Source organism: Hyunsoonleella pacifica (genome assembly GCF_004310335.1).
GTDB lineage: Bacteria > Bacteroidota > Bacteroidia > Flavobacteriales > Flavobacteriaceae > Jejuia > Jejuia pacifica.
Window position 1 is genome coordinate 1 of the sequence record NZ_SIRS01000009.1, and the last position, 41,406, is coordinate 41,406.

The 41,406-nt window shown below is 32.1% G+C and carries 23 protein-coding genes; all 23 read right to left on the bottom strand.

Going from position 1 to position 41,406, the window contains the following annotated elements:
• The coding region (locus EYD46_RS17425) for a DUF6443 domain-containing protein (protein WP_130938460.1) at positions 1-9,197 on the bottom strand (9,197 nt) is incomplete at its 3' end.
• 11 nt (positions 9,198-9,208) lie between these two features.
• Positions 9,209-9,928: a hypothetical protein gene (locus EYD46_RS17430; RefSeq protein ID WP_130938461.1), complete on the bottom strand. Its 720-nt coding sequence runs from the start codon at positions 9,926-9,928 to the stop codon at positions 9,209-9,211.
• Positions 9,929-9,930: 2 nt separating this feature from the next.
• The gene (locus EYD46_RS17435) at positions 9,931-14,307 is read right to left on the bottom strand and encodes an Ig-like domain-containing protein (protein ID WP_130938462.1); all 4,377 of its coding nucleotides are present in this window, start codon (positions 14,305-14,307) and stop codon (positions 9,931-9,933) included.
• Between the two features lie 63 nt (positions 14,308-14,370).
• Complete coding sequence (locus tag EYD46_RS17440) at positions 14,371-20,682, bottom strand: hypothetical protein (protein WP_130938463.1); 6,312 nt, start codon at positions 20,680-20,682, stop codon at positions 14,371-14,373.
• 25 nt (positions 20,683-20,707) lie between these two features.
• Positions 20,708-23,065 (bottom strand): galactose-binding domain-containing protein, encoded by a 2,358-nt coding sequence (locus EYD46_RS17445; RefSeq protein WP_130938464.1) that lies wholly within the window; start codon positions 23,063-23,065, stop codon positions 20,708-20,710.
• A 26-nt stretch (positions 23,066-23,091) separates the two neighbouring features.
• Positions 23,092-24,738 carry a fibronectin type III domain-containing protein gene (locus EYD46_RS17450; RefSeq protein WP_130938465.1) on the bottom strand — a complete coding sequence of 549 codons (1,647 nt, stop codon included), beginning with the start codon at positions 24,736-24,738 and terminating at the stop codon, positions 23,092-23,094.
• A gap of 1 nt (position 24,739) precedes the next feature.
• Positions 24,740-27,511, bottom strand: a complete 2,772-nt coding sequence (locus tag EYD46_RS17455; protein WP_130938466.1) for a fibronectin type III domain-containing protein — start codon at positions 27,509-27,511, stop codon at positions 24,740-24,742.
• A 24-nt stretch (positions 27,512-27,535) separates the two neighbouring features.
• Positions 27,536-28,132 carry a hypothetical protein gene (locus EYD46_RS17460; RefSeq protein ID WP_229731266.1) on the bottom strand — a complete coding sequence of 199 codons (597 nt, stop codon included), beginning with the start codon at positions 28,130-28,132 and terminating at the stop codon, positions 27,536-27,538.
• 90 nt (positions 28,133-28,222) lie between these two features.
• Entirely contained in the window at positions 28,223-28,735 is a 513-nt protein-coding gene (locus EYD46_RS17465) for an OmpH family outer membrane protein (protein ID WP_130938467.1), read from the bottom strand.
• Positions 28,728-29,222, bottom strand: a complete 495-nt coding sequence (locus EYD46_RS17470; protein WP_130938468.1) for a hypothetical protein — start codon at positions 29,220-29,222, stop codon at positions 28,728-28,730. Before EYD46_RS17470 ends, EYD46_RS17465 begins: the two co-directional genes overlap by 8 nt.
• A gap of 4 nt (positions 29,223-29,226) precedes the next feature.
• A complete protein-coding gene (locus tag EYD46_RS17475) occupies positions 29,227-30,180 on the bottom strand; it encodes a hypothetical protein (RefSeq protein ID WP_130938469.1) in 954 nt (317 codons plus the stop codon).
• Positions 30,164-30,625, bottom strand: coding sequence for a hypothetical protein (locus EYD46_RS17480; protein WP_130938470.1), 462 nt, complete (start codon positions 30,623-30,625; stop codon positions 30,164-30,166). Before EYD46_RS17480 ends, EYD46_RS17475 begins: the two co-directional genes overlap by 17 nt.
• Before the next feature lie 66 nt (positions 30,626-30,691).
• Entirely contained in the window at positions 30,692-31,876 is a 1,185-nt protein-coding gene (locus EYD46_RS17485) for a hypothetical protein (protein WP_130938471.1), read from the bottom strand.
• A 6-nt stretch (positions 31,877-31,882) separates the two neighbouring features.
• Positions 31,883-33,820, bottom strand: coding sequence for a type II secretion system protein GspD (locus EYD46_RS17490; RefSeq protein ID WP_130938472.1), 1,938 nt, complete (start codon positions 33,818-33,820; stop codon positions 31,883-31,885).
• 3 nt (positions 33,821-33,823) lie between these two features.
• The gene (locus tag EYD46_RS17495) at positions 33,824-35,233 is read right to left on the bottom strand and encodes a GspE/PulE family protein (RefSeq protein WP_130938473.1); all 1,410 of its coding nucleotides are present in this window, start codon (positions 35,231-35,233) and stop codon (positions 33,824-33,826) included.
• Positions 35,234-35,713, bottom strand: coding sequence for a prepilin peptidase (locus EYD46_RS17500; protein ID WP_130938474.1), 480 nt, complete (start codon positions 35,711-35,713; stop codon positions 35,234-35,236).
• A gap of 1 nt (position 35,714) precedes the next feature.
• A complete protein-coding gene (locus EYD46_RS17505) occupies positions 35,715-36,143 on the bottom strand; it encodes a type IV pilin protein (RefSeq protein ID WP_130938475.1) in 429 nt (142 codons plus the stop codon).
• A 24-nt stretch (positions 36,144-36,167) separates the two neighbouring features.
• Positions 36,168-37,289 (bottom strand): type II secretion system F family protein, encoded by a 1,122-nt coding sequence (locus tag EYD46_RS17510; RefSeq protein WP_130938476.1) that lies wholly within the window; start codon positions 37,287-37,289, stop codon positions 36,168-36,170.
• Entirely contained in the window at positions 37,279-37,764 is a 486-nt protein-coding gene (locus EYD46_RS17515; protein WP_130938477.1) for a prepilin-type N-terminal cleavage/methylation domain-containing protein, read from the bottom strand. The genes EYD46_RS17510 and EYD46_RS17515 overlap by 11 nt, the downstream gene beginning before the upstream one ends.
• Entirely contained in the window at positions 37,754-38,104 is a 351-nt protein-coding gene (locus tag EYD46_RS17520) for a hypothetical protein (RefSeq protein ID WP_130938478.1), read from the bottom strand. The genes EYD46_RS17515 and EYD46_RS17520 overlap by 11 nt, the downstream gene beginning before the upstream one ends.
• Positions 38,082-39,344: a bactofilin family protein gene (locus EYD46_RS17525; protein WP_130938479.1), complete on the bottom strand. Its 1,263-nt coding sequence runs from the start codon at positions 39,342-39,344 to the stop codon at positions 38,082-38,084. The genes EYD46_RS17520 and EYD46_RS17525 overlap by 23 nt, the downstream gene beginning before the upstream one ends.
• Positions 39,345-39,482: 138 nt before the next feature.
• Positions 39,483-40,160 carry a response regulator gene (locus EYD46_RS17530; RefSeq protein WP_130938480.1) on the bottom strand — a complete coding sequence of 226 codons (678 nt, stop codon included), beginning with the start codon at positions 40,158-40,160 and terminating at the stop codon, positions 39,483-39,485.
• A gap of 248 nt (positions 40,161-40,408) precedes the next feature.
• Complete coding sequence (locus EYD46_RS17535) at positions 40,409-41,125, bottom strand: LytR/AlgR family response regulator transcription factor (RefSeq protein WP_130938481.1); 717 nt, start codon at positions 41,123-41,125, stop codon at positions 40,409-40,411.
• Positions 41,126-41,406 lie beyond the last annotated feature (281 nt).

Below are 41,406 nucleotides of genomic sequence, written 5' to 3' on the forward strand. Positions count from 1 at the left end.
CCAAAGGGATAGTAATCATTATATGAAAGAACGTCTGCTGTAAAGTTAGTAAAATTAAGTGGATCGTCTACTAACTTTCTGTCACTTATTACGGTAAGAACATTACCTAAATGGTTACTTAGTTCGTAACGTTTATCGCCCACAATACGCGCTAACATATCTTCTGGTAATGTTGCTGTAATTGGTTCTATACGAGCTGTTAAATTTGATCCAGATAAAATTGTTGTACCTGGTTTAAACACAATACTGTTACCTGCTTTCATTATAACATTTACTCCAGAATTAATGGTATAATTATTTGTTTCTATGTCTAACTCTGCTCGGTATTGTTGTGCAGATGTAATGTTTTGATCTGATAGTGTTATGTTTTCTAACACGATACCACTACTACCATCGTCTTCTAATAGGATATTTTTTTCTTCTATACCTAATCGTGAACTACCATAAATATGATGCTCTTTTAAAGCTATATATTTACTGTTGGTAATGTTAGTAATATCATACTCGTTAGTTTCATACACTGCTAACACATTACCTTGTGCATCTCTAGAATATACTGTGGTTTTATTTTCGGGTAGCACCGTTTTTGCAATTCTATTGCCTAAGCCATCGTACTTAAAGTGTATTTCTGTACCGTCTGCCTTTTCTATAGAGGCTACTTTACCATCTACACGCCATTCTATATTATTAATTCCTTCTGCTCTGTCAAAAGTTAATTGTCCAATTTTATCATATTCATAATTACCTGGTGTTTGTTCTCCTAAATCGTTAAGCCCAATATCTTCCTCTAAATCATTAACATAATCTAACTGATTTGTCTTTCTTATTGTACCATCTGCTTCAGTAATATCCTTATAGAAATACTCAAGATCATCCATATTTTGTCCTTGATCTGCTTTTCGTTTTAGGGTTTTTAAGTTACCATTTTTGTCATATTCATAAACTCCAGAATAGTTTGCTGTACCCCCTAAGTAACCTTGCATGGATTTAATACGATTTAACTGATCGTATGTGTAATCGTTAATTTGGGCACCTAATGCAGTTTCGTTCATATCTGCTATATCGGTAGACATTTGCTTAATATTACCATTATAGAGATTCCTAACATTATTGGCTGCTGTATTGTCTATATCTAAAAAGGCGTTTATACTGCCTATGGATGCATAATCGTTCTCATCTGTAATATTATTGGTATTATTACCATAATAGGTTAAGGCAAAGCCCATTGCATCTTGTGCAACATTGGAGCCTACTGTGCCATCTGTACCCAAATCTTTTGTTGGATCTAATTGATTTGAATTTACGCCTTTTAACCATCCTTGTAATGTATAGGCATAGTCCATACCTTGTACTTCTTTATCTCCTAGAACGGTACGTGCTAATGGGCCATGAGCAAAATAGTTATAAGACGCATCGGTTTCCCAAATAAAACCATCTGTAGAGGTTTGTACGTTTACAATCCTATTATCGGCATCATACTCGTATTTATGTATAAACTGATCTGCTAACCCTTTTTGGTAATACACTTTGTTTACATTACCACTTATTAGATCATACTCATACTCTACATGCTTTAATCCAGAATATTGGTTTGATGATTTTGCCAATAATTTGTTATGGGTTACCATTTCTTTTACATTGCCATGGATATCATAATTATAGTATATGGCATGGTTAAAATCTACATTACTTGTTGAGGGAAGTTTTTCATCAAAATAATAGATTTCGGTAACTCTATTTCTTGAAGTTTGGTTTATATCTGCTATACCTGCTGTTTTAAACACCTGATTTTCGTCAATACTATACTCGGTATAAACAGTTTGCGTTACCTCATGCTTTTCACTGGTAATATTATCAGGATACCTAGTTTTAGTAATAGTGTTATCTGGTTCGGTAACCTCTATTAAAAACTCAACATAGCTATCATTTGAGGTATATACTAATTTACCTGTAGTGTTATTTATGGCGACATCTACATTTGGCACTAGTTCACCTGCTTCAATAATACGCCCTAAATCATCATAGGTTGTATAGCTAAAGGTATTGTTATCTTTTTGTTTTGCATTTTGTGAAGCTATAATTCTACCTAAATCATCATAAGCAAAACAGGTAATGCCTCCATCTGGTGTAGATTGCCATACCAACTGGTTTAAGCTGTTGTACTTGTATTGGGTTTTGTATTCATGGTTTGGTAATAACTCTATATCTTCATTTATAGGGTTATCTTTTCTGTATTTGTTTATACGATCATTTAAACTAAGACTTACACCATCTACATCAGCTATTGCTTCTAGTTGTTCTTTAGAGAATCTTTTTACGCCTTGCGGTGGTACGGTTTGTTTTAAATTACCTGCTTGGTCGTAGTAATATAAAGTATATTGGTATTCTTTATCTTGATAAATCATTTTGAATTCTTCCTCTACATTTTCAGTGGCATGTCTTAAATACGCATTAAGGAACTTTTCGCGCTCTTTTCTCAAGAATTCTTCATAATTGTTTTTCCCATACGTATTTTTAATGTTCTCAGTGAATCTTTCGCAAGACGATTCTTTGGGAGCTGGATAGTATACGTCATTAAAATCTACTGGTAATAATGGAGGCAGACTAATACATGAGTTACCTTGATCTGTAAGCTGATAATAATGATCGGAAGCAAATTGCATCCATGTTTTTTTGTCATCAAATGATATATTGTTATCATTTAAATGGGTGTTTAAGTATTCGTCTATAATACCTTGCATACCAACTCTTCCATCGTCTGGATCATCATAACCATACCCAAAGTCTGTGGCACCAAAATCGCCAATAGAAATATAGTTTAAGGATGTACTTGGAGATTCATCTTGTGCAGTAGTTGTTGGTATAACTACAGTGTCTATATAATATTTATAATCTTCTGTAATATAGGCATAGTTATAACTACTAAAATCTTCTTTGCTTATGTAGGTAACACCTTCGTTTGCAGGGCTGGTATCTATACCAACACTTTGTAATATATCAAGATATACTTGATACTTTTCCATGCTGCTTACGGGTTTTAAAGGTTGTGCTACACAGGGTTTATCGCAAATAGTTTGGGCTGCAAGTGCTAGTGATTGAGACGCAAAAGCTAAGTTGCTTTGATTCTCACAACTATTTAAATCTCTAAGATTACAATGGTAGTCGAGACCAAATCCCTGCAAAGCATCGCTATCATTTAATAACTTTCCTCTTATAAGTTTTGTAATTTCTTCGAACTGATATTCAGTTTCATTAATGACATATTTATATGTTAATCTTGCATATAATGTTGATTGTGTTGCGGTTTCTCCAGAAGACTTTACAGGTAAAATATCAATAAACTCTGTTATATATTCTTTTTTTGTAATATCTATATCCAAAAAGATATAAAGTTTATCTCTATAATCCGTAGCAGAAGAATTAAAATGAATACTTATATCATCATTATAAGTATTATTTTGCAATCCGCTTGAATAGTAGTATTCCGCATCAGTTATGCCTTGATAGTTGTATGTGGTATAGTTGGGGTTTGAGGATCCAACCAGTGAACAATATACACCGGCAGCGTTAATATCTACAAAATTTTGAAACGTTTGCGATTGATATTCTGGTAAATTAGTGATAGAAACACCTTCGTCTGTAAAATTATTATTTGCAATAATCTTATTTAATAAGTTTTTTAAATCCTCACCAAATTGTATGGCTGGATCTCCAGCATTGCAAATAGTACTATTATCTACAGGATCACAATCATCACCAATACCATCTCCGTCTTGGTCTGCGAATACTTTTATGTTGTCTAAACCAACGTAAATAATAGGTGCACCATGTGATGGTGTACAGCCATTATAATCAAAATCAGCTTCTATTTTTAGTTCTGCTGTTGTACTATTTGCCACAAATGTTGTAGAAAAGTGTTCCCATACATTATTGTTAGTATTATCATTATCATGAGCGTTTGCATCACTAACTACAATCACTTTTCCGCCAGGAGCAGATTGATCTCCAAAATAGACAGTAGAAGAAGTTGCAGAAATTCCCCCACAACACCTACTGTTTTCCCCTGGTCTTATTCCACTTTGATCGAAAGAAACAGTATATGTTTTCCCAACTACTAAATCTGTTAACAATGTTTTTATGGCTGCTTTACCACCAGACCCAATTATTCTAGTAACATAAAAATATTCTCCTCCGTTCTGCGCTCCTGTTGGAGGTACCATACATAAATCAGTACAAGTACTTGATTGAAATTGTACGGTATAATCTGAGCATTCATTCTCACTAAATAAATCATTTGATAGTAATAAAAAATGAGTTGTATTATATTCTTTTGTCCATTCTCCAGAGGTAGCAGCATAACCACCGCCAAAACTCATCCCACAACCTGAATTAGTTACACATCCTTGGTGGCATATTTCTCCCTGAGATTCAAATGTTCCATCTGCCAAAAGTACACTACTACATGGTAATGGATCAGGATCTATGGTTGTAGTATAATTATTAATATCATCGCAACATAAAAAATTAATCAGATTCGGGTTTTCATTATTGTCATCATCATATACTTGCCCATCAACAATAAGCTCTTCATCATTATTAAAATCAAACCATGTAGTTTTTATTTCTTGGGATGTAATCGTATTTTCATCATAAATATATTCAAAACGAACATCATTACAGTACGCATTTTCATTTGGTAAATCTGTATATAAAGCCATGTACATTACAGATACACCATCTGCTTCTAATTCAATTTGAGACCCTCCATCACTTTTCCAAATCATTGTTTGTGGATACCCAAAAAACTCTGGTAAGTAGCCTTCTGAATAAATTTGTAAATTAGTAATATCTATACTGCCTTCAATATTCAGTTGATTGGTTTCTATTAGACCATTCATTAAAGTTTTGAGTGCCTTTTCAAAATAAGTTTGTTTATTACAGCTACCTGTTTCGTCATAAGTACTACCAGGACCTAAATACTCTCCTCCTTCAGCAATAACACTTGGGTCTATATCACAATTAGAAATTCTTACCTTAGTAGTTCCTGAAATTATTATATCTTCAGTGCCTTCTTCATTTAATTTAGCTAGTGCTTTATAGCTATATGTGGTATCATCAATTTGTGTTGCATTTATTTGGGTAATGCTTAAAATTTCCCATGTACTGGCATAATCATTCCAAGAATAAGTACTACTAGTAGGGATTATAATAGTAACTTCAGAGTCTGTTACCCCATCTATACTCAATCTAAATTCTTTTTCAGATATTATTATACCTGAAGTAGATGGATTATTAACAACCCCACCAAGTGCTTCATAAAGTTTTGGGGATAAATATTGGCCTTGATAATTTCTGCCTTCAACTCCAATATTTGCACTTTCTTTAAAATATCCATCTAAGTATATTTGCAAATCTCTTGCTAAGGGACATACACCTGTATTTACATAATAGTTGTAATTTACTTGTTCTGCAATATCATTTACAACATCTTTGGGATCGGCACCTGCATTATAAAACATATCGCTTGGTAAAAAGCGTTTTTGCTTTGTAATATAGGCACCTGAATTCGTATCTGAACAAATACCGTTTGATGGGTTTAAAGTGTTTAAATAGTTTCTTGTAGAAGAAGTAGTATAACCCTCTGTTAAATTATTTATTAAGTCTGTTGGTACGGCAGACTGTCCAATACAACCATTGTATGCATTTTTTTCCTGAGCATAAGCATTAATAAATACAGATTGTATTTGTTGTTTTAATCCTAGATAGTTTGCTTTATATACGTTCCAAAACTTATCTTTCTTTTTACTATCATCTAAAGCCCTAACCTCGTTTAAAATCTGATCAAAGGTATGGGTTAGTTTGATGTCGCTAATTGTTTTATTATCAAGGCTACTAAATGTTATGTTTGCATAAGCAGAGTAAACCATTGCCGCATTTGTATTGTTATAATCTTGGGTTAGGGCAGTTTCCATCATACCATCTTTGCTTAAAAACGAACTCATGTAATCTGAGGATGCTTGCAAATCTGAACTAAGCTGGAATTGGCTGAAATATGGATCGTAAAGTATAAAGTCTGAAATGGTATTTAAAAAATAACCTGCTTGATCGGCTTCATCAAAAGTGACTATGGATTGTAAATAAGCATCAAAACCATCTGAATTAAATGTACCTAAAGCTGAATTGCGTTGTATGGTACAAAGCTCATTTACATACAGCAAATAATCATATTCCGGATGATATACTATCAACGATTCTGCCCAACTGTCTTGCCATAATCTTACAAAATCTATATGATTTGATAAATATTGTGGCTTTACCCAATATTTATTTGAAATATCTACATCGTCTGTTGGCCTAAGTGTGCTGATGGCCGTATCATCAATCTCTGGTTGATAGCTTACTGTTACAACATCATTCTCATCTATTGTTTCGATTATCTCTACCTTTATTTCACTAATACTACCATCTTCATTATAATAATTACCACTTGTATATAAGCCTTGTGATGGATTTGGTCGGGCACCATCATACTCAGGATGGTATGGGTTTTTCCAACTATTATAAGTACCAGAATCTGAAGTTCTAGCACTATATAATTGATTTGATTCATTAAATATGTTTAGTATAGTTTCTGGATTGTTGGTATTTACGCCATTACCGTATTGCCCTAATGGACTCATATCTTGTAATAATTGATCTTTTGCAGATTGACAAGAAATAGATTCTAATGGATCTTCACCAGGAGTAATTGTTGGATCTGCGTCGTTACATGGTGCATTACATGCAATTATGGCTTCGTTATATTGGGCTATAAAAGTATTAGTAAGCTCCTCTGTTTGCTCATTTATAGGGTACTGTTGTAGCATTTCATTGGCATAATCAATGGCCGAAGGATATTCTGTAGTTATTGCGGTTATACATTCTTCGCATGTGGTAAAACAGCCATCAATAATAATAGGGGGTGGAGAAATAATATCTGGTGATACATAGCAATCATCGTTTTCGTCTTGTAATTTGGCTATGTACAGGTTTGCAGCTTCTTCTGCAGCAGCTTTATTTACTTTAAGCGATTTTGTAATAGTAAAAGTTCCTCTATCAATAGTAATTTCAGGAAAATTACCATTCTCGTCTGTATAGCTATAGGTTTTATTAGCTTGATCTATTACTATGTGATTTTCTGGTATATTTGATTTTGTGTCTAAAGAGAATAAATTTGTGGCATTTTCATCAAAGATGTTTATGTTTAAATCATAAGTTATATCATAGGCTTGCGATAGAGTAGTATTAGGCTCAGTTTCAAAATCTGTAACACAATCATACGTAAATGGAGATGCTGTAACACCGTATGAAAATTTTCTTGGAGCATCAAAGGCTACAGTTTTCACACCAAAATAGTAGCGTTCATCTTGTAAAGTATTAAAGTTGCCAGAAGCATTTAAATTGTTATTTTCTTTGTTTAGTAAATCTATAGTAAATTCTTCGTGTAAGTCATCATTTTGTTCATCTTCAAGACTTATTAAACTGTTACTTTCAATTTTATCTCCTGCCAGTGCGGTAGCTATAGTGCGTCCCTGCGGGTCAATATAGCTTATACTTAATTGCCCATTAGGATCTAATACCATATTTTTTTTGTAATGTGATGTATTACCAATGGCATAACCAAATAGACGATTTAATTCTTCTTGTTCTGGGATTCCATAAAAGTATTCCATTTCATGACCAGAATTAAGCTGATGCGCTTTACCTACACCTGATTTTCTTCTTATTCTCCCTGTATTATCTGGTGTATATTCTATTTGAGAAAATGGAAATTGAGAGGCATCAGGGATACGATCACGCTCTAAACCAGAGAAATCTGTATTATCAGGCGAATAATATTTACTAGCTCCTAATGCTATAGACATCTTTTTTGAATCTGATATACTATTGCCTTCATTTTGAGAGTTTAAATCGAAATCTAAATAGCTATATGGTATGCCGCTAGAATTTAAGTTAAAAGCACCTTCTTGGTTTTGCCCATTATGATATTTTAGTTCGTTATCTGTAGTTGGTACTGGTAAAACTTCAACAGCAGGACGCCCTTGTGCATCATAAACAACTTCACCTACTACAGCTGTGTTATCTGTATTTATTTTAGTTACCGTTTGTCTATTTCTCAAGGAACCATCAAAATAACTTACAACTTCCTTCTTTTTACCGTCTTCTGCGAATGAGGATTGGAATTGCCAATTTTTACCACTAGCATGGTCTTCTGTTATTTCAACTTTGTGAGGCCAATGCGTAATTGCAAACCTACTAATGCTCGTATTATTTGCCTCAGCTTCTGTTTTATCGTTTTGTTCGTCTTGGGTGTCTCTTGTCCATCTACTATACTTATTTTTTGTAATATCATCTAAAAAGTTACCTACAGCTCTAACACGATATAAAATATAGCCTTGACTATAAACCACAGGTATGTTATAGCTTAAACTATTTGTTTGTATTCGTGTGCTATTTCGTTCAAAATCTTTAACATTAAAATAAATTATAGATTTATCTAAAGGTATTGTAATATTATCCCCATAATTATCTACCCATGTCCATTCTACATCATAATAACGCGCTTCAGGTATTTCATCCCATGATATAGTGAGTTCTCCCTCAGAAATGGGTGTGCTACTTGTAGTTATTGTTGGTGCATCTGGAGAAAGCTCATAATATCTTGTCTTATTGTAACCTATAGACAGTTGAATATTTTCAGGCACTGTTGTATTATCACTTACCCCACTCTGTATATCCTCAAACGAAATACTTGATATATACACGCTTGATATATATTTGTTTTCTAAAATGTGTTGCTTTAAGTCTGTAATATTTCCAACACCTGCAGTTAAATTGTTTTCTACCTCTAATGTAATGGTATAATCACTATCTGGTGTACCATCAGGTAACAGTGGACTTACGGTTAACGTTATACTAAATTTATACGCATCATAAGGAGCGGTATTCTCTTTAATACTTAAATTTACATATGAATAAACATCAACATCTAATACGCCTGTTGTTTCTAACTCATAAGCACTATTTGATAGTGTAGTTTCTGGGATAATACTAGTTGAAGAAAATTCTTGGGGGTTTTGTGCAAATGCAAAGGCATTAACTATTAAATAAAGTACAAAAACTTGGATAAGCTTAATTTTATTTTTTCTTGTAAACATATTTTTAGTGTTTATAAGTTAGTTTGATCTACTAAGGTGTAAACTGAATAGGCTTCTGTTAAACGTGGTTTTTTATCAGTTCCAAAAGCAATGTAATCTTCAAATTGGGGTAATGGTATTTTGGTTTCTTCTTTTTGTTGGAACTTAATTTCCATACGTCCAACATCATCTGTATAAGTACTATTCTTGTTTAAGAAAGGCATCTTTTTAGATAAATAGAATATTTGTTTTTCAAGAGTGAAACTGTTTTTATTTATATGTATTTCTACCTTATGATATGGTAGTGGCAGCTGCTTATTTATAAGCTCTAATTGATATACGATAGTAGTACCTATTTCTTTAGTGTTGGTTTCTTTATAATAATTTAGAAAATGAGATATTTCAATTGGGTTTTTTGTTTGTAGTTCTTTATTGGAAATTGCATTGTAACTAATAGTCTTATTGGTGTTATCTATAACAATATGAGCATCTTGAAATTGAATTACTTCTGAATTTAAAATCTTTACGACATTTACATTTTTGTCTTTATATATTTTTCCCTTATAAGATTCTGTAATAGTATTACCTGTATATCCTCTGTACATACTATAAGTTACCTCTAAATTTAAAGTAGCAGTATTATCATAGAAAGATTTTACTTTTTTCAAAGTTTCTTCAGCCTTAGGTATTTGCGAATTCCCTGTAAAACTTACATGTAAAAAAATAAGTAGTATTAGTTTTATTAATTTCATAATTAATTTGTAGCTTTAATATTACCAGAACGTGTTTCTTGTATGGTGTAGATTCCTTTTTCTGTTTCTTTTTTGACTCTAACTAGACCTCCCTCTAAATCATATTCATAAAACGTAGCATAATTATTTTCATCCAACTCAGACATTAATCGCTGATTAACAGGATGGTACACAAATGTTTTCATGTTGCTTTCAAAAGGTTGTACCCTAATATCATCAAAGTAAATATTTACGCTTTCAGATGTTCTGCTTTTTAGTTCAATATTTAAAACCTTAGCATTTACAGGTATCGTAAATTCTCCTACAATCCTTTGCCATCCATCAATAATGGCTCCACTTGGGAAAAACTGATGGGTTAAACTCATTGGTTCTGTACTCTCATCAATATAGGTTAGTTCTATAGCTGCATTCTCATAATTTGATATATCTAATTCTGCATTTTCTGCTTCTTCGTAATCATAATATGTTATTGATTCAGAAAATATAGGCTCCGGAGAAACACTTATATCAGGATTTGGATTTGGTACAGTTACTGTTTCTTCTGGAATAAATGTTTGGGAAACTGTTAGTGTACCGTTTATAAACTGTGCATTTGTAAAATTTAATATATTCTTACCCCTACCTAAAAGCGGAAGATTTATGTTTGTGGTAACTGGATTAAAACATGTGTTACAAGACGTAAATTGTACAGTAGGAGTATAGTATGTAAAAATCCTACCATCGTCTGCATTAGTTAATGAAAATTCAAACCCTACAGCCCTACCATAATCATCCTCTATTCGAGAAAAGTTATACACTACAAGTCTAGGAGCCCCTTGTGGTTGCCCTATAATGTAGGGGACAAGTGCATCAAAATTTACAACATCCGAACTGGAAACAGGTGTATAAACAGCAGGAATATTAAAATCTAGTGGGGCTTCACTTAAAAATTTGTCTTTCAAATGATTCAATAAATCTACAAAAACAGTGCTTACTTCACTAAAATTTCTGGTTTCGGTTGCAGATACTGAGGCCTCTTGCTCTCTTACCCAACCACTTATAATGTAATGTCCTCCTAATTGTGGCTTAAATTTTTCACACGCCACTATGGTGGGCTTTGCTTCCTCTAGTATTTTTACAGTTACACCTATACGAGGGCTTACACAGCCAAGATCTATATGCTGAGCATAATAGGTTTGTCCATCAACAAGCGATGTAGTGTTGTTGTACATTGTTCCATCAGTTTCTTGACTATACCATTCTACATTACTACCTATTACTTTTAAATCTGCTATTGTGGGGTATTCATCATTGTAGAACTTTTGAATTGGCAAGGGTATTATAGGCGGAGAAAGATTATAAAGAAATATTGTTACAGACTTACGTTCTACGCTTTCAATACTATTCGCATCTATTTGTGCTGCGAAATAGGCAGTGCCTTCTGTAACAGCAATATTGCTGGGGTCTGGTATGGGCGTACCTCCAGTTTCTTCTAAATACCAGACTATTTGGTGTCCTGTTGGTATTGGCTCTAAAACAATATCATCAATTGAGCTATTTGGGCAAAGGTATTGTACACCGTCTCCTTCGGGAGGTGTAGTGCCTACAAAAACTTCTACTGCTAGCCTACAGGAAGATAGCCCATCATCTTCGGCATAATATATCTCTCCATCGATAAGCTGGGTGCTACTATCAAGAGGGGTACCGCCATTGGCAGAACTATACCAGTTAATGTTAGCCCCATTTGCCTGTAGTAAGGCTACTGTAGCTCCAACACTAAATTCTTGATAGGTTTCTCCTAACGGCGTATTCTCATCTATATATATAGTTTCTGCTGTTCTTCCAGCTTCTGGATTATTTGTATCCTCGTACCAATATACTACACCTCCTAATACAGTATCTTCAACAAAATCATAATCTGAGGCAATAGGTTCAGTTTCAGTTTCTGAAGTGTACCATAATATATTTGAACCACTTGGTATTAAATTTGCCGTAGTAATGACTTCAATTTCGCTAGTGCAAAATGTATTTTCCTCGCCAGACGCATAAACTATTAGATTAACGGGGTTTCGTTCTAAAGTTAAACTTGTAAGGTTTGGATTTTCCGCAATAAAATAATATATACCTTGATCAGATATTGATGGGTTCGATATAACATATTCTAAACTTGTAGCCCCAGGAATCTCAATTCCATTTTTATACCATTTATAGGTGTTATTGGGGCTATATAATCTGTTTGAAGTTAAAGGTATCTCTTCAATACTGTTTTCAAGTAGCCTTATAGTTTCTTCTTCATCGACTTTAGCTTGAGGTACATGAAAAATATCTGGAATGAAATCTGCTCTTGGATAACTAGTAAATTCTAGATTTTCTAAATCACCAAATACAAATTCATTATTTACCAGTGATCCTCCTAAATATGCTGGTATAACTGGAACTGATATTTGTTGAGATTCTCCACGTAATTTATTATTTGACAAATCAATTGATGCTCTGGTATTGACATCAAGATTAGCAAATGTTTGAGGAATGTATCCTTCTAGATTATTATTGGATAAATTCAATCCACTTATTCTCGTTATACCTGTGTTTGGATTTATATCTGTAGATATTCCATACCAATCGCAAACGGGTACGTTAGGATCCTTCCAATTAGTATTGTTAATCCATTGGTCTCCATTTGTAGCATCATAAAATTCTGAGAGAATGGTTCTCACATTTTTTGGTAAACCACAAGTATCTAATTCATCCAGAACAACTGTAACTTTATGGCGCTCTAGTGTTAAACCTGTTACAATACTATTTGTAGCTGTAAAATAGTAAATTCCTGTATTTGCTGCAGATGCAGCTCCTCCATTAAATACTCTAGAATTCTCACCAATTGGATTAAAAGTTATTCCATTATCATTACTAAAAAACCATTGGTAGTTGTTGGATTCACTTGATAGTTCTGTAGAAATGCTAAAACTACCATTTTCTAAAACATATATGGTTTCTTCTTCATCTACTTTAGCTTGAGGACTATAGCTGTACAGAATTCCTGGCTTTTGCGAATAAGTAACATGTTCATTTTCAAAATCGCTAAAAATAAATGCATTGGTTCCAAAAACTAACTTTTCTAAATCTAAATTTCCCCATTCGCTAGGTATTGGTCCATATAAATTTCCTCTATTCATTCCAAAATCTATACGCTTAAGGTTTGTTAAGTTTCCTAATTCGGGAGGAATTGGTCCAGATAACTCATTATCTGGAATCTCTAAGTACTTAAGGTAGGGTAAATTTTCTAATTCTTTAGGCAAAGTACCAGAAAGACCTATATCCCAAGTTCCATCTATATAAGGGGCTTGTATTCCAACTACATGATTATTTTCAACTGTTATACCAAACCAGTTACACACATCTCCCTCTTCAAAATTCCATGGAGTAGGATTAGTCCAATTTAGACCATTTGTACTATTATAAAAAGCTTCTAAAGCATCTATTTCACTTTGGGGAACTGTACAACTATTGGTCGTATCAACACTTACGGTTATAGGATGTCTATCTGTACTCTCACAACTTGATACACTTATTAACGAAGCAACATAATATGTGGTAGTAGAATTTAATGTGGGTGTTGTATATGAGGTTCCTGTGTGGACAGCAGTACCACCAGAAGCTGTTGTGTACCAATTAATGCTATCTGCACCAGTATAAGGTGTAGCTGTTAAGTTGGCAGACCCTGGAGCAGATAGCGTTACATCATTACCTGTAGGTAAGCCTGGTATAGGATTAACCGTAACGTTAATTTCAAATGTATATTGGGTTACTCCGTTTGACGTTACCCCTCTTCTATACCAACGTGTTGTGGTTAAATTAGATGGAGGGGTGTAGGTTGTAGATGTTGCCCCAGTAATATCTGTCCAATTAGAGATTCCATCATCCGAAGATTGCCATTGGTAACTATAAGTACCATCTCCGCCATATGCTGAAGCTGTATTTGTTAATGTACTAGGTGTCTCGTTTTCACAAATAGTTTGAGGGTTCCCTATGGTTCCTGCATAAAGAGTATCTCCAATTTCAAAAGGTACAGACGTTGTGTGTTCATTAACTAAATTTGGTGGAATTACATAGGTTACATTTATTGTTCCTGTTCCTAACTGTGTCCAAGTAATATATAAATTAAAAGGATCTTGCGGATCTGGTAGAGACGTTGTACCAGAACCATCGTAGGTTACAGACCAACGGCGAAATTCTAAATCTGATCTTAATTCATATAGAGTTGTCCCCCCAATAACCAAAGAAGGATCTCCAAAAGCAGGCCCATCCACAGTATCTTGTGCATACAAGTTTGTACTATTTAGTGCAGATAGAAAAAATAGTATCAAAAAACTAAGAAATATTTTTTTTATGTTAGTCATAGTTATATTATTTGTTTTTTTATGGATATGTAAACTTTTAACATATATCAAATACTATAAAAGTTATAATTTTGGAAATAGTAGTGGTTGATCTCCCTGACATTTTCGACCACCAAATGCATCTAATCGTACACTTTCTCCATTTATAGGATTCATTACTCCATCTGTTGTTTTAAATAAAAGGAAATCAACTACAGCATTGTCTTTGTTAACATTTTTCCCTGGATTCCTTTTTTCAGATACAAGCCAAAATTCTACTTGAACACGCCCTGTAGCATCTAATTCAATTTGATATTTTCTAAGTTTATTATTTTTATCCCTGTTAATTCTGTCTCCATTTACATATACAAACCAACCATTTGGATTTGAGGAATGTTCAACTATAGCGTAATCAACTATAGCATTAGGTTTACCTTGGATTGTAAAGGTAGCTTGTGCATCTCTACATCTAATTTGTTGAGATATAACAATACCTGATATTTCTGGGTCTTTATTATCAATACATGAATAATAATCAGGGCTACCATCTTCTAATGTTGGAACACTATCTGGGTGAGTGTAAGGACAAGGATCTTCATCATCTTTAAGTCCATCCTCATCTGTATCGTCTGGTTTAGGTACTTCTCCTATAAGCTCTACTGGCATTTTAGCTCCATTTCCATTTTCTGGATCTATTAATAGACTTGTATGTCCTGTATGCGCATGTTTATTAGAAGTAACAATACCTCTGTCTCCATCTTGATCTACAATATCTTTATATGTAAAATGTCCTTTGGCCGTATTAAGGTAGTTGTTGTAATCCTCAAAATTATCTCCACCCATGTAACGATACCTACTGTTAGAGGTTACGGCTACTGGTAAAGTAAAATTGTAACCGTATTGTGCTGAAGAATACCTAGCTAAAGCATCTTTGTTTTCTAATTCGGCACCAAAGGGGCTATATTGTGTTACCTCGCTTGCAAATGTCCAAAACTTAAATTCATCTGGTTTTTCTTCATCTATAACGTCTGGGTTTACTGTCCAACCTGAATTTTCTACAGGGGTGTAGAGTGGCATAAATTCTTTAAAGTACCCTTCTTTTCTTGTATTTGTTTTAGAGGTTTCAGCACCCTGTTTTATATCTGTTCTTTCTGTTAAATATGCATACGATTTTTTAGCACGCCATTCCCCCTTAACATTATTTTGAAATGGGTTAAAACCATACTCACTTATCTCGCTATACGCTAATTCTCCAGATTCTGTATCCAAATCTTTATATGGTATACTTTCTAAATTGTTTTCGCATTGTGCATTCCATAGATCGTTGTATACCACTGCACTTGCATTAATTATACGTAAATTATTATTTGTTGATGATGCAAATGATGCTGTATTTAATTTGTTATCAACTGCGGTATCTAGAGGGTTTGTCATCATAGTAATAGATGCCATATTACCCATTTGCTGATTGCGATACCCTGAGCGAATTATTTTGAAATGGATATTGCTGTCAATAGTTTCATCTGATGTTGGGTTTACTATGCCTCCATTTCTTTTCATTAATTGTACTCCCGTACCTTCTGGGCCAAATCCAATAACCCAAAAACGTTGTGGTTGTGCACTACTGAAATCAATAATTTCATCTCCCAATGTAAAATACTCTTCAGCATTATTATTACCAGCTAAATTAAAGTGCCCATCTGCATAGCTTAGGTCTCCTTGTAGACCTAAATTTTTAGAAGCTTGTCCCATATTTTTATATTCATTGGCCCAGTAAGCTGGAAAATTGAAGTTGTAATAGGTATCATCAAACTCATTTATTGTTTTAGTTAAAATAACTTCGCCTGTTTCTGCATCCCATGCTTCGTTTACGGTAGATACTTTAGAGCCTAAATCCATCGCTATTTTCTCTTTTAGGATAGCAGTAGTGTGTACTACTTTTGTAGTGATAACACTATGCGCTGTGTTTTCGTGCGTACTTCTACTCGGAAAGGCTGTTGGTACTATAACAGGAATTGGTCCTAAAAAAAGTGTCGAAATATTTGTATTTATCCCTGTGGTTTTAGATTCGGAATAGCTTTCTCTAAAATCTGTAATCACATCATAATCCACTCCAATTTCTCTATCATAATCTATGTTACCATTTCTATTAATTACTGGTAGTACATTATCTAAAATACTTGAACTTGCGGTAGAATTTTCTGGATGGTTTACCTTTTGTGTAGCATATTTGTACAAAATAGAAGAAATAGGTTGATCCATATCTTCTTGAAATACATTTTGCGCTTTCATTTTACCATCCATATCGTTAGTATGCACTACATATCCTTGAGATAAAGTGTATTTGTTTTCAACTTTAACCTTTAACCCCAATAATCCTCTAACCATATTTTCTAAAACTCTATTTCGGTTACTATATGGGGGGGCTTTTGTAATATCAGTATGATCAACTTTTGTTGGGAAATCTTTGGTTGTATAAAACTCAGAGACTACTTTACCTGTAGCGTGTCTTTTAATATTTTCTCTGGATAAATTTTTGACAGTAACGCGACTATATGTTACCTTAGAGTGTGGGAAAAATGCTTTACCAAAGGGTTTTTCTACATAGCTTAATTCTCTTGGGGTTATAAGTCTGTCACCTAATACATCTGTTTCGTTTTCATCATAAAATGGTTCAACAAAAGGATTTTCTGCACTATTATTTGGCTCAAAAGATGCCACACCACTAGAGCTTTCATCATCTAGAGTATACTCATAAGTTTGTCCATAAGTTTGAAACGCACCATTAGATGCCATAAGATTCCAATTATCATTCATTTCTACTTTTGATACTCTACACCCTCCACCCAACTTATATTGTTTTGGTGTAGATAACCTAATCCATGATTTTTCTGGTATAAAATATTTTGCACATTGTTGCTCTCTTAGTTTTGCATCTGGTTTTTGGAAAAAAGAACCTAGGCCTATTCCTATTTTTGCTAATTTTTTTGCGATGCTTTTAATGCTTTCATCTTTATAATCGGCAGGTAGTCCATGAACCACATTATTCAAATATGTTCTGCCAAAATATAAACCAGCTTTCACAATAGGATTTTCATTGTGGTTACCTATTCCTTGCATAGGAATGGCAGCATAAAATTTTTCTCCCTCTTGGAACATGCCATAATCTATATTAGTATTAAGATTAAAATATCCAGTTACATAATCATAATCTCTACTATTACTATTGTAGCTAGCCCCTTTACGAGTCATATTCATTAAGAACCTAAAATATACAGGTTTATCATGAATGTCTTTAAAATATTTATCTATGAATTCTTGGTTTGAAAGCATAGTAGTTTCATCAGGCAATTCTATATAAAGATACTCTGCCTCTTGATTGCCATTTAATCCATATAGGGTATTATTTGTATTTGTAGGGTCATTAGGATTACTATCTAAGCCCGCCCCAACAACTTTAAACATTTGCATGGTATGCTTATCTTGCACATACTGATAGTCATCACTTTCGTAAGTAAGATTAATAGAACCACCAGATGGAAGCCCTATTTGTGTCATAGACCAAGCAGAAGCATATTCATTTTGAGTAGTTTTATTTGTTTGATCTACAAACGGAAATTCTGAAGTTGTAATGCCATCTTGTGTCCCACAACCAACATTAACATTAGGGTTATAGTTTCCCCAAATATCAAAAGCCTTTAGGCTATAATCTGGATTATGCACTTCATCATTTTCATTATAATCAAAAGTATAGGGTGTATGTTTCCCCATTAATGATGTTCTATAAGTAAAGTACACCTTCTTTAAAGTTAGTTTGCCTGTGTGTAGAATACCAGTGTCTTCATCAATTAATTCATGACCATCTTTTGTGCCACCTAAATTATTATTTAAGCCTTCACATAACGCGTAGTTATATATGAAATGTGCCGTTTTAATAGGTTCTAATTCCAAAACATCATCAATAGTTGGTTCCGCATCAGGGTTATTAGTTTTAAATACATCGTATTCAGGTTTAGAATAAAGGCGTATAGTATTTAGTTTATATAACTCTTGTTGGCCATTTGCTGGTTCTTTTCCATTTTCTCCATCAACACCACGTGCATCTTTTCTTGGTGATAAATCAAAAAATGCAACATGTGTTTTGGTTTCTATTTTTTCGATGTATTTTATTTCCTTTTTTCCATAGAGATAACTTCCTTTTTGGTCATTAGGATTGCTTCGCAGACCTTCATTGTAAGACGCTTGGTTCTTACCATAAGGAATGCGCCACTGGAAATCTTCGTATTCTCCTTGGCTATTCTGGTACTTTATCGTTTTGTATTTAAATAGTGTATAGGCACCTAAATCATCATCAGTAGGACCATCTCCTTTTAAATCTTCATAATCTGAGGATAAAACAGCCGATAGCAAATATGTATGTGCATAGGGAGGTGTTTTTACTTTGTCGTAGAAATGGTCAATACCACTAGTATTATCCACTGAGTTTTCTCCAAATCTCATTTGGATATTACCATTACCATCTTCAATGGGTTGAGCAGCACTGTATTCTACCATTCCTGTATCACAAAAACCAGTAGAATCAGTAGCAAAAGTCACTTCCTGTTTAGTAGTGTTGTATGCAGTTTCTCCAAATACATAGGTAGAACCATCTGGTTTTAAAACACGTATTTCTGCAGTATGATGATCTTTAGCATGTGTATTTATATGATTTTTAGGGTAATCTTCAGTATAAAAATCTCTAAGTTCTGCAGCAGTTATTTTTTGGATAGACTGATTGCGTACATCTCTTTTTGTTCTTTTAAATGGCGCTGAGAATGACTTAAATACTTCTCTAGGAATATTTCCTTGATATTCTTTTACTCTAAAGCGCGTATCAGCATATTTTCTATCTTCAATACCTCCTATTTTAACAGCCATAGCTTTATCACCATGTAATTGACTTGTATATAGTTCTCTTTCATCATCAACTTTATTCTCCCCTACGTATTTAAAATATACAGGCTCATAATCTAATCGTTCACTTGTATTTAAATTTTCATTTTCATTATTAAAAATATGTGTAGCATTTGTATTCCATATTCCTGTATGACTTTTGGAAGGCGCCAAAACTAAATTAAGTCCCAATTGAAAGCTTCCTGTTCCTCCGTGAGATTCTGCTCCTAAACTTGCACTGCTACTTTCATCTTCTACATATTCATCATATATTTGACCTATTTGACTACGGTGTGGTCTAAACATACCACTTATGCCTTGTCCGTTAACACTGTATACATCATAAGTATAATTGGTATATGGCAAAGCCAAAAGTCTATCGCTTATAACACGATCATTCTCTCTATTGTAATCTAAAATATCGCTTGGGCTTGCTTGACCTGTAAACTCATAGCCATATGCCTTTTCTTCTCTTAATTTATCCTTTAACTCTTGTTCGGTATATGTAGCTGATAATTCAAGTTGCCCATCAGCAGCCATTATATCTATTCCTGTAGAGAATGAAAATGTACCGTTAATATCCTTAAAAGCTGAGCGCTTTCTTGGGGTTATTGGCATTGGGTTTGAAAAAGAAATACTTCCAGTAGCAGTACCTGTGTTTGTTTTATCTAATATTTCACTTAAAAGCCAATTATCAAAACTAGGTTTCAAAGATGCATTTAAACTAAAATTTGTTAAACCCCTGTTAGAGTTGTATGAGACCCCTGCATTTAGATTTCCACCAATTACCATTGCATCAGTTCCAAATAGATTTGCTTTAGCATTTATTTTTGGAGATATTGTAGCCCCCTCAGTCGCAGAGTTTTGCACATCCATTCCTACACTTATATTATCTGACAAATCAAATGATAGTCCGTAAGATGGTGTTATAGTAATACCATGGTAATTACTGTATTTAATTCCTAAGCCTGCAGAAAAACTATTAGTTTCTTTTTTTGGAGCTTTAATATTATCTTCTTGCTCTAAACCAAAAACTTGTAAATCTCCTACAGATGCGTTAATCCCAACAGTTACGTGTTTTTTTATATTTTTTTTATATGTTAGTGTATCTCCCTTAAAATCATCAGGAATACCTCGTACTTGCCTGTTTATTTGTCCAACATTAAGGTTCCAGCCCAAGCCTACCCAAGAGGCTTCTTGATCCATAGTAATACCAGAATTATAGGATAAGTTTAAAGGATAGCCACCTACATCCATAATTGGGATATTGTAATTAAAATCTCCTGTAGATAGGTTTACCATATCCGACGTACCTATAGGCGTAAAGGAATTAAATTCTGGTTGTGAAGGGCCACTCGTTAATGCAAATAAATTTGATGGTTGCACTGTTGTGAGTACCAATTGTATTGCTAAATAACTAGCTATTATTTTTGAATACCTGCTTTTTCGAATATTATGGATCATAATAATTTAAAAGGTTTAAATAGTTTTATTCTTTTATACTTTTAACCAATGCCTCTAACTGTTGTAAACGTTTTTCCAAGCTTTGGTTGTGTGCTTCTTGTTGCTTTAGCTTCTTTTCTTGTTGAATGATATAAAGGGTTAATTCCTCTATTTTTTCAAGGAGTTTTGCATTCATTTGCCCAATGAGTACCCCGTTTTCCTCAACTTCCTTTGCGGATGGTATATTTGGTAGATGCCCTTGTTGATTTATATAGTCCTGTAATTCTTTTAGAGTAGGCAGTTTATATGTTTCATCAAAAACATAATCTGGCCAAACACTTTGTAATTTTACTTTAACTTCTTCGCTTATTATTTTACCAGCAACTGCTAATTGATAATCAGATGGTATTGCAGAGAATTCTACACCTATGGCTAATTTTCCATTATTAATAATATGTACATCATTTTCAAAACTTGTTTTGTGTTTGTTTATCAAACCATAGCCTAGGTTCTTTTTATAGTCTCCATAATCACCAATTACTATAGTGGATTTTTCTTTTGGCATATGGATAAAATTTGTTGCTGTTGTTTCTCCTTCAAAAATGGCTGAACTAAGCTTTATGGCATTACTTTCTGCATTATCATTTCTGAATTCTTGAATTACAACACTATTATTAAGATGTCCTTGATCCGATCTACTTGTCATCGTAACGGCATATTTTCCATTATCAGCTCTATACACACCTACATAGCCTCCTCCATGCCAATTTCCATCTATATCTACAGTTTTATTATTTGTTGGCGCATAAATCTTATGGTTTGTATTAATGTTGATTTCAGTTCTAGCACCGTCTGGGTTACCTATTACAAGATTATCAGAATATCGACCAGTTCCATTTACATCTAAACTATATTGTGGAGTATCAGTCCCTATACCTACATTGCCAGTAGTGTAGTATATATCTTGATTGTTGAGCTCCCATACATCTGAAATACCCGAAGAATTCGTAGAGTTATTAGGTTGAGCATTGATTAATTCTTGTATGGTGGGTTCGCTGCCATTGATTTCGTATAGTGTGGGACCATAGAAAAATTGACTATCACTGGTATTAGTGCTGTCATATAGGTATACTTTTTGGTTTATTTCTATTGCTCCTGTTTGAAATTTAAAATCGGGAAAGTTGTCAACTTTACTCCCAGTTATACCATCATAAACACCTCCTATGCTAAATGTATCAGTATAATTGCTATGGTGTACATACCCCACCAATAAATACCAGTTATCCAAAGTGGGTAGGTCACTAGCCTTGAAAAAAGGGTTGCCTCCTGCTGAATTCCCATCGAGATAATCGTTGGTAAATTCCCCTGCTATATTTTTTGATGTAAATGCAAAAAATGTTCTTCCCTCTTGTGAATTCGTTTTTTTGGCCCAAACCGTAAATCTGTAGCTTTTTGTATGATCTATACCAATAAACCCCGTAGTCCAACCACCACCGTTATGGGTGCCACTATCAGGAACAGCTTTCCATAAAAGCTCTGAGCTACCGTGGGGACCAACCCCAAACTCTCTGATATTTTCGAAGTCCGTACCATATTTGTTAAAACCTGGGGCGGAACCAGTCCCTTCAGTCCAACCTGATGTGTTTATAAGATTTACTGCTGATGATGTCCCGTTGTTGGTCGTAACAGAAATAGCGCTACTTTCTGTACTCTCATTTCCAGCAGCGTCTAAGGCTGTTATAGTAAAATTGTATGATGTTGCCGCTGTTAATCCTGTTACTTGATATGTTGTTACATTACCAAGCGTAGTAATTAAAGTTCCATCTTGATAAATATTATAGCCTGTTACACCTGTATCATCCGTTGCACCAGACCAACTTAAATCTACTGAAGTATCTGTTAGACCTGTACTTGATAATGTTGGTGGTGTAGGAACTAAAGATACACCATATACCTCTAGCTCATATATTCTCATAAAATTATCTGCAGCACCTCCCAATCCATAAAGTCTTATTTTTGAAGTTGTTATTTTATTGAAATTTTCATCAACAACTGATAGAGTGTTAGAGCTTCCATCGACAATAGTAAGCCAAGAATTTCCATCCCATATTTGAAACTCATATTGAATAGGTGAGTTATACAGACCATTATACCCACTCCAAAATTTGAACTGTTCGATTTCAAAACTACCTTCTAGATCTACTTCAATCCAATGAGGCCAGGTAGAACTATCAGATAACCATCTAGATTCAACGCTATTGTTGTCTCCATCTACTGCATTTTGGCTTAGATATGAACCACTTGTAGAATCTGAAGTGGTTGGTTTTCCAAGTGCTATATTTGTATTTTGAGCATTAGTGTAAATTACTATTAATAAAAAACAGAAAGCAGTAATTTTTCTCATAATAATCTTACTTTTGAATTCTTTGTTTAATTTTTTGTTTTCAACTTTAATAACTCAATTTGCTTTTGTTGTTCAATGATATAGAGTGTTAGTTCCTCTATTTTTTCAAGGAGTTTAGCATTCATTTCTCCTAATAGCACTCCATTTTTTTCAACTTCTTTTGCGGAATCTATGTTGGGTAAATGTCCATTTTCTTTAATATAAGCTTCCACTTCTAATAATGTGGGTAGTTTATAATCGTTAGTAAAAACATAATCGGGCCAATTGTTCAAGTCTACCTTAACTTCCTTACTATGTATTGTACCATTAACAGCTAATAATTCATCTGGCGTATTTGTGCCTATACCTACATTACCTTCGTTGTAATAAGCATCTTGACTATTTAGACTCCAAACACCTGAACCTCCTGTGTCTCCAGAAGAAAATGTTGTTATGGTTATGGTGTTACTTACTACACTTTCATTTCCAGCAGCATCTAAAGCTGTTACAGTAAAGTTATAAGAGGTGTTAGCAGTAAGCCCAGTAACTTGATAGGTTGTTACATTAGCTAACGTAGTTTCTAATACACCATCTTTATATATATTATATCCAGTTACTGCAACATCATCTGTAGCTCCGGACCAACTTAAATCTACTGTTGTATCTGTTTGCCCCGAGCTTGATAGAGTTGGAGCTGTTGGAATACCTGATGGCGTAAAACTAGTAATGGGTACAATAGAAATATTATCAATCTCTAAATAGTCACCTATTTCTGTATTATACAAGAAAAATTCTACTGTAAAATCTGTACCATTAAATCTCTCTAACAAAACAGTATAGTCTTCTAATTGATCGCTAAAATTTATATAACCTCCTCCAAAAGACAAATATGAGTCATCACTATTTCTAGCTCTTACTAAACGCACATCGGCGCCAGTACTTTCTATACCAGTAAATTTTAATATATGAGGATCTGTAGAACTGGCTGGCATATTAAATATTAACCTACCTGTATCTAAAGTATTTACAGTAGCTCTAATTTTAAATGTCCCATCTCCATTGCTTTCTGATGTTATATCTGTATTTGCACCTGTACAACTTCCTATGGTATTTGAATCATTATTTAAATTTGCAGCATTTGCTTCAATAAATATATCATTACCAAATTCAAGATTTTGTTGATTAATAGGTATCACAGAAATATTATCTATTTCAAGATAATGACCTATTTGAGGGCTATATAAGAAAAATTCTATTGTAAAATCTGTACCATCCAAACCATCTATTAATACATTGTATTCTCTTAACGTATCATTAAAATTTGTATAACCGCTACCACCAATAGATAAATAAGAACCATTACTATTTCGCCCTGTTACCAACCTAACATCTGCTCCAGTACTCTCAATACCAGCAAACTTTATTATATGTGGTTCTGTCGAACTAGCTGGGAAATTAAATATTAAACGTCCAGTATCAGTAGTGTTTGCCGTTGCTTTTAATTTGTAGGTGCCATCTCCATTACTCTCTGAAGTTATATCTGTATTAACTCCAGTACAGGAACCTATTGAATTTGAATCGTTATTAGCATTTGCAGCATTAGCCTCTATAAAAATGCTATTTGTTTGTTGTCCAAATATATTACCAGAAATGAATACTATTAAAACGTAAAAACATATTTTTTTTAATTCCATTTTACTCTGTTTTAAGTTTTTCTAAAATTTTATCAATCGCATTCTTTTGCAACTCTATTTGTTTTTGTTGTTGCAAAATGTATAAAGTGAGTTCCTCTATTTTTTCAAGGAGTTTAGCATTCATTTGTCCGATGAGAATTCCATTTTCTTCAACTTCTTTTGCGGAATCTATGTTGGGTAAATGTCCATTTTCTTTAATATAAGCTTCCACTTCTAATAATGTGGGTAGTGTATAATCGTTAGTAAAAACATAATCGGGCCAATTGTTCAAGTCCACCTTTACTTCCTTACTATGTATTGTACCATTAACAGCTAATAATTCATCTGGCGTATTTGTGCCTATACCTACATTCCCTTCGTTGTAATAAGCATCTTGACTATTTAGACTCCAAACACCTGAACCTCCTGTGTCTCCAGAAGAAAATGTTGTTATGGTTATGGTGTTACTTACTACACTTTCATTTCCAGCAGCATCCAAAGCAGTAACCGTAAAATTGTAAGATGTACTAGCTGTAAGCTCAGTAACTTGATAGGTTGTAACATTACCTAAGGTAGTTTCTAATACACCATCTTTATATACATTATATCCTGTTATACCTACATCATCTGTAGCTCCGGACCAACTTAAGTCTATTGTTGTGGCCGTTTGTGAGGTACTTGATAATGTTGGAGGTGTTGGTGTTTCTGTACTAGCTATGGTGCCATAAACAAGAACTTCAGCTAACACTAACTGGGCATTATCAACTTTATCCAATTGAGATATCAATATATATCTTCCTGTAGCATTAAAGTTTACTTCTTGTACATCGTATGTTTCAACAAGTGTATTTCCTACTTGGATGTAATCAGCAGGGTTTGATGAATCTATATTACCTACATATACCTTGGTTCCTCCAATGGCAGTAATACAACAGTCGGTACGATTGTAAATATCTATACGGCTTAAGTTATATTCCTCGCCTAAGTCTAAACGCCACCAGGATTCACTTGAACTACCAGTGGCAGCTATAGTTGTATCTGCATACCAATTGCCATTTATATTACCATCTATTGCCAATGAAGCATACGAACTGCTATTATAATCGTTTCTTTGAGTTGCAGTAGCTCCTGACAAATCAATTAACAGAGGATTGTCTGTTATATTTGTCCTAATGTTTAATATGTTACTAGCTACACTTTGATTACCAGCTGTATCTAAAGTCGTAACAGAAAAACTGTAAACAGTATAGGCTGCGAGCCCAGTAACTTGATAGGTTGTTACATTAGCTAACGTAGTTTCTAATACACCATCTTTATATATATTATATCCAGTTACTGCAACATCATCTGTAGCTCCGGACCAACTTAAGTCTATTGTTGTGGCCGTTTGTGAGGTACTTGATAATGTTGGAGGTGTTGGTATTTCTGTACTAGCTATGGTCCCATAAACAAGAACTTCAGCTAACACTAACTGGGCATTATCAACTTTATCCAATTGAGATATCAATATATATCTTCCTGTAGCATTAAAGTTTACTTCTTGTACATCGTATGTTTCAACAAGTGTATTTCCTACTTGGATGTAATCAGCAGGGTTTGATGAATCTATATTACCTACATATACCTTGGTTCCTCCAATGGCAGTAATACAACAGTCGGTACGATTGTAAATATCTATACGGCTTAAGTTATATTCCTCGCCTAAGTCTAAACGCCACCAGGATTCACTTGAACTACCAGTGGCAGCTATAGTTGTATCTGCATACCAATTGCCATTGATATTACCATCTATTGCCAATGAAGCATACGAACTGCTATTATAATCATTTCTTTGAGTTGCAGTAGCTCCTGACAAATCAATTAACAGAGGATCGTCTGTTATATTTGTCCTAATGTTTAATATGTTACTAGCTACACTTTCATTTCCAGCAGCATCTAAAGCTGTTACAGTAAAGTTATAAGATGTACTAGCTGTAAGCCCAATAATCTGATAGGTTGTAACATTACCTAAGGTAGTTTCTAATACACCATCTTTATATATATTATATCCAGTTACAGCTACATCATCTGTAGCTCCGAACCAACTCAAATCTACTGTTGTAGCTGTTTGACCAGAGCTTGATAGAGTTGGAGCTGTTGGAGGTTGTGAATCTAAAGGAGTAGTTTCTACCATTTTAATAGCTCCTATGTAATAGAAACCAGAGCTATTAGTATTATTTGGGCCTTTACTAACCGTAATAGTAATACTACCAGCATTTGGCTGTACATCAGTTAACAGCACTGTATTCGTATGATTGTTTGAAGCATCTAATAATCCAGAGACCGTATTTACTCCTGCAATAGTATATAGTGCCTCTCTATTATCTGAAACACTTGTTCTAGATGCTACGACTTCAAATGAATACAGTTTTGTATTGTCTAATCCAGATATTTCAAAAGCTCCAGTAGGTTCGTTCTCATTTGAAAACACAACATCATTGCCAAAAAAATTATCCCTAAGAGCGGCATTATCAAATGATGTTGCATTTCCCGTTGGAGAATTAGTCCCCGAGCCATTAGTAAACGAATGAAACCTATCTGTAGTTTGGTATGTGAAATTTGTTGACGCTCCAGTATCATTAACAAGTGATATTGTAGTTGTAGTATCCCCAGGGTATACTATAGTATTATAACTTGAAGATGGGTTATAATCTACACGAACATCACCAAAATCAATTAAAACAGTTTGTTGCGAATGTATAAATGTTGATATAAAGCAGATTAACAAAACCTGAATTGCTGATATTTTTTTCATTGATATATTCAATTAAAATTTATACTAAACTTTTAATGCGGTATCATTAAAATCAAATTTTATTATACCATTACCTAATAAATGGTCTTGATAGATAAGTTTAATATTATCCGTAGGTTTTATATTATTGAAATAGAGTAATACTCTTTTAAAAGGAGCTATTTTAAAATTTCGTTCAAAGTTTACTCCAGAACATTGTATCGTGTCGTTTGAAGAAGTTACTACAGTAAAATCTTTTTCTATAGTAAACGCCATGTATTTTACAGCATCCTCATAAGATCGTTTTGTATATTCCTGTAGTAGTATATCTGTTTCATTAGCATGTTGAAATTCTATTTCCACAATACGCTCTCTTTTACTTAATTGATAAAGAGAATCTACTTTTTGGTAATTTTCTGGATTGTTTTTTAAGATATAATATTGAAGTGGCACTTCTGTAGCCGTATAATTAATATCGCCTACAAACTGAGTTATGGATTGCGATTTCCATTCATGCTGATTTAGGTTAAATGATTTATGACCTAATTGTGTGGCTTTTTCTGTAGTATTACCACAAGATATAAATAAATAGAAAGTTGCTATTACAGCTAAAAGATTGGTTTTGTTACTATTTGAAATCACAAAAACTAGTGTTAAAATACTTTTTAAAAGTATTAAAAGGCACTAGTTTTTATGTAAGGTTTAGCCATGACATCTGTAAGGTAAAGCCCGCTATTTTCCTTCGTATTTTTTATTGGAGAATTCTAGTATTTCATTAGTAATATTTATAGATGTTTTAGCGTACATCACATTACCACTACCATTTGTCCCTAAAACAATATTATAACCATTTTGCGTGGCAAATATTTCAATATACTCGTTGAGTCTTTTCCATACATTTGTATTTAAATTACGACTATAAATATCTTTTAATTCTTGAAGTTGTTTACTTTTTGTAGCAATTTGTTGTTGTAACTGTTTTGTATATACTTGATTTTTTTCTTTGTTAGATTTGGCATTGTAAATAGTATATAAACTATCTAAAATTCGGGTTTGCTTTTTAATTTTAGGTTCTTCTAAAGCCTTAATATCTTTTACCATATTAAATCCATTAAAGAGCTGGATATTATCAATGTAAACTAGTTTGTTATGCTGTTTAGGTTTAATATAATTAACTATTAGTATACTAATTACAGCTAGTAATAGTATAAAGTTTAAAACTGGAAGTCTTTTAGTATTAATCATGAATTTTTGTTATGTATTTTGTGTTATTTTGATATGATACTTGTAGTGAATCATTATGTGCTTTAATTAAAGTAATACCGTTAATTATTTCTTTCTCTCTCTTTCTGTATAAAGTATTATCTAGGGTTAATAAAATAAGTCTGGTATTTTGATTATTGCTTTTCACAAAACCATGATACTTTATTTTTGGCCATTTTAAATTAGTCTTGGTTTTGGGTTTTACTTTTACTGATGATTGATGTGCTTTTTTACTTTTACTGTTTGTTTTTTTACTTTTTTTGGCTGTTTTAAAAGGATTTGTATTTATGAGTTGTAACATAAATGTATCTTTAGAAAAAGTAGCTTTTGGAGAGTAGGCAAAGTGTTTTGGAGTATTGTTTATGGTATTTTCAATTACACTTGGTTTTCCAAAGTATTTATACAAAACAGCTCCCCATATTACAAGAAGTAAGCCTAGTAAAATAATATTTAAATGTTTTTTGTTCATGTAATTATTCAACAATAATTGATCTTACAATACTATAATCACTTTTATTTGAAGCTGCGTCTATCGCAATCACTCTCCAATAATAGGTGTTAGGAGTGGTAAACTCATATTGTAATGAGTTGTTCACTGTGTTTGCGTTATGCACTATATTATTAAAATCACTGTCGGCTGCAATTTCTAAAGTGTTTGTAATCTCAGACTTTAAATCTCCTGTATCTGTACCATTTGTCCAATTAAATGTTACCATTGAAGGGGAAATCGTGTTTTCGTTAGCAGGTTCTGAAAGCCCTGGTTGATTTGGAGCTGTGGTGTCCAAAAAGAGTGATCTTTCTGAAAACTCACTTTCAGATGTTGTATTAACAGCCTTTAGTTTCCATATATATTCTGCATCTTCATTTATTACTGAAGCTTCTATGGTAATAGAATTAGACATAATATTAGCTTCTTGAAATACTGTTTGTTCTCCTGCTGTTGTTTTTTTTATTAGCTGAAAGTTATAGCTCTCTGCAGCATTTATTGTATTCCAATTAAAAATAGTAACTGGTATATTGGTATATAGATTTTCTGAAGGAGATTGTAATGCTACAAACTGCCCTGATAAGTCATTAGTTTCTTTTACTGAAAAATTTATAGGAAAGGTGTATGCAGATTGATATGCAAAATTTTCCCCTCTTACTCGCCATTGATAGTCTCCTGTATTTAAAGTATACTTTAGTTCTGTGCTTGGAACTAAAGTGTCTATGGTATTTAATTGATCTATAGTTGTTATTTGTACTCTATATTCGTCTGCACCATCTAAACTTTGCCATGAAAAACGCACTGTATTCCCATCAAAGGAGGTGTTTGCAACAGGGTATATTATTTGAACTGTATCATTTGTAATATCCTCTTCCAAAATATCATCGCAAGAGCAAATTATTGCTAAGAATAGTAATAAACATTTACTTAATGTTTTCATAGTTTTGTAAAATTATTTTTAGAAAAAGTTTTTTAGAATTGGTTCTATAATTTTTTTTTGAAAAAAAACGCGCACTCGCTACTCTAGAATCTTTAAACCTCTTTTCTATATTATATAATCCAAATATTAAATCTTTATAATTTCCTTCTAAAACAATTTGATTTGAATAGATTAAAAAATCATTATCAGAAAATAAGTGGACATCTTCTATTGTAACAATATCTATGGTTTGCTCATTTTGGGAAATAAAATCTAGCAGATTTTGTTGTACTAATTGTGGGTTGGAGGTTTGTCCGCCAATAATTTTATTTAGATAGCTTATTTCATCTTTTATATACGCCAAACTAAATAGTAAATTTTCATTATTAGACAAATTCTTCTCTACAGTATTCAATTCTCTTTTTGCATGTAATGTATGCTTAAATGTTTTTTTATAGGATGCCATAAAAAGTATTACAAAACCTATTATAACAGCAAAGAATTTTTGTTTGTATGTTAGATTTTTAAACACTTATATTTTTATTGTTATAGAGAATTTGTTTTCTCTTGCGGTTTCTTGAGAGTAATCCTCAATCTCAATTTTTTTAATCCATTTTAAACTTTCAATACTTTTTATCCATTGATTAAACATTTTATCATCTTCAGATTCTCCAGATATACTAATGGTATTAATATCAAAATTTATTTTTTCCATAGGCTTTATCTTTTTATAGTATGGCATTACATGTATTGCCTTTATACTTAAGCTTGGAGGTACTGTATTCCCTATATCTGCTATGTATTTTGTAATAAAGCTCTTGTTACTTATACCACTAGATTGAAGTATTTTTTCTTTAACTATTTTTTCTTCTTTCAAAGTGTTAAGCTTCTCAATGTTTTGTTGAGATACGATGCTCAATGATTTCTTTTCTGCTAATGTGTTACTATAAACATCTAATAACTGATGGCTTACAAGAAGTGCTACCAAAAAAAAGATTAATGTAAAAACACCTGCTATTTTAAACCATTTTTTAAATTTTAATTCAGATCTGTTTTTATCTAAGAAGCTAGTGTCGAATTCAATAGAAGTATTAGGGAATTTACACCCAAAAAAGGAGGCCAATAAGGCTAATTCTTTTTCATTAAAAACATCTCCATTTATATTAAATTGCTTATTGCTTTCTTCTTTATTATCAAAAGATAGGATATTCTTATTTTCTATTTTTACCGTATGGTTTGAGGATGATAATTCACTATAATTTTTAGCAATTGGTAGTAAATTGGCCATCACAAAAGGTCCAAGAGAAAGATGTGTAACATACTTGTGTTTTGCACTTAATTTCTCTAGTAACTCATCAACATTGCTTTTTCTTGTGACAGATATGTATATCGTTTCGTTTTGATGATATTCATAAAAATAAAAATCGTCTTGATTAGCTTTAAAGATTAAGTTTTTTCTATATCCCGTTTTGTTTTCAACTGCTTTATTAATGATACTATCTCCTTCAATGTGCAAAATTATTGGATAGTCTTTATTAAGTTTAGATATAAAAGATTCATCATTAAAATCTAAAGGACAACTATTTACTAATTTTAGGTTATCATCTTTAAATGAAAGCTCAATAAGATGGCAATTTAGCGTATGGGCTTTTAAGGTTATTCCTATTACATAATACCCTTTAGTATAGTTTAGTATAGATTTTATTTTATCAATCATTATAACTTAATAGGTGACCGTTGGTTTAATAAAGATGTGTAATTTAGATTTCTCTTTGCGCTTTGTTCTTCCGCTAAATAGCCATTTTATAATAGGTATTCTAGACATTAAAGGGGTACCGGTCCCAGAATTTTCATTTTCTAATTCATCTAAACCACCAAGCAAAACCATCTCATTATTCCTTACTCTAACTAAAGATTCAAACTTTTGAGTAGATTTTCCTGGAGGTGCATTTTCTCCAGCTCTACCTAAGAATGAACTTTTTTCTACACTTATAGTTAGTGTTACATTTTCATCTTTTGAGACGAAGGGTTTTATACTAATACTTAAATTTGCTTCAGTAGATTTCCAAGTTCCCGACTGTAGAATATTGTTGTTAATTCCAGAATTAATTAATCTATTATTTTGTTCAAAATAGTAATTAGTTTCGCCTATAGAGGATGTGGCGTCATGTCCGTTTAGAGTAACCAGCTTGGGTGTTGATGATAGTTTGATTAACGAGTTGTTTTCTAGAGCTTTTAAGTTTAAATAGAACTTTTCAGAAACTTTACCTAAATTAATGATACCCAAACCATTAAAAGCATCAATTAAGCCATTAACTGATGTTGCGTTAAGCGCTACATCACTTGAGGGAAATAATACACCAGAGGTTGTACCTCCAGCTTCATTATTAAGACCAGCTTGTAAACCTGTTTGTATTTCATAAGATTTTTGATATTGTACTATGATTACTTCTATTTGTATCACAGGTACTACCAAGTCAATTTCATAAATATAATCTTTGAATTCTTGAATATGAATTTTAGATCCAGAAACTACAAATCCGTTTAGCTCAATAAACTCTTTCACTTCAAGCCCTTGAGTTAAATTAGATGGTAACGTTGCTAAAACAGTTTCAATGGTTCTATTCTCTAATTGTATAAGCTCTGTTGTTCGTAAACCTTGTGTTGCATGTTCTCCAATTAAATATAACTCGCCAGTTTTTTTATATGTATAATTCTCGCCAGTAAATAGGTGGTCTAGTAAATTATCAAATGTAATGCCTTTAGCCATTAATGTTGTACTAACATCAGCTGGGGTGTTATACATGAAATAGTTAATATTTAATTTTTCTGCAACGTCAATAATTATGGTTGCTGCATCAGCATCAAAAGCTTTAATATCCAGAAACCCTTGCGCATCTACTTCAATCTCGTAACTTCCTGATTCATTACTTGGAAGTGTATTGTTTTTAGAGATTCCGCTTCGTCTACTTCTGCTTCTACTGGTTTGCGTTGTTGGTTTTGTAGCTTCTTTAGGAATGTTGTCTTTTTCTAAATAGTAATTATCATTTTCATCAACAGTAAGTACCAAACTATTAGATTTTGCCATCATATCCAACACCTGATCAAAAGGTCTATTTAGAATATATGCTGATACTTTTTCTGCTTTAACATCTGGTGCTAATACTACATTCTTTTTAGAAATATCTGTAATAGCTTGTGCTACTCTAGGTAAAGAATCATTTTTTAATTTAACAGATAAAAAATTATTGTTTTCGTTATAGCTAACGTCTATCTTCTTTAAAGGTTTAGGTTGGATTTTAATAACCTCTTTTTCCTTTTTATTAAATACTAGAATATTGTTGATAACCTTTACATCAAGATCATGCTTTTGGATTAAAAAAAGAAAAACATCTTTAATATTAACATCGTAAAAATTACTGGTAACTAATTGATTTAAATTGGAGTCTACACTTACATTTAATTCATGTTCTTCTGCTATGGCATTTATAAAATCATAGAGGGTTAAACCAGACAAATCTATCCTAACATTATCATTTAACCCTTCCTTTATTTTAGCTAGTTCATCAAGCTTTTTAGTAAACACATCTACTGGTTTTTGTGAAAACCCTATGCTAAATAAGCAACAAAAGAAAAAAGTATATAAAAATTTATTTAACATAGTTTAAGAGTTAATGAGTATAGGGTAGATTTCATCCAAGGATGTAGTTCCTTTAGATAATAGGCTAAATGCTTTATCAGATAATTTTTTACCTTTTATAATATCTAGTTGTTGTAATGTGTTATTTTTTATAGCGTTTGCGACCTTATGTGTTATAGGTAATATTTCATAAATAGCGGTACGTCCTTTATAACCGGTATGATAACATTCATTGCACCCCACAGCAGTATAATATTTCTCAATGGGATATTCTGGCTTAAATAATTTGGGTAAATCTTTTTCATTAAAAGGGGCTTCTTTTTTACAATTATCACATAACACTCTTAACAGGCGTTGTGCCACCGAGATATTAATAGTTTCAGCAATTAGAAAAGGAGGGATATCCATATCTACTAATCTAGAAATAGTCCCTACAGCAGAGTTAGTATGTATAGTTGATAGTACTAAATGCCCAGTTAGTGATGCGCGAATAGCCATTTGGGCTGTTTTAGCATCTCTAATTTCTCCAAGCATTATAATGTCGGGATCTTGTCTTAAAAATGAACGTAGTGCCGATGTAAAAGTGAGGCCTATATTTTCTTTTAGCTGTACTTGATTTATACCTTTTAGTGTATATTCTATAGGGTCTTCAACAGTAACTATGTTTCGCTTTATATCATTAAGATGTTTAAGAGTAGCATAAAGAGTAGTTGTTTTTCCAGAGCCTGTTGGTCCGCTAATAAGTACAATACCATTGGTTTTTTTTACAGCCTCTAAATACTCTTTAACATCTCCTTCCTCTAGTCCAAGTTTATCTATGTTTAAGTGAGATGCATCTCTCCCTAATATACGCATTACTACCTTTTCGCCGTGATGTGTTGGTAAAATAGAAACACGAATATCAAAATCATCATATTCAATTCTACCATCTTGAGGTAACCTTTTTTCAGTGATATCAAGATTAGACTTAATTTTAATTTGATTGATTAACTCTAAATAATTATCTTTTTTAATGTGATTTTTTTCAATGAGATGTCCGTCAACTCTAAGTCTTACCCGTACATCTTCTTCATATATTTCTATATGTATATCACTAGCATTTATATTTTTTGCTTCAAAAATTAAGTCTTCTAAGAAATCGTTGCCATAAGATACCAATTTAGGCTTTTCATCATTTTTTCTATAATAAACTGAAAGTGCTCTTTGTATTACTGAAGAATCTGTATCTTCAAGAATAATAGCCTTATTAAAAATGAGTTTTAATTCCTCTTTAATTGTTTCTTTTTCAGATAATTTAAGTGCATCAAAATAAAAAACGTTGGTATCGTTAGTGATGTCTTTGGGTATTATTGAAAAATGATTAGCCATGTCTGAATCTATGGCCTGTTGTAAATCAATACTTAAACTTATATGTTTAATATTATCTATATTCATTTACAATGTTATATTAACTTCAAGGATATTATCTGCTATAATGGTTATAGCAAGAAACAATGATAAATAACCTGCTAAAGGAATAGTTTTCGTTTTTCTAAATAGGTGTAGCGCACAATGGACTAGTAATGAAAACAGTAAACCTATTATGAAAAAAAGTATAAAAGGCTTTAAATTAAACAATGGGGTTATTGCTATAAAAAATGCTATATCTCCCATGCCTATAAAAGAATCAATAGGATTTACTAAAGTTTTATATTTTAAAGAGAAGTATAAGGTTATACCCAAAATGTTTATTGCTATAAAGCACAAATTATATAGTGCTTGATAGAGGCTATAGTTATTGGAAATAAGATTAATTGCTATGGAAACCAATAATACCCCTAATGGTAAAATCGCATGTATAGTCCTTCTCATCATATCCTGATACAGAATGATAGCCAAAACACTAATTAGTAATATGTTTAGTGTAATAAACATTTTAGTCTTTAACTATTTCTTTTAAAATTCTATCCTGATTAATTTCCCATGTATTGTAAATACCATCACCATCAAAATCTTGTAAAGCAGTTGCTGTAGCTTTAAAAGTATTTAGTGATGCTTCTGTAACTTCTATTTTGTAAACAGCTTGTCCGCCTTTGTCTATGGTAAGTGCTTCTTCAAAACCTAATTCATCAAAATCTGCAGTATATTTAGAATGGCGGTAAAAATGACTCTTTTCTAAACCATGAATCATACTTAACATATTTTGTGCTTCAATAGATTTTGCACTGGTAACCACAGATGTTTGATTAGGAACAACCAGATAAATAAGAATTCCAATAATGCATAACACTATCAAAATCTCTGACATAGAGTATGCCTTTAAATGCAGCTGCTTTTTGTTTAAACGTAATCTATTTTTTTTCATTTCTTAATGATTTAATTTTTATATCTAACTTTCAATAACCTTACTTAAATTAAAAATAGGAGAATACATAGCTATCATAATAAAACCTACAATACCGCCAATTACTACAATCATTAAAGGTTCTAAAATGGTACCTATCATTTTTGTAGCATGATCTACCTCTTCATTATATTGGTTTGCTAAACCATCGTACATAGTATCTAATTCATTTATCTCTTCTCCAATGGAGGTAAGCGAAATAATTTTAGGCGTAAAAAATGAACTTTGTTTAAGACTTTCAGATAATGACTCACCTTTCATTACATCTTTTTTAGCTTTAGAAATAGCCGATTTTAATGGATAAAAAGAAATCATTTTTTCGGTAAGTTCAAGTGATGTTATTAGTGGGGTTTTGGCTGATAATAGAAGACTAAATGATTGACAAAATCTAGCCAAATAGATTTTTCTGATTAAATTCCCAAAATAAGGGAGTTTTAAAACTATTTTAGATTTGATGTCTTGATATTTAGTGTTTGCTTTTAATAGCTTATGGCTTGTATAAAACACCAAACAAATGCCCAAGACAACAAATAAGATTGTATTAAAATTATTAGATATACTAACCACAAATTGTGTGATTTCAGGAAGGTCTTTGCCAAATTGTTGAAACACCGAAGCAAACATAGGCACAACAAAATTTAACATAAAGTAAAGCACAGCAAACGTTATAAATAAAACGAAAACAGGATAAGCTAGTACAGAAACTACTTGACGTTTCATCTTAATTTTTCTTGAAAAGAACTTTTGTAACTGATCAAAAATTTCAGATAATCGTCTAGTATCTTCTCCTATTTTTATACTGTAATATTCATAAGATGAAAAATATTTATAATTTTTAATGGCTTCATTTAAAGACTTACCTTTAACTACATCAGCATTAATTTTTTTATAAATTGATTTAACAAATTTTGACTTTTGTTGATTTGTTAAAATAAGTAGTGCTTTATTAAAATCTACTCCAGATTTAATTAGGGTAGAAAACTCTCTATAAAAATCTTCTTTTTGTTTATCAGTAAACCTTTTTAAAAGAGGCATAGATACATTAGTATCAAATTTTAATGTATCCTTTTTTTTAGACTTGTTATATGTTACTGCATCAATCTTCACTAAAAAAACGGGTGTTTATTAATTCTGAATTATCTTTCTTTAAAAAATAATTAGCGTTAATAGTATCATTAAGAATATTTAATGCTAATTGAAGCGTGGTATTGGTATTGTGTTTTTCATTACTTTCCAAAACACCAAAATCTATAACTTCTATATTAAAAGTATCCACCTTTGTTTGGTTTTGTCTTAAAATATGCTGCTTATGTATGCTATAGTATATTGTATTAGTATTATAGTTTTCCAATAATAGTTCATTGTCAGAACAACTAAAGTCTGTAGATGTTTCAATATCCATAAGTAAAGTAGAATTAAACAAATTGTATTCTAGTACTTCAAAGTTTTCTTTTTTAAAACCTGAAAGTTGCCTTTCAGTTAAATTAAACAGTGCATAAGTTACAGTTATAATAATACTCATTAGCATAAGGCTTATTAAGGCTTCTAAAATTGTAAATCCCTTAAGTTTTTTATTCTTCATAAGGGATAATTTTATTAATTAAAGTGGTATTACCTCCTGTTTTAAATGTAAAAGTTAAAGTAGCTGTTTGCTCAACTTGGTTTATCTCCACATTTTTATTTATTGCATATCCGTTAAAATTGTAAGTATTACCGGTATAATCTTTTTGAGTAATAGCCTGTTCTATTAATAAACTAATGTTATGCTTAGCATTAAAATAATGAATCGACTTGTTTTGTTGTATTACATTTAAATAAATGATAAAAGCCACAAGAGCGCATACTGAAATTATGGAAATAGCAATTACAGATTCCATTACAGATGACGCTTTTAGTACCTTAAAATTTTTTAATGACTGCATATCTTCTTTTGTCTGTATTACTATTAAATAAGGGAATATCAATGAAATTTTCAGGTAGACTATCTCTATTTATCACACCATTTAAAACAACATTCTCATAAGTTGATGTTTCTGTTTTTAAGTAAAATTTATCTGTATAAACACTACCTATTACGCTTCCTTTTAGCTCAGTACTACCAAAACAATATATAGTACCTATTACAGTAGCGTTTTCTTCTATATGTAAATAGTGATCTGTAGAACCTCTAAAAGTATTACCATCAATTACAATGCCTCCGGCTATAGTAGAATTTTTGCCTAATCGTACTGTGGCTTTAGCATCATTTTTAATATAAATACTAGAAGGATATTGCAACTGTACGTTTTCATCTATTTTAACACTATCTCTAGCTATAATTTGAATGTTTCCTCTAAACCCATTAGTAATATGCACAAAAGGAGCAGAAATAATTACATCTTCTAAATGTGCTGTATTAGAGATTGTAATCTTATGTTTTGCTGATAAAATAACATTGCCTTTACAGGTAATATTATTAAAAGCTATATTTTCGGCAGATCCTATAACTTTTGTTGGCGCATCAAAACCATTAACAACAATAGCATTTTTATCAAAATGCTGTAGTGAAATAGGCTGTAACTGAGACACATCAACAATAATGTTTTTTTCTATTTTAGGAAGTTTATCAAGAGACTTAAGCTGTTTGCCTTTAAGCTTTATATTATTACCCTTTTGTCCATTAATATATGCTGTTTCAGTTTTAGCATTAGGTACCTTTATCTGTCCTAATATTTTTGTGTTACCAGATAATTTTAATGGTTTATCATAATCTGTTACATATAGTGCTAATTTATTTTGCGAATAGTCTTTTTCTCCCACTAAAGCTATTTTAGAAACTGTATCATTTCTAAAGCCTGTTTTACAAACTATAATGTTATAAAAGCCCCAATGCTTTTTCTGAATATGAGATGGGAGGTTATCATCAAATACATCAATTATTACACCTTCATCATGCTGTAATGTGGTCACTGCATGCAATACAGAATTAAAAGCAGAATCGTTTTTTGATATTAAATCTTCTTGAGCATATAGTTTGTCATTTAATAAATTTTGGTAATGAGACAATAAAACTATACAACCACAAAATACCGAAATGATAATACAAATAAAGATGGCATTCACTAAAGACGATGCCTTAAGGTGCTGATTATTAGAAATATTATATGTATAGATATTACGCAATAGTATAAATTATTGTTCGCTAAAAAACATGTGGATTATAATTAAAAACTTATTATTAAACGTACAAAGATTGTCATCTTACCAACTAGGGTAGAGACTTATAAAAATTAAGGAGATACCTTATTAATACGTAAAAGCTTATATGAAACCTCGCTCTCTAGCAGAGAGTAATAAATCTCTATCGCCTTTACTATGCACATTAAAAATGTCTTTTAATATGCGTTTTCTACGTTCTAAGGCAGCTATAGATAGAGGTAAAATTTGAGGGAGTTCATTCATTTTTGTACCATTTGCTAACTCATAAAGCATTTTACGGTCTATATTATCTACAACGAAATCGTTAGTAGATTGTTTTCTAAAAAGTTTCATTACGGTATGGCTGTAGAAAGGAGGCTCAACTATAACTTTCTCTATAGCTTCATATAATAGTGGAGTAGTTAAATCTCGTTTTACCAAAAGACCATCAGGATCAAGATTCTGTAAAATACTATATATTCTGTAAGCATCATCATAAGAAGTAGAAACAACAACCTTAGTTTTTTTAAATTTATTCTTTATTTTAATTCCTAAGTCTTCTCCACATAAAATATGCCCTCTTTTAGATTTGGGTATCCTCATATCTAAGAAAATAAGATCAAATCCATCATCCTTTCCTACTTTATTAAGCTTCAACATGGCTTGATCGCAATTAACAGCAGATTGAATATCAAATGATAATGTCTCGTTTTTTGATGCTACATTTAATAGAGTACGTTCATAAACGTTAATAATTAAAGGTTCATCCTCGATAATTAAAACTTTAATAGTTCTCTTCATGTTATAGTTATGTTTTTATGGTTTGCTGTAGATTAAAAACGATAGATTTGGGAAGAAATTTCATTTTTACCTATAAGTAAAATATTTTTATATATTCATATATTTCATTTTTATGTTAACGTTTATTCTTACCTAAAGTAAAGGTATTAAACTAATTGAGATTTACCAATACATTACTATTGGGTTAAGTGAATACTACAGTTTTGTGGGTAAAGCACCCTTTTTGAGAAGTGAAATTACATTTGTAGCTAAGCAGAAGCGATTGGAGATAAATAATTAATCATACATTCCACATTGTTTTTGTAGGTTTTAGTAAAAGGGACATTATGTTTATGCTTTTTTAATGAGCATTTAGAGTTTCCATAATTAACTCTAGAAACATAATTGGAGTTTAGTATGTAACTTTTGTGCACTCTTAAAAAGTTATTAGGTAAGATAGATTCAAATGTTTTTAATGTTTTAAAAGCATTAATAACACTACCATCATTCATGTGAAAGTCTGTAGTATTGTTGTCTGCTCTTAAAAATAAAATTTCATCAACATTTAAATATTTATAATCTTTATAAGATTTTAAGCAAATAGTTTTATGTGCTTTAGTTGGGCGTTTTTTTTTATACTTAATCACTGCTTTTCTTGTATCCAAACCATTAATTGGGTTTAGTAAATAATCAAAGAATCCAATCTTAATAGCATCGTACGTTTTTTCTTTTGAAGCAGAAATTGCGATAAACTCCGTATCAGTTTTTAAATACTGTTTTAGCTCATTTACTAATCTAAAAGGGGCGTCTTTAATTACATCTATATTAATAAAAATTAAATCTGGCATTTCTCGCAATACCACATCCATAGATTGCTCGTAATTATGCGAATGCCCAATGCAATTAAATTCAGGAAAGTCATCTAGTATTCCTGTGATTTTATTAATTATTTTAAGATCCTTTTCAATTAATAAATAATTTGTCAAAACTGTATACGATTTAAAAAAACTAATTTATCAATGCTCAAGAAATTATAAATAAGGTTTTGCCTTAAATATGTTAAGGCTTATCAATTAATTCAATTAAGCTAAAAATTATCGTTAAACAGAAGCTAATTTTTTATACATTTAAACTGTGTTTTTTTGACGATTTTAAGTACTAAAAAATAGCTTAAAATTACATTTTTTGGCAATTTTTAGTTTTTAAAAAAACCAATACGTTCTTACTATTACTGATGTTGCAGCGATTTTGATTACTATCCCTTTGG

What these genes read in the sequence shown, in the direction of transcription:
- EYD46_RS17480 (WP_130938470.1), bottom strand. Translation starts at nt 30,625, where the DNA reads ATGGCATCCTATAAAAAAACATTTAAGCATACATTACATGCAAAAAGA.
- EYD46_RS17485 (WP_130938471.1), bottom strand. Translation starts at nt 31,876, where the DNA reads ATGATTGATAAAATAAAATCTATACTAAACTATACTAAAGGGTATTAT.
- EYD46_RS17455 (WP_130938466.1), bottom strand. Translation starts at nt 27,511, where the DNA reads ATGAAAAAAATATCAGCAATTCAGGTTTTGTTAATCTGCTTTATATCA.
- EYD46_RS17500 (WP_130938474.1), bottom strand. Translation starts at nt 35,713, where the DNA reads ATGTTTATTACACTAAACATATTACTAATTAGTGTTTTGGCTATCATT.
- EYD46_RS17450 (WP_130938465.1), bottom strand. Translation starts at nt 24,738, where the DNA reads ATGGAATTAAAAAAAATATGTTTTTACGTTTTAATAGTATTCATTTCT.
- EYD46_RS17505 (WP_130938475.1), bottom strand. Translation starts at nt 36,143, where the DNA reads ATGAAAAAAAATAGATTACGTTTAAACAAAAAGCAGCTGCATTTAAAG.
- EYD46_RS17445 (WP_130938464.1), bottom strand. Translation starts at nt 23,065, where the DNA reads ATGAGAAAAATTACTGCTTTCTGTTTTTTATTAATAGTAATTTACACT.
- EYD46_RS17530 (WP_130938480.1), bottom strand. Translation starts at nt 40,160, where the DNA reads ATGAAGAGAACTATTAAAGTTTTAATTATCGAGGATGAACCTTTAATT.
- EYD46_RS17430 (WP_130938461.1), bottom strand. Translation starts at nt 9,928, where the DNA reads ATGAAATTAATAAAACTAATACTACTTATTTTTTTACATGTAAGTTTT.
- EYD46_RS17520 (WP_130938478.1), bottom strand. Translation starts at nt 38,104, where the DNA reads ATGCAGTCATTAAAAAATTTTAAGGTACTAAAAGCGTCATCTGTAATG.
- EYD46_RS17435 (WP_130938462.1), bottom strand. Translation starts at nt 14,307, where the DNA reads ATGACTAACATAAAAAAAATATTTCTTAGTTTTTTGATACTATTTTTT.
- EYD46_RS17465 (WP_130938467.1), bottom strand. Translation starts at nt 28,735, where the DNA reads ATGATTAATACTAAAAGACTTCCAGTTTTAAACTTTATACTATTACTA.
- EYD46_RS17475 (WP_130938469.1), bottom strand. Translation starts at nt 30,180, where the DNA reads ATGAAAACATTAAGTAAATGTTTATTACTATTCTTAGCAATAATTTGC.
- EYD46_RS17440 (WP_130938463.1), bottom strand. Translation starts at nt 20,682, where the DNA reads ATGATCCATAATATTCGAAAAAGCAGGTATTCAAAAATAATAGCTAGT.
- EYD46_RS17515 (WP_130938477.1), bottom strand. Translation starts at nt 37,764, where the DNA reads ATGAAGAATAAAAAACTTAAGGGATTTACAATTTTAGAAGCCTTAATA.
- EYD46_RS17490 (WP_130938472.1), bottom strand. Translation starts at nt 33,820, where the DNA reads ATGTTAAATAAATTTTTATATACTTTTTTCTTTTGTTGCTTATTTAGC.
- EYD46_RS17470 (WP_130938468.1), bottom strand. Translation starts at nt 29,222, where the DNA reads ATGAACAAAAAACATTTAAATATTATTTTACTAGGCTTACTTCTTGTA.
- EYD46_RS17495 (WP_130938473.1), bottom strand. Translation starts at nt 35,233, where the DNA reads ATGAATATAGATAATATTAAACATATAAGTTTAAGTATTGATTTACAA.